Raw genomic sequence first — 49,686 nt, 5'->3', positions numbered from 1 at the left:
GTATTAATTCTTCTGAATATAATGTACTGGGTACACTAAACTTAGGTTTAGATTTTGATAAATCCTTACTTGCAGAGTTAATTTTTCCTGAAATAGATAAATCACAATCTATATTGTGCTTTACATTTATTTTTAACTCTTTGGTTTTGTTTTTTAATTCTCTTTCCAGTCGCCAGATAAATTGTTGTTCAAAATCTTCGAAAGCAATTTCTCCAAGATTTAAAACTATTTTTTCCAATGAATTATCATTATCCTGTGATGACCATTGCCCCACTTCCTCATTAATTAAGTAACGAAGTTTTAACTTAAATAGATCAGAACACTTTTTAAGTATTTTATTGCTATGGTGTTTTTCTATTTCAAGTGAAACTGATAATTTATCAATCACATTGTTGAATTTTATTTTGTGATGCTTTTCCACAATAGTCGCCACTTTACATTTCATGAATATTTTAATGGGCGAAAAATATTAACGCCCATTGTTAAATGTTTATAGCTTCATAATAAATGCTAAAATATAGTAAGGTGATACTGTATTGACTTGATGCGTATGGCTCGGAAGAGTCGTCGATGCCGTATGGTCATGGCCTTCTGAGCTGCCTGCTGAACTGGTGTAAGGCCACCAATGATCATAGTTAACCGTTCTTATCCACGGTTCTTCTGTAGAGTTATATATTATTCGATAGCCGCTAAGATCCTTGTTATTAATTTCATCATTCAGATCATTATTTAATACTGCACTATATCTTAACCCTGTATTTTGTGTGAACCCTCCACCTTGTATGTGTTTATGCTTTGGTATTTGTTTTATATTTAATTTAGTTTCATTTACCCTTACATCCATTATTTCCGTTGCATTTTCTTTGCTATTGACGATAAAAAATTTGGAATTTTTTTGCCCTGCTGCACTCTTTGAACTTTTTCCACCGATGTCTTCAACGGTTCCTCCGAGTATAAATCGATCAATTAGATCCGGAGTTCCCTTAGTTCCATCACATAATGCCCAGCCTTGTGGTATGGCTGAGCCTGAAAACATGGTAATCATACCTTTTGGCAATACAGTATTAGGATCAATAGTAATATGATCATCATCTATCTTAATACCATTACCCGTTTTAACGCGGATACCTGACGAACTATTACCGATACCACCATCTGTATGAAGATGTACTTCCAGGCCATCACCAACTTTAATTCCCCTCCCGGCCTTAACTTTTATACCGGAGCTATCAACTGTGATGCTGGAATCTGCTGATGCCGCTTCTAATTCACCATCTGAGTTAAATTTTATTCCGCTGCCCGGTTTGATGGCGATGCCATTACCATCAACAACCAATCCTTTATTCCCAGCTACTTTTACCGCAATACTATTTGTATGAACTGTAATTCCATGTCCCTGACCAATAGATATTCCATCGCTTCTATTATTAGTGAGACCACTACCCAGTCTGACAGATAAAATATCTTCTTCTAATGCTAATGGCGCTGAATTTCTGTGATCAAAAGTCCCCATTTTTAAATTCAGCGTACCGTCATCACCCAGCTTTAATCCTGCTCCCGGTCCATTTTGGTGTGGTGCCTGACCACAGGCTTTACGCCCAATATCCGCAATATCAATTAATTGGCTGAAATCAATTTGTAAAGGAATGCTGCCTTCTTTAAATTTATATTTCAATTTATCAGTCTCAGGGCCAACACTTTTTTCATTAGATGATATTTGTTGATCTTGTGCTTTTGCGGAATAAATAATTTCTTTCATGGTTAACTCCATAAAATATATTGAATATGATTTTTTACTGGTAGGTATTTTTACTTGTTCTCTTTGGGAACATAGAATAATTCGTTCTGGATTATTTTATCGGCATTCCACTGATCATTATTTTTACCGACAACTTCTTCTCTCTGATATGGCGTGGCAATACGCATTGTTCCGATTCCTTTTAAAGAAGCAGGCAATTTACCTAACGTTAATTTTTCCAGAATAGAATATGCAGCATCGCCTAATGGAGCACCATTATTTTGCCAACGCTGATAAGTATTACCGAAATTTAAAAAGGCTTCCTGATCCATCCAGTGAATAATCATGGAGGTATGGGCTGGGAATTCAGTAAGCATCGTTTCTTTAATCCACGCCTCCAATTTATAGGGATCAACGCCGGAAATTTTAATTAATTCACTGTTTACCACGACACTAATAACAAATGAGAAACGGTCTGTCGTCTCATATTTAGCGCCTGAAAAATGCCAACTGTATTCCCATGCTTCTTCTGGAGCAGGAAACTTCAATGTCGAATTATCCTGACGTTCAATAACTAAGGTGCCTTTGATGCGGTCAAAACTGACAATCTTTGCATACAATTTTTCTGATATATCCGCATATCCCTGTGTGACACTGTCTGCCCCTAATTTTTTGGTCAGGATAATTTCATTATCTACCGTAATCAGGGATGGGAAAGGAGTCTGTGCTGTGCGGGACAGGCGCCGCTGGTTTTCAGGTAACGGGTTTCCATTTTGGGATTGGTCGCTGGCGTAAGCCAGACGATAACTCATATCTTCCATCCAGACCCTGCTATTTTGCCAGAACAATTTTTTTGTTTTGGCAGCAGTCATTACCCGTTCCAGATTGTATTCCAATTGAGTGCTATTACCCACATCCAGCCAAAACTGATCTCCTCCGACTTTAGCTATCATTTGACTATATATCGTAAATTGGTTTTGATTCTGCTCGCCCTCATAGATGACTAAATTGATCACTTGCCCTTGAGTCAGTTTGCCTTTAATACCCGCTTGCTGAATGATTAAATAATGTTGGTTAGCTTGATTCTCTTCTGTCACTGAATCTGGTTTCTGCTCTTTATCAAACTGATTGTTGGGTTTGATGGGCAGCAATGCCCGATGCTCCACCAAGTAAAAAGGCAGTTTGCTCAGGTCAGGTTCTGGTTTAAACAGCTCACCACCTAACCCGATACGGGCAGCAATGCGCTTTTGTAGCGATGAAACCTGATCAATCCGAATATTGGCACGGTGATAAGTTAATATCGGCTGTTGAGCCAGATAACCTTGTTGCATAGCGCGAAAATCATTGATATCGGTGAGAAAGGTACGTGGTGCCCGCTGGGTACCAAAGTATCCGAGCAGGTAATTAACAATATCCAATTCATGATCGCTATCATGGGCAATTTGTTTTAATAGTTCCTTTAATGCCGGAGCATAATTTTGATGAGCATCATTACTGGCAGAATCCGGCTTAAATGGCCATTGATCGCCCCAGACTTCATATCCTTCACGCTTAAAGGCCAGTAATTTTGGCAGCATGGCAATTTGCTGACAGCCACAAGCCAAAAGCTGTTCAAATGGCAGCATAAATTGATGAAGTGATATCAGGCGCTGACGTTGAATATTCTCACTTTCAGATAAGGGCTGCTGTAATTCATAGCAAGCGGGCAACGTATCACTGACGGGATAATAGCTGCCTACATCGCGGTGTCGCCCGTAAGGCAGTACTACAGGCCTATTTTGGATCAGGAGGGGATTGGGTAAATTAGCCCGAATTTGATTTTCATCGGCTGTAACACTAATTCCGCCTCTGGTGATCACCCGCAAAGGGCCATCATGTTGTGCCAATTGATGGAGCGGATTTTGCCCCCACAGACGAGGGTAATAACCTTTTTTAATTGACCATGACCAGCTATCTTTGTTAATCGGCTCAATCAAAGTTTTGTCAAAGCTGTCATCCAGACGAAGACGATTCACATTCTGAATACCCTTAATCTCAAGCAACTTATTAACCAGTCGGCTAAGATTGAGGTTGAGTTTTTTAGTGTAATCACGGGCTATCGGCAATTCAGGGCACCAACCATGTTTTAATTGCGGCCCTTCAAAGATTTCGTCATTGCGCATTCCCGCGTCTTTTAGCGCTAGCGTACTGAAACGCTGCACTTCAGGCATCAGATACTGTTCTGCTGCGCTATAGACGGCAGCAAAAATACCCGCGACATTTTGCACATCGTCATCCAGTTCAATCTCCAGTAATAGCGGAAAATCAGCCGGTTTTGTCCAGATAATCTGACTGACAGATTCACCAATATTGCGGTTCTTGGTCAAAAAATCGGTTAATTGTTGGATGGCACTATTCAAATTTTCCTGAGTACGGCGTGTCGGTTCCAGATAAAGCCAGTAATTTCCCCGCAACATAAATTTTTTCGCATCCTGACTACTGACAAAGCTATATTCCCTCTTGGTGGCATCATACCAATAGGTATAACGTTGCGCTTCCGGTTCACGGACTAATTGCACATTACGGAACAGAAAATCCCCTTTATCCCGTTCTGATTCTGGCTTTTCTTTTACCCAGTCACTGCTATGTAAATCCAGCAATGCTTTTCGATAATCATCGCTGGTGATTGGTCCACAGGTCAGTGTATTGTGGGGGCCAAATTCAGCGGGAAAAATTCCGCCTTGCTGTTGCTGCTTATTAGGGGCTGGGGTCAGTAAGTCTGTTAAGGGAAGTGTATGACGGTAAGACAGATCTGACACACCATAGCTGAATCCTTCCAAAAAAGTTATTCCGGGATCGTGTTCTGCCGTGTCGCTCCACAGTTTTCCTGCCTGTTGCTCAATGACCTGATGAGCCTGTTCCAGCAAGGTATCAAAGTGAATATCATCTTTCACTTTGTGAAACAGTACATCTTGATTACTCATAGTTATTTCCTCAGTATTAGAGCTTGCCACCTGCTTCCCAGACTAAAATCAACACTTCATTGTCTTTAGCTTCCACTGATGTGTTGGTATCACTGTCTTTAGTCACATCCGACCGACTCAGCGTTAGGCTCGTGATTCGCTCAACCAGCGGTTGCTGTTGAATGGTCGCCAGCAACTGGTAATAATTAATGCTGTTATGCAACATCACGGGGCGTTGCTCATCGACGCTCCAGGGCATATATGTTTCACTGAGTTTCTGTCGTAGCTGGCGATAGCCAAAATCTTCGTTAACTTCTGGCCTGAAAATCACGTTGTAATCGATTTTTACATCAACGTATTTCGGATTACTGATCTCAATCTCAGCCCAGAGAGAGCCTTTTTGCTGTAACCACTTTGCCATTCCTTGCAGACGTGCCAGGTTTAGCACCGGACGCAAAGGATCATCGCTGTCGTTGTATCGGTTAGCCGGAATGATCGTTAGCTGTTGCTTCTCTAGCGCGGGTACTCGGGTGAGTTCATCATTGCCGGGGTATTTAACATCAAAAATGCTGACATAACGCTCTTTTAGCAGGGTTGCCATATTGCCCCAGGTTAAAGCTCGGTTACGGTGGGACAAGTGTTGTGCTCCCCGTTCAAAAAAGGCGTTATAGGATTCCGGTACGCGTCCATTCCATGATGCCCAAGGCTGGTTGACTGAAGCGACTGTAATGATGGGGGCAACCGGGCGTTGAATCGTGCCTGCCGGTAATGGTGCTAAGAAATGGTTACTACTGATGCTATTGGTGTTCACTAATGTTGCTGTCATCGCGTTATAGATCAGACCGTATAACCACGGGTTTTTCCCCCATGAGCCTTTAGGCGTGGGTATTGCCACGACAGCTTTTAACCAACAGCGCTCCGCTGGCATTTGGGTGGCCTGCTTGGAAGCATCTGCAGGCAGGGCAACTTGCCAGATGCCATCTTGATACAGATGTTGGGTTTCATCATTAACCCAGGCATCCAATGCAATCCATTGATTCTTTTGATTCAGGTAATACCAGGAAACTTCTTCGGGTTGCTGTGGGGCTTTTAATTTCCAATATAACGATACGTTTTGCCCTGGCTCGATGCCAGTGATACCAAGGTATAATGTGGGATGTTCTTCCAGTGGTTCAACCTCAGGGCCATAGCCAAACGGGGTGAGGTAATATGTCTGGAATGGGGCTTCAGCTATACCTTGTATCTTGAGGGCTGTTATCGTCGGCAATGGTGGGCTGTTTTTTCCCTGTAGCCTGAGCACCGGTTCCTTAAAAACAAGATTATCCAAATCTTCTGGCGCACTGGTTGCTGGCTCTTTATCTGAAAGAGTCAGTATGATCTCTGTTCCTTTTCCCTTGGCAGTCAAGTCCAACCATTGGTTTCCACTGCTGATTTGTGCCACTAGATATTGACTATTGATATTTTTCTCAAAGGTAACCGTTATCTCTCTTGTTCCTTCTTCCATCGCCAGAAGTTTCGAAGTGATAAACACACCACCCTGTACAGCTTTATCCGAATCAGTTTCGCTGAATAATCGTATTCCATCAGAGGGCAATGATGATTGTGTCTGTGAATCCCATGGCGTAGAGGTTACCCACTGATTTTTATCTTTTTTACGTAACCAGTACAATTCACTGATATAGCCACGATTCGCCAGCAAACTGGTATCCAGCGCATATTGCAGGGGATTGCCCTGTTCATCTTGTCCTGCTTCAAATAAGGTGCCTTGAGTGAGCAATTGTTCTGTGACTGTACTATTCAGTTCCACAGATAAGGCGACTTGGTCAGGTTGTGCCGGACGAGGAGATAATCCCAACAATGCCCGATAATAGAGATTACGGTGAGTTGCAGGTAAAGCATTAAATAAAGATATCGGTGTTTCTAATAGTCGTAATATTGCCAATAGAAAAGTTTGATGAGGTAATAATTTTCCATTGGCTTCAATTTTCCCTTGATATAACTCGGCAAGTTTTTCTGGCGTATTATCTGCCATAAAGAAAAAATCATTCCAATGTTTATTTTCTTCATTAGAAGATTTAACAGCGATTTCATTAAAAGGAATTATTTTAGTGTATTCTTCAATATATTGGAGTAATTGCAAACTGGTTCGATTATCTAATTTAAAATCGCTCATCGGCACCAAATCTGACAGTTTTTTATTTAACTCAGTTAATTCCATGATATCACCTGTATGACACAGCGATTCTTTTGTGAATATATTAATTATTCACACCATTTAATTTCTATACACTTCGTCTTTTAAGTTGCCTCTTTGTTGGCTGCGACGCATCTTGAAATCCATTGTGTATATACCATTTGTATTTTAGATATATTGAGTTCAGCCAATATCTTAATTTACGGTGGCAAAATTTTGTTGAGTGATAAAACTTCCTGTACCTAACGAAGGTGTCATAATATCTGGTTGTGGTGGGATCACTGTATTATTTACGGCCGGAAATTTAGGCGTAAATATCGCCATGAATTTTTTCCCTTTGATAATTAAGGCCGCACCACTGGTACATTGAAGAGCCAGCTGTCTGGCATCCAACATACTGATGGTCAGAGTGCCAATTCCCGGTGTCATATGCGTTATTGTGGTATAAGTTGCAGAAACAGTAACCCGTTTCTCATCCCCCAAAATACAAACTTTTTTACCGTTGACCCGCGCATGACCAGTGCCCCTAATCTTGCCGGGGATGGTAACTTTTACCTGTCTATGCCCAAATTGAGGCTCAAACTGTAGAATATCTCCGTCTGTTACAATAGATTCACTCATGATACCTCCATCCCTCGGCCTTCACTCAGCGCCAGTGTTCCCTGAATCTGCTGATGGATATCGCTTCCACGCAGGCGATACATCACCTTTACTTGTAAGGTACTTTTATTATTGGGCGACTGACGAACCTGAATCTCGGTAATATCCGCCCGTGCTTCATAACGCAATACGCTGTCATGAATATGGGACTCAATTTCAGCAAACAATTCGTTGCGGATATTTTCAAACATAAAATCATTTAATCCGCAGCCATAATTTTCGCGCATTAAGCGTTCCCCCGGTTCAGTTTTGAACAGGATGTGCAAACTCTGGCGCACATCTTCTGCTCCTTCTGCCATTTTCACCCCTTCGTCAAGGGAAAAAGCGGGAGGAAAAGCCCAACCACGACCATAGAGGTGTGTCAGTATTTGGTTTTCCATTGTTCACCTTTCACTGGGTAAGATTAATTTTGTTGCCTTTGATCTCAACACTGTTCTTGCCTGACATATTGAGTGATTTGTTCATTTCAGCATTCATGGTCTGCCCTTTCAGCGTGAGTTCTTTTTTCACCACCAGCGCTTTTTCCTGATTATCTTGGCTGGGTTCTAAAGGCGCTTTATTTTTCGGGTTGTGCATTGCCCCCAGAATGACCGGATAACGCGGATCATGTTCGAAAAAACCGACAATGACTTCGTCACCGGGTTCTGGATAAAAACAGAAACCGCTTTCGTGGCTGGCGTAAGGTTTCCCCAATCGGGCCCATAAAAATTCATTCGGACGATTCAGTACCGGCAGAATAATAGGAATGCGGTTCAGGGCAGCTTTGTCCTGCTGATACTTTGTGACAGTCGCAATATGGAGTTCAGTCGCATCGGGAAGCATCGGCAGATACTCCCTTTGCAAGCCAATGCTTAACGTCGTTTCCCAATCAATTTGTCGGTTAAAATGATGGCGAACCGCAGTAATACTTGCAGTACCATCCAATTGAGAACCGAACCCCGTTAATTGAATATTGTCACCTAGCTGATAACGTCCATTACCTTTAAGCAGGAACTCGCCTGTAACACCAGAAATTCGCTGATTCAGCAATAAACCCTGTGCCAGATGACCACTCTCCTGGGTGGTTAACGGGCGGCTGTAGCGAATGTCCCAGCTTGTTTTATTTAAAAACGCTGACCTATCAGGAGAGAGTGCCGCTTCGCCCACAGCAATACTGCTGTAGCGCCCGCCTGACAATTCTTGTTGCTTATTGATATCCCAACCACTGACTTCCAACGAAGCGGGGTTAAGATAGTTATCAAATTGCCAGCTGGCATCTTTGACGAGGATATCTTTTTCCTCATCTCCACGACTTTTCAGGATATGAGTTGGGTTGGATTTCAGGGTATTAGGCTGAACAAGCTGAGCGCCTTCTGTCGTGGGTAACAGCCATACACCCGTTGCCAGTAGCCGACACAACAAAAAATGCCAGTCAGAACAACGAAATTGCACCATCTGTTCATGTTTTTGATCCAATGCGGCTATCTGATCAAAACGTGCCCTGATCCCCGCCTGACTCAACAAGGTATTCAGAATAGTTTTTTCGTTACTGGCTTTAAACAACTGTGAGTGCTGAGTATCTGCCATCAGTTGTAGTCGATGCCGGACAACCAGAGTAAGTAATAATTGCTTATTTTTGATCTTTAGTGAGTTACGGGTAATCTGGCCGTTAAACAGCACTGATTTTTGTCCCCCTTCAATCAATTCCAAAAGCAGCGTTTTCCCTGTCTGACAATGGGCCAACTCAGCCTGTACATCTGTCTGACTGAAAAAAGAAAGTGGCCTGTCTGGTAAACTGAGTTTCAATGTTGCGGAAGGGATGCTGTTAACGCAGAAGTTGGTATCGACATCAACGACAGCCAACAAGGACAATTCCTGACCATCGGCAATGATTTTCAGTTGATGGTTCATCAGGGATTTCCTCTGGTGGCCTGCAATATCTCACCCGGTGCAAACCCGTTGAGATTATCCAGATTATTTTGCGAAGCCAGTGTCAGGTAATCAACACCTCCAGACAGCGTCGATGCCGTGCTGGCCGCCATCATAGCCAGTGAAACGCCATCCTGTACCCGTAAAGCGATTTGCGCCGGTGATTTAAGATTTTGTTCTGTCTCCTGTAAGACCAGACTTTCATCCGCCACCAGTGTCAGGATAACCCGTGCCCGCAAAGGTGTGGCATCACGATCAAACAAGGTATAATTCACAGACAAACTTTTCGCCCTGCCGGCAAAATAGCCACGGTTTTCCCAGCGCATTTTTCCCCATTTGATTTGCAGGAATTGTGTTTCATAACTGGTGGCATCCACGCTGCACAACTGCTTGAGTTGCATTAACTGAGCTTCAACAGGGATTTTATTGTCCGGCATTGTGCCGTCAAAAATCAGCTCAAGGGATAACCCGGCGGGCTTAGCCTGTACATAAATACTGCTCTGTTTTTCACTATTAATTGCCAGAGATTGTTGGTAATCCGTTTGGTAATCCAGTTGCAGGGAATCAGGGTTATACATGGCCTGAATGGTGCCAGCCTGTATTTTGCCCTCTCTGTCTTTATAAGCGTTAATGGTCAGCTTTGCTAAACCACGTTCAATTAAACTCATGAGCGCCACCTTTCCTCATCGCGTAATGCAGCCAGCACTTCACGTTTAATTTTTTCAACTAAAGCCGCCTCATCCAGACTTTCCTGAACCAACGAATAGCTTTGTTGCTCTGAGCCGGTTGGCGGCATTGATGAAACCACTTTTGCCTGAATAATTAATTCTCTGATTTCGACTGTCATACTTTGACTCCCAGCCAGCAAATATCCTGATAGCGCAGTTCAAGGGTATTCACCAAAATGGCATTACTGTTCGCATCAAAATCGCTGGTCTGCCAGCGTACCGGTAAGGCATTGCTCAATATCCAGCTGGACAAGGGCAATGAATTTTCGTTTAACAGCATGATCACCACATCCGCATAGGCGATATTTTCTCCACGCAACACACGGTCAAACATCAGGGTCAAAGGAGAAACTGTCATCACACCACGCTCCAGCGTTAATAGGCCGTGTTGGATCTTTTCAGCCAGATAGTTATTACGGGCATTTTCACCACCCTGACTGTGCTGGGTGATCTGGAGTTCCCGGCTTAAACCGGAAATACGCTGAAAGCGGATATCCAGCGGGTCAGGAATACCGTTGAAAATAAAACTCGCCATAAAGCGGTGGGATACCACAGGAGTGAAAAAATCGGTCATTGTGCTCTTTCCTTTTTAAGATAAAAGCGCGCCCGTTTGGGTATCAAATACCAAACTGATTTCGATAAATTCGGCGGGAGACAATACAGCTAAGGCGACTTTCATGATCATTTTTCCTGCCCGGATATCCTCTTCGGTCATCGTTTCATTTACGCCTAACAACACAGTAAATGCTTCATCTTCCCGTGAGCCGTACAAGCCTCCCTGTAACCATAGTTGTCGCAGCCAGTTATAACTTTGCCCTTTGCATTTCATCCATGTCAGTTCGTTATTAGGCTCAAAGATGTACATACGGGCCAATTTCGCCAAATGCGCGATGACATAAGAAACTAAGCGTCGTGTTTGCAGATAACGCCACGGCGTGTTATCTGTGTTTTCCAGAGTGCGACATCCCCATACGCGTATACCTTTACCGGGAAAAGTGCGGATCACATTGAGAGAAGTCCCATTACTGTTAAATAGTTCACTCCCCTGAAGATACGACTTAACCGGCCGGATAACCTGAGACAGAGCAATATTGGCTGGCGCTTTCCATACACCGACGTCACTATCCGTATGTTGAATAAGTGCTGCGATAGCGGCGGTAGGTGAGAGCACAATATTTTTGGAGCCGGATATAACCTGATATGTCGTTTCCAGACGAGGCCAATAGGCAGCACCCCATTGACGATATCCTGATGAGAGATCTTTCAGACATTGCTTTGCCTGCTCTATCTCATCCGGTGCATCCAGCAGCACAAAGAGATTAGAACGGGTCTGACTCAATTGCAGCAATACCATCCAGACTTCAGACCACAAATTGGATAAAATTTGTTGATCATCAATGACATTGTCATTCAGGCGGGCGATATCCGGTGCCAAAATCAGGGTAATCTGTGTTTCTGCGCTAATGGCTTCTTGCACCGCTTTGCTGCTTAGTGCTGCCATCAGGGTTTCCGCTTCCGTTTGGGTGATATTTTCCGAGGGCATATTCCCTTGCAGCGGTAAAACAAAAGCCTGTTGCCCGCCATTATCGAAATAGTGCCTGACGGCAAATGCCATTAAATGATGGTCGCCAAATAGCCGGATATATTCCACCAGATTGTCGATACGAACTGTGGTTTTTGAGTGTTGTTGATTACGGCTGGTATAACCAATAAATACAGGCACTGCACTGGGTATTTCCTGTTGCCCTGTGGTAATGATACTTTCTGTTAATGTTACGCCCGGTTGAATTCTTTCCATCATCATCTCCTTTAATTGGGTGAGATAGGCACTGTCAATACAGTGCCTTGTGTTTAATTACGGAGATTACTGAACAATATCCTGCGTAAATTGCAGAACGATAAATTCAGCCGGTCGCACTGGGGCCAGACCCACTTTCATGATCATTTTGCCTTGTTTGATATCCGCGTCAGACATGGTGATATCCTGACCGATATGGACAAAATAAGCTTCTTCAGGGGTGTTTCCCATTAGGGCATTCTTTTGCCAGAGAGCATAAAGATAGTGGTCAACGGCAGCTTTGGCGCGCATCCAGGTCGGTTGATTATTGGTTTCAAATAACACAGCCCGCAGTGCCTGACGAATATCGCGTTCAACGGCATTGAACAGACGACGGACAGGAATGTAGCGCCAACTGATGTTGTTAACCTCCGTACAAGTACGGGCTCCCCAAACCATAAAACCACGACCCATAAATGATCGGATGACATTAATGCCTTTGTCATTCATGGTTCCTTGCCGAGCATCGTCAACTTTATCAGTCAGTCCTTTGATACCAGTAAGTGCAACATTCGCAGGTGCTTTCCAGACACCACGCTGGTTATCCGTTTGGCAATAAACTCCGGCAATGGCGGAGCTGGGAGGAAGAATAAGCTGACGTTGTTGTTCCTGTTTTAATCTGGCATCAATACTCCGCGCCAGCGTTTCATTTTTTTTCCTGAGTTCATCCAGATTTTTCAGTTTATCTTTGCCTGATTCATCCTCGTATCCACTGATAATCACATTCTTATCAACGGGCAAGGCAGAGAATGTCAGGTTAGTTTCCAAATGAGGATAATACGCGGCAATCCTGGAGCGAGTTCCCGAACTTGGTATCGATTCACCATCAGGGCTGTCTGCAATCAGAAAATAGCCTACTTTGTTATCATTTAGTAATGAACTGGCTGCATCATAAACTCTGTTTTTGTAATCCCATTCGGTTTCCGGACAAACCAGTAGAGTAATATCCCCTTGTTGCTCAATTAATTCGGGAATGGCTGCCAAAGCCAATTCGTTATTAATATTGTTTAATGGGTAGATATAACAGCTCCCTCCTCCATTTTGAAAATAGATCCTCAGGGCTTCTACAGCCAGAGATTGATTAATTCTCTCAATACTGTGGATCCATTTTTGGGTTTCTCCTTCAGCAACAGAAGCAGCGAGAATCTGAACATCAGGTGTTTCTCGGGCTTCTTTTTTTGTTCCACTATCAGAAGGGAGGCTTGATTTGATAACAACATCTGTCACTGGTGCCAAAGAAAAAGCAGAAGTAAATTCAAGCCAGTTATTGATACGGATACAGGCTTGGTTTGGCTCTACCGTGTTTGGGGTAAACTTACCGATAAAAACAGGCACAGCTGTGGGACTGTTGCTGACAGACAATGCAAGGGAAGCATTTTCTTCAATATAAACGCCGGGCGTTTTTAGATCAGCTACCATGATAATTCCTTATCAATCAATATGATTAACGCTGTTCTACATCTTGCGTAAACTGGAGGATGATAAATTCCGCAGGTCGAACAGCAGCCAGACCGACTTTGACTACCATTTGTCCCTGATTAATTTGATCTTCTGTCATCGTAATTCCCTTGCCAATCTGCACGAAATAGGCTTCCTCTTCTTTGTTGCCCGCCAATCCGCCTTGTTGCCACAGGCTATAAAGGTAATTATTGATTGCTGCTCTAACACGTTCCCACGTTGGTTGGCTGTTAGGTTCAAACATGGCAAAGCTCATGGTGCGCTTAACATCCCGTTCAATAGTATTGAATAAACGACGCACAGGGACATAGCGCCAGTTGTCACTGTCTTCCAACGTCCTTGCTCCCCAAACGGTGGTGCCGGTATTACTGAAAGTGCGGATCATATTAATGGCACGCTTAGCGTTATACGCTCCCTGAACTTCATCCGTGACCAAAAATGCCGGTTCCAGTCCGCCTTTTAATGTAATATTGGCAGGGGCTTTCCATACCCCGCGGGAGAGATCGACGGAGGCATAAACACCAGCCATAACCGCACTCGGTGGAATAGTAATTTTTGCCCAATCCGCTTTCAGCCATGGGTAATAAACTGCCGCGAACGCGGTAGCGTCATATTTACTCTTGATGGTTTCTACATTCGTGATAGTCAGGGCTTCTTCAGGGCCATCAAAAATGGCAAATAATCCTTTTCCCGGCTGACATAAAATTGCTGCGGCTGTTTTAATATCTTCACCCGCAGCAACCAGCAAAGTGACATCATCTAAGGTTGGAACCACTTTTTCTAAATTACTGCTCTTGATGAGATAGCAATAACCTCCGCCATTAGTAAAATAGGCCCGCAGAGAAACTGACAATTTATCTTCTGCATCAAAATTATTTGATACCTTATTAAGATATTCCATCCAGGAGTTAATTCGGAATGCGGTATTTTCGGCAATAATATTATTTTTTTCATTCACTGCAAAAACAGGAACGGCTGTAGCACTACTGGATATAGATAGCGCCAGATTATTTAATTCTTCAATATAAACGCCGGGGTAACTGGTAACGGTTGTCATAAAAAATCCCTTATATGGAATGATTAACTATCAATGCCTCAAATAGCCTGCATAGTGACGCGATCAGCCGCCAGCGTAATTTCCTGAACGGCAATATCATTGCTGGTGGCATCAAAGGAAGGAGACGTTAATGAAGTAGGGAAAGCATTAGCGACATTCCAGGTCATTAATAATTCAGAACCAGCATCATTGGTTAAGCTAATGGTAATATCTTTTTTCTCAACTTGATTAAGCTGGATAGAATTAATCCAGTCAAATAACTCAGTTTTACCCGGAAAAACACCTTTACGCAGGGTAATATTAATAGGTTGATGTTGACCAGGCATTTTGAACCAATTACCTACACCGTCACGATATTCGATGGTTTCATAATTAATATCCAGACCTGAAACGCTATTGAATGGAATCTGTTCACCGCCAACAGAAACAACAAAACGATAAGAAGGAATAGGATATTCAATAGCAATTTGAGACGTACTTGTAGACATAATAGCCTCTCTTTAAATAAAAGTGATTATGGTTGATTAAATTACTTAGGGTGCAGAAAAGTATTTGTTTAGATAAAGCTACCGCCACAAAATGAAAGTAAACTCTCTTCTGAAAAAAAATTTTGTAGCGTTGTTAGTTTTATATCGGCATTGATCGTGCCGAAAATTTTATATTGAGTACATTGCCAATAATGCAAATTGCTTTTTATGCAAATTCACCTTCCCGAATTAACAAATTAATTTCTGTAGTACTTAATAACGTTTAATAACCATTAAAAATAATTCAATGAATGAATTGAAAGCACTAATCAAAAATTAACCCGAGATAAAATTAATCATAAATGGAAATTGAAGTGTGATAATTTAGATATGACGCGAATGAATGGAGGAATTAAACCGGGAAGAGATTGAAGCATTAATACATTAAATTATTTTTCTTTTATGAAAGAAAAATACCGATCCTGAAGATCGGCATATTTATTTAACAAAACCCAATTACAATGGCATACGATATTCAATCATGCCTGACTTTTCAGCCACCCAGTTATAAAGGCGCTGACCACGCAGATTCGTTTCATGTGTATGCCAGTATAACCGCCCACAATGTTGTTTTTGTGCTTCATGCTGGACAAATTCAATCAGCTTTTTACCGATATGACGCCCTCTGAACTCCGGTGAAACAAAGAGATCTTCAAGGTAACAAAAATCAGTTTCAGACCATGTAGCACGGTGATAGAGATAATGAACAAAGCCAAGAATTTTACCGCTCTCTAATGCGACCGCACAGTGCATAGGTTCTTTTACATCAAAAAATCTGGCCCACGTCCTTTCAGTAATATTTTTCGCTAAATCAACTTTATAAAAATCCTGATATGCCTGCCAATAAACCAGCCATTGTGAATAATGTTCAGGAGAAACAAATTCAACAGTAACCGGTAATAAATTATTGTTCATGATAACTCCTCTCAAATAAAAGCCATCCTATTTGATTTTTATCGTAAAAATCATAATGAAGAAATGACGGAACAATATTACAATTGCATTTGGTACTTAATAAGACACACTTTTATTATTATTTAAGGATCCACTTTATCATGGTGCGCAAATCACAATCCCCGTTTCCGCATTTACTCTTAAATAATGGCTACATTAAAGATCAGGTTTACCACACGATCAGAAATGCTATTCTTGATGGTCGGCTCACCGAAAGAACCAAAATCCCATCCACAAGAGCACTGGCTGAAATGATGGCAATTTCACGCAACTCCGTGATTGCCGGTTTTGAACGTCTGATCGATGAAGGATATTTGATAGCACGTAAAGGTTCAGGAACCTATGTATCAACCACGATCCCAGATGAATTGATCACAACAAATCCTTCTCCTGATTACCTGAAAAGAAAAGTGATTTCAGCACCAGACCTCAGCGCTACTGCAAATAGGCTGATGCCTTTCTGGGAAAAAATAAAACTAACGAGCGACCAATACCCTATATTTAACATCGGTGTCGGTTGTGTGGATCAATTTCTTCATGAATTATGGGGACAGTTAAGCGGTAGAGTCTGGCGTCACTCTAAAAAAACAATCGGGCAATTTAACCGACCTGATGGCTATCCACTACTAAAAAAAGTGCTGGCTGATTACGTTCATTCAACCCGTGGTGTAAATTGCCGCGAAGATCAAATTATTATTGTTAACGGTACTCAGCAGGCAATAAATTTAGCTGCCCGGGTATTATTACAACCTGATGATAAAGTCTGGTTAGATGACCCCGGTTATGACAGTGCCAGAGCAATATTCACCTCGATGGGCGCACAAATCGCTCCTATTCCTTCCGATGAACAAGGAATGGATATTGCTTATGGTGCAGCCAATCACTCCGATGCTAGGTTAGTTTATACCTCTCCTTCCCACCAGTTTCCGTTAGGAACTACATTGGCACTATCACGGCGTTTAGCGCTTCTTGACTGGGCTAATCAACATAATGCATGGATTTTTGAGGACGACTATAACAGTGAGTTCCGCTATTTATCTAAACCCATTCAGGCACTGCAAGGATTGGATACGACTCAACGGGTCATTTACGCCGGCACCTTTTCAAAAATGCTGTACCCCGGTTTACGCATTGGTTTTTTAGTCGTTCCAGAGGCATTAATTGATGCGTTCACGATGATGAAATACTACAGCGATACGCTCTCTGGTTATCTGGAACAGGTAGTATTAGCTCATTTCATACAAGAAGGCCATTATGCGCGCCATGTACGTCGCGTCAGAAAATTATGTTATGAAAGGCAAACCGCATTGTTTAATGCCATAAATCGATACCTTCCTCATGTTTTCGATGTGAATATCACTGATTCGGGCATCCATATGGTGTGCCGGTTAAAAGACGGTTTTACCGAAAAAGAGATTATTACAAAATGCAGGCAACTAGGTTTAGGTGCTCAGCCGTTATCACGCTACTGTATCCACTCCTTTTCTGATAAAGCGATTCTTTTCGGCTACGCGGCCCATACACCAGCCGAAATTAATGAAAATATAAAGCGACTGAGTAAATTACTGGTTTAGGTGCAATCATTGGCGGGTTAGTGATCTCTGAGTGGGGATTAATCAATATCAGCTATGTGGCAGCCGGTATTGCTGTGATAGCTATTTTCATGGTTCCGTGGGTAGCCCGACAAAGACATTAGATATACACAATGGATTTCAAGATGTGTCACGGCGGCAAGGGAGTGCCCCCCGGGAGCATAGATAACTATGTGACTGGGGTGAACGAGCGTAGCCAACAAAGAGGCAACTTGAGAGACGAAGTGTATATTTATGGTCAAGGTCAATCAGACTTGATTGACCTTGTCACTCTATCGTTGCTTCTTTATCTTTAAATTCCACTTCTTTTAATTTAAGAAAATGACATAAACTGGATTTAACATTTCCATTTACTTATGGATAAAAAAGTATAAAAATATAGCCGCTTAATCATGGAGAAGATTAATATGAAGCAATATCTATTAATAACTACAAGTCTATTATTATCTTTATTTTTAGTCTTTGGTGTCGCTCCAACACTATTTTCAGCTAAAAGTGATTTATCTGTAGTTATAGCAATTATCATTATTTTATTTGTGGTGCCTGCAATCCTTTATTTCACCATCAAAAAACTAATAAAATGGAGTAAAAATAAATGAGTATTAGAAAAGGAATTATTAAAACAATATTAGTTTCACTTATTGCAGTAGGATTGGTTGGCTGTGAGCGAGCAAAAGTACCTGCCGGAAATGTAGGGATCAAAGTCGATTTATATGGTTCAGATAAGGGAGTACAAAACGAAAAGTTAGGTACAGGAAAATATTGGCTAAGTTGGAACGAGGAAGTTTATTTGTTCCCTCTGTTTAAGCAATTACACCAATATCAAGATCCATTTTTGTTTCAAACCTCTGATTCTATGTCTGTCAGCGCATCTGTTGGCATAGAATATCGCGTAATAGAAGACAAAGTCGTTGAAGTATTTAAGACTTATCGAGCTGGCGTTAAAGAAATTACAGATAGCAATATTCGCCAATTAATTGCTGACTCTTTAATCAATCATGGCTCAAAAATGGATATTGATAAATTATCTTCCGGTGGAAAAACTCAATTACTGGAGTCAGTAACAACTGACTTGCGTAAACAATTGGAGCCTGTAGGTATTGAGATCCAGAAAGTCAGCTGGCTTGGTAAAATGGATTATCCAAATGAAGTGATTGATGCAATCAATAAGAAAAACAGAGCAGTCCAGGAAGCGCAAATGCGTAAAAATGAGGTTGAGCGCTCTAAGGCAGAAGCCGATAAAATGATTGAAGAAGCTCGCGGCCAGGCGGAGTCCATCAGGTTAAAAGCTCTGGCTGAAGCTGATGCCATCGCATTGCGCGGTGAAGCTCTCCGTAAAAATCCAGAAGTTTTGCAACTGGAAGCCGTAAATAAATGGGATGGCGTAATGCCTCAATATTTAGGCAGCGGTGCTCCTATGCCATTCCTTCAGGTAGAGAAAAAGAAATAATCAATAAAAAGGAAGGCGCTTTAAGCGCCTTTTGAACTTTATGTATTTATTAATTTTTTTACTACATTAAGATACGATCTTACTTCTTTTCGATAGTTTTACTGTTTTGCTTTTTCTTGCTCTAAACAGAGGGAAAAAGCCTATTAGAGAAAATAAAAACCCAAAGAGTGAAAAAATAAGAGTAATACCATAAAGACTAGAAAAATTATTTAATTGAGCATTAGCAGGGTTATCTTTCAAATAGATAATCTCTAATTTTTCACCAATGTTATAACTAGCTGGATTACTTCCGGAAGAGGAGGTAAATTGAACTTCTTTACCGTCTTCGGTTGTAAAGTTAATAACCGGATGATAATATTTGCTCTCTTTTTTTCTTTTAGACTTATTTGAATTTGAGATATGTAACTCTAATTTTGTTACAACTCCGGTTGTTTTCACCCCATCCAACGTAAGCACCACTGTCGATTTAGCAGAATGAAATGCACCAAAAAGAAATAAAACTCCAACAAATGCCACTAATCCTAAAAGAATTTTATATTTAGTTTCCATAGATATATTCTATTCCTTATGATCCCACCTTTTGTGGGGAAATTTATCTTTATTTCCCAATATAAACTCTTTCTTCCGGTAATAAGTTTTTGGCTAAATTCAACTGATTATTTTTTACCAACTCATGGATGTGATGTACTGTGTCGGTGATATCCGTGATATTACTAATCCAATGACTAACATAGTTTTCAACAGCCTGATTTCGCAACCCGATTTGGATTGTTCTCTGCTCTAATTTGTTCAATGATATATCCCGTTCCGGATCCCACTGAATAACAACATCACTGTGTTGTACTTTCTTTTTCCAGACATCCCTTGAATCAGAGAATTCAGAATGATAGTGGCTAATAACACCTTGCTGGATAATTTCCCGGAATCCTTCATGGGTAATATCAATGGCTAAAATGCGTTTTTGACCATCGTCTTTCATCCCCCAGCCGGATCGGTACATCATCCATAAGAATGAGGGTTTGATCCATGTCATGCGTGTCATACTAAAAGGAGGAGAAACGAAAGTATTATTTTGTATAGCGCTGTCGGCAATTGAATCTGAAAATGCCTGATATACCCGAATATATTGTTCGGTGTAAAATGCTCGAATCGGATTATCTTTATATGAAAACATATGATCTCTATTTTTACTTTTAAATAAATCAATGGTAACTAGTAATTTATAAAAATATCTATTAAATTTGTGTAACTGTACAACAGGCCTCTTTTTAAGGAAAGGTAATTTTATGTTTAGGATCACATCATGAATCGTATTGATATATATTGACATGTTGAGATTTGCACTTCCCCATATCAGAAATGTGCAAACACACGGTTTTATTCGCAAAGGGCGAGATAAATCCTGCTATCAAGAGGCGGAATTATTGCATGATATTGTTTCTTCTCTAAAAGAGACAGAAATTTGTGAGCACGATATTTATTTTTTAAATAGTCAAGCCAGATATTATTTAGAAAATGCAGATAGGGTGTGCTCTAACTATAATTATCATAAAAAAAGAATCAAAATGTTATTTGAGTTAGTGCCGGATGAAATGAGAAATAAGTTAGAATGGAAAGGGCCTGAAGATTAATGATTTTATAATAAGGTGATCATTGGGGTGATCACCTTATTATTCCAACTACTAATACTACCTAGCACCACCAATTGTCGCCGTCATTCTTATCTGGCGATTATCGGTAATTTCAAGATTAGAAAGTACAACCAATCGAGGCAGTATACGACGCAGGAAACGTGACAGTAATGGGCGCAGCGCATGGTTGACCAACAGTACCGGTGGTGCTCCCAGCATTTCCTGACGCTCCAGTGCTTCTGCCGCCTGACGCTCCAGACTTTCAGCCAGTCCCGGCTCCAGTCCGCCACCGCCCTGTAATGCCTGAAGCAGAATACGCTCAAGGTTTGCATCCAGACCAATCACTTTAATTTCATCCACGCCCGGGAACCATTGCTGAGCAATTGCTCTACCCAGTGCAATTCGGATGGCAGCTGTCAGTTCGTAAGGGTCAGTCTGTACCGGTGCATGTTCCGCCAGCGTTTCAATAACGGTTCGCATATCACGGATTGGTACTTGTTCCGCCAACAGGTTTTGCAGAACCTTATGTAAGGTCGTCAGGCTGACAACATCAGGGATAAAGTTTTCTGTCAGTTTCGGCATTTCCTGACTCACTCGTTCGAACAGTTGCTGTGCTTCATGTCTGCCGAACAGCTCACTGGAGTGCTGAGACAATAAATGGTTAAGATGTGTCGCCACAACCGTACTTGCCGCTACCACGGTATAACCCTGTACCTGAGCCTGTTCCCTTAAACTGTCATCAATCCAGACAGCAGGTAGACCGAAAGCAGGATCTTTCGTCAGGTCACCCTGTAAATCACCGACTGCTCCGCCCGGATTAATTGCCAGCCAACGTCCCGGATGGGCTTCACCACGACCAATTTCTACCCCTTTCATCATGATGCGATAGCTTGCAGGAGCAAGTTCAAGATTGTCACGGATATGGACAACAGGCGGTAAATAACCCACTTCCTGTGCGAATTTTTTACGGATACCGCTGATACGACCAAGCAACTCGCCATTCTGACGAAAATCCACCATCGGGATCAAACGGTAACCGACTTCCATTCCCAGTGGGTCTTCCAACTGGACATCAGACCATGAAGCTTCAGCGGTTTGCTGTTGCTCTTCCACCGCTTTCATCTCTTCATGTTGTGCCGTAAGCGGATCTTTGTCCTTACGCAACAGGAAGTAACCGACTCCCGCTAATGCAGCAGTGAACAACAGGAAAACAAAGTTAGGCATTCCCGGAACTAAACCAAGTAAACCTAATACACCAGCACTCAACATTAAAACTTTAGGATTGTTGAAAAGCTGAGTCACCATCTGCTGACCAACATCTTCGTCAGTCGCTACGCGAGTAACGATAACACCCGCAGCGGTAGAGATGATCAACGCCGGTAACTGGGCAACCAGACCGTCACCAATGGTCAGCAACGTATAGGCTTCCGCAGCATCACCCAGGCTCATATTGTGCTGGGCAACACCAACAATTAAGCCACCGATGATATTGATCACCAGAATCATTAATCCGGCAATGGCATCTCCGCGCACGAATTTACTCGCACCATCCATTGAACCGTAGAAATCAGCTTCTTGTGTCACTTCTGCGCGGCGTTTTTTCGCTTCATCTTCACCAATCAATCCGGCATTCAAATCAGCATCAATCGCCATCTGTTTGCCGGGCATTCCATCAAGTACAAAGCGCGCACCGACTTCGGCGATACGCCCCGCACCTTTGGTGATTACCATAAAGTTAATCAGGATAAGAATGACGAACACAACAATACCAATGGCAAAGTTACCACCGACAAGAAAATGGCCGAAAGCTTCTACCACCTGCCCTGCCGCCGCTGATCCGGTATGTCCTTCCATCAGAATGATACGTGTAGAAGCGACGTTCAGTGACAGACGCAATAAAGTCGAAAACAGCAGGATTGTCGGAAAAGCAGCAAAATCCAGTGTCCGACGCGTAAACATCGCTACCAGCAAAACCATGATGGAAAGTGCAATGTTGAATGTGAACAGGAGATCGAGCAGGAATGGTGGTAACGGTAGTACCATCATCGACAGGATCATGAGGATCAGTACAGGCCCCGCAAGCATTTGCCACTCGGAACCTTTCATATTCCCCGGTAAACGATTCCCTGATAAACGTAATAATGAGGCCAGATTAGCCATGACGATTATTTTCTCCAGCAAAATCCAGTGCTGGCGGCACTGGCAGATTTTCAGGTGTTTTTGGTTTCAGGCCACCTTCCCGTTTCCAACGTTTCAATTGGTAAACCCAGGCAAGCACTTCAGCAACGGCAGCATAAAGTGCTGCCGGAATAAAGCCCCCCACTTCAGCATGACGGAATAACGCCCTTGCTAATGGAGGCGCTTCCAATAACGGAATTCGATTCTCCGCACCAATCTCTTTGATACGCAAAGCAATAAGCCCAGCCCCTTTCGCCAGTACTTTAGGTGCGCCCATTTTGTTACTGTCATACCGTAAAGCTACTGCGTAGTGAGTCGGGTTCGTGACAATGACATCCGCTTTCGGCACATCCGCCATCATGCGCTTACGTGCAGCCGCACGCTGCTGTTGGCGAATCCGCGCCTTTACATGTGGATCCCCTTCCTGCTCCTTAAATTCATCCTTGATCTCCTGACGGGTCATTCTCAGTTTTTTCAGGTGGCTGCGGATCTGATAAAGCACGTCAAACGCCACCATTGGTATCAGCATAAACAGGACAATGTAGCCTGCAAAAATCAGCATCATCATGGCATCACTCAACGCCACCAGCGGTGGCTGAGTTGTCAGGTTCAGCATGGCAGGCCAGTTTGCCCAGATAAATAGTGCGGCCCCTCCTCCTACCAATGACGCTTTCAGAATTGCCTTGAACAACTCTGCCAACGCATTCATGGAGAAGATCTTCTTCAGACCAGCAATCGGATTCAGTTTAGTCAGATCAAATTTGATGGATTTCGAACTGAATATCAGCCCGCCCATTAACGTTGGTGCGCTCAGGGCAATCAAAACCAATCCGGTAAACACAGGTAATACTGCCCAGACAGCCTGTTTCAACAAGCGACCAACCTGTTGCACCATCTGTTTATCATTACTGACCATGTTATGGTCAAAATTAAATCCTTCGAATACCATCAATGAAAGTTCGTGGGTGAGTGATTGTCCGCTCATCCAGAGCAAACTGACACCTCCCGCTAACATCAGGATAGAAGTGAGTTCCTTCGAACGCGCTATCTGCCCCTCTTTTCGAGCTTTTTCCCGTTTATGGGGCGTGGGTTCTTCGGTTTTTTCGAGATCGCTATCTTCAGCCACAGCTTTCCTTGGTAAGCATTCGTTATTGCATGCAGGAAATTTGCCCTTAACAAGCTTCAGCAAAGGGCAAATAAAATATTGCTAAGCATGACAAAAGCGACGAAATTCAATGGCGGGAACACTGCGGAATTTGCGGGGATATTTGGGGCATTATACGCCCCATGAATTAAAAGTATTCAGTGCAGCCAATAAGGTAAGAATTTCGAAGGTGGCAGATAGATGAAACTCACACCTTACTGACGGTAAAACGCCGTGCCCATATCAAAATAATAACTAGTACGGCCAGTGGCAAACCGTGGAATATGATAATGACACTGGAAGGTGGCAGCCAGACGTAGAACGGTGCGACCAATAGCATTCCTATCCCAAAACCTGTCATTTGCAGTAAGGTCAGAAGACTGAAAATGGGCAATCGCAGGCTTTCCGGCTCACTTTGTGCCCGGGAAATTAAACTCACTTCTGCAATACCATCCCCAATACCTGCCCAGACTGCAAATAACAGTAACCAAAGCTGGTCGGTTTGCTGGAAAGTCAGGATAAAGCCCGTTGACATCAATGCAACACCGAGAAAAAACAGTTTTTCCATTTTCAATAAGTTGCGACTACGTAGCAAATAACTGGCTAAACGCGCACCACTGAATTTTCCCACCGCCCATGTCGCCAATAACAGGCCCATTACCGTACTGGCATTATCCGGATTCAGGAGCTTGGAAATGATAGGAAAACCGACGTTATGGGCAGCACTGCCCAGTGTATCCGCCAGACTGAGAAATAACATTCCGGCCAGTATCGGTGCTCCACGTAACCCAAGACGTAATTCTCGCCATTCGTTCCCTAAGGCCCGTGTTCCCTGTGACTCAGGTTTGGTGAGAAAACGCAGTGGCATAATCAATATTGCCGCCACCAGATAGGTAATGATGTTGACAATAAAAACCATTTCGTAACCACTGCCGGCAACCAGTAAACCGGATATCAGGCTGCCAAGTACTGCGCCGGTGGCCGCAACGGAAGTCAGCCAGGAATTCGTTGATATACGTTGTGAAGCACATACCCAATGTGGAAGCTGACTGTTTAACCCGATGGCAAACATTGAGTTACCCAGCCCAATTCCAAAAGCAATCGCCGGTAAGATCAATAATTGCTGTGAAACCGGAATTATCAGTAACAAGCACAGCAATAAAACCCGCAAGAAATCGAAACAAACGAGCGGCCATCGCCCTGCATATCGCCGGAAAAAAGGGGTTCCAATTAAACTGGCAATAACCCCACCAGCAACACGACAAGCCAGAAAAATACTGACGTGCATGACACTGTTACTCAGCAGGTAAACGTAGGTGGATAACGCCACCATATTCAGAAATGCGCCAAAATCAGAGACAAACCTCGCACTCACGATAAATAACGCATTACGGCCAGATCCACGCACATTCAAACTATTTTCCTGACTTAACATTATTATTAGCTCTCTTATTATTCAGGAGACTGCCGGAAGGTGACCAACAATAAATCCCGAAATGCCTCAGAGGTAGGAGATATTTGCCGAACATTGCTTGCCCGATGATAAAGTTGTTTGTCATCTATTGCGAGCGTTTCCAGAAACTTAGTCATCGCTGTTTGCAGTAAAGGCGGGGCTTCATCGCTACTTACATGAACCTCAGAAATCACAGGAGCAATATTATTGCCCTGAATAAAATGCATAAAAATCCACTCCTGCCCGTCCTGATGAATACCCGAAGTCGTCGGGCTCTCTTTACCTGACAAGGCTTTGACCCGGAATTGGTGAATATCAATTGAATAGCGATAACCTTTTACTAATCGTTTGCCTAAGATAGCAATATTCGTTGAAAGAATATGTTGCATAATAGGATGGTTAATAAACCCTTCTTCCACATAACTAAGCTGGTTAGCTCCTTTTGTATATTCAACGTCATAGATTACTGATGAACGATATTCACTATCTCGGTTAAGTTGCAAAGAATTTTCCATACCGGGATAATAATGGTAGCGCAGAATTCGCCTTTCCCTATGCGTATAGCTTTTGAAATTCTGATCCAACGCTAAATTATTCCAATAATTTTTAAATGTTCTGGCATCTTCTTCATAATATGAAATCAGTTCATCAAAATGAGGAATATGGCAATAATGCTCATCCATTAATTGTGCCGAAATTTCTGCAATTCGCATGAGTGACAGCCCTTATAAAATTGGAGTAATAATGGGTTTTACATGCTGTATTATTTCATCGTGTAATGCATAGGCATGGAAAGCATCATCAACTTTTGCCCAGCACCTTATCAGGTAATGTTCTTCTGTTTCCGCATCAATATAACAACCAGCCGGCTGAGTCCGGCATTCGATGACACACGCTTTGTTTTTGATATACTCAATATTTTCTATTCCATGAAAATAACCACTATTTTCCGGATAAATAGCTAACATGGAGTAATGCTGTTTGCCTGTCATCGCCTGTTTTTGGCCTTGTTTAATCTGAGCATCAATATCTTTCTCATGCAAAAGAATAGAAAGATAAAGCTGGTAAGGATTTAATCCTGCAACATCACGAAATGCGGTACTTACAAATAAACCACCAAGCCGCGGATTAATTTCAATAACTATCGGGCCATCTGCCGTCATGCGGAATTCAAGATGAGCAATAGAATAGTTCAATCCGACAGCTTGTATGCAGGCAATGGCATAATCTCTGATTTGTTCCTGTTCTTTTTCGGTAAATGAAACAGGCGGAGAAATAAGCAGATTCTCTAATATCGTATTATTTTTTTCAGTCAAAATCAGTTTTTCATTTATTAATATCGGATAAGTTTCATCCTGAGTCATTACACACTCAACTGTACCTTCAATACCCTCAATATATTCTTCCAGCAGCATACTTTGTCCGGGCTGATTGAGGAGTGATATACCCTCAGCGGTAAAATAGGTCTCAGTCATTCCCAGAAACTGAATTGAAGCGGTAGATTTATACTGTATTTTAAATAATTGGTAATGAGATTGTAATTCAGACCAGTTATTGCATTTCTTAATAAAAACTGAACCTGCGCCAAAAGGTGGTTTTGCTATAACCGGATAACCAATGATTTCTGCCTGCTTATATAATTCCTCTTCACTATTACACAATGCATAATTTATTGATCTAATTCCGTGCTTTTGTAATGCCTGACGCATAAGGAATTTGTTGTTACAGGCAGCAATAGAACCAGAAGACGTGTGAGGTATCCCGATTTTTTGGCAAATTTCAGCAATAATACAGCCCAACTGCCCATAGGCAGAAGCCTGTCCCGCGTAACATAGAATTGCGCACAAGTTATAAGTTTGTTGCAAGCTAATAACAAACTCCAGCAAGGATTCAGCCGATAATGATGCCAGGAAAAAAACTTCATCACTGTCAACAAAAAGCCGTTCTGTATTCTGACGGCCTTTATGCGCTACCGTCAGGCAAGAGATTCCCATCTTTTTTGCTTCTGCAAAGTGAGGTTCCCGGTAGTAATAACGTGTTACATCCGCTTCATCAATATCAACAAATAGGATTGCATTTGGTTTCATTTGGTATCCTTAAAATGCATAGTCTATATACCCTTAGTATTTCAGATAGCTGGATGACTGACTTTCAGCCGTCAGCGCCCTGAAATCTATCGGGTATAAAGTTATTTTTAGATTTATTCAATCAATCGATAATAAAACAACAAATGGAATTAATTATCTAACCATTCACATTGCTCATCTTTCCAATTGATAAAGCGGTAATAAGATTTATCACCACTGATTTCAAAACGAGGCATTTCATCAGGATGAGTAAATAGCGGGACGGTAAATTTCCCTTTCATATGTGGCAGAACATATTCCGGCAAAGCAATATTAGAAACCCGCCGTTTGAGCCTTTTCATTATGGCGATGCCATCATTGATTGAAGCTTTATATTCAGACGATCCCGGCGAGAAAGGCATAAAGTGATAAAGGTAGTAAGGTTTCACACCGATACGATAAAGCGCTATAAATAACTTATGCAGTGTTTCTTCACTATCATTAATTCCACGTAAAAAAGGCATATTGGAAAAAACAATCGGCACAACTTGTTGGATGCGACGCACCGCAGACTGGAATTCCTCACTGATTTCCAGTGGATGACAAATATGCACACCAAAGGCATTAACCCGATATTTTTCCAGAGCTTCTAACAGATTATCGGTAATACGGTAAGGATTAAAAGTGAGAGCACGGGAATGAATACGAATTAACAGATCATCCCTGATTTCTCTGATAGCTGCGAGGGATTCAGCTAATTTGTTATCCGTCAGCATAAGGGGATCACCGCCGCTCAGGATAACTTCTTCGATTGAAGGCGTATTCTTGATGTATTCGATGGATTGCTGGAAGGAATTACGACCTGCATTGGATTTTTCTGAATCAACTTTCAATGTTCGCAGAGCTTCAAAACAGAACTGACAGTAGGAATTACAGGCATTCACCATGCGCAAAATGACTCGATTGTCATATTTATGCTGGCAAATAGGGGTTTTCATTTCATGATTCAGTTCCCAGTTTTCTGATTCCCCATCATAACCATTCAGCTTTTCTTCACTCCAGAACGGAACAACTTGCCGCCAGAGCGGGCTTGCGGTGATATCGTCAGATTGGCTGGTAGCTAAAATACGACGCAGATAATAAGGGGTAATCTGCATCTTTTGCCCATGTAGATTATGTTGAATACGCTGGGTTATTTCTTCGCTCCATCCGCCACAGGCTAAACGTAAAGCTTCTTCATCACGGATGGCATTTTTTTGCTGCCAGCGCCAGTCAATCCAGTTTTCAGTTGAAGTAGTCAAAATTTGCTGAGAATGAGGTACGACATGACTATAGTTCATTATTGCCTCTAATTTTCATTATTATATTAATTATGCACCTCTCATAAATAGCATACTCCCATATCTCAATCTGTGCGTTAGGCCTGATAACACTCAGCTGGAGATATAGGAGCCATTTCAATTTATAGCTTTTATTTAATAATTATTAATCTGTTTTCATTGCCGTTTTAATTTCAATGCTGTTTGCCTTAATTTCAAGGCTGTCCGCATTCACATCATGGATATGATCTTTGGTCAAACGGTATACCACCGGGCTTAACAGGGCAATCGCAATTAAGTTAGGGATAGCCATCATTGCATTGAGTGTATCTGCTAATAGCCAAACTAAGCTTAGTGACTGAGTCGCGCCAATTGGCAGGGCAATGATCCAGACAATACGAAAAGGTGTAATGGCTTTCGTTCCAAATAAGTACTGGATACATTTTTCACCGTAGAAACTCCAGCCTAAGATGGTTGTGAAAGCAAAGATAGCCAGAGCAATCGCAACAAGATAGTGCCCTCCCGGAATCACTGCTGAGAAAGAACTTGCTGTTAGTGTTGCGCCGGTTTCTCCTGTCAGCCAGCCGCCGGTAATAACAATTGTCAGCCCGGTAATGGAGCAAACTACAATGGTATCGATAAAAGTACCCAACATGGCGATTAAGCCCTGTCGGATAGGGTTTTGAGTTTTTGCTGCTGCGTGAGCGATAGGCGCACTTCCCATACCGGCTTCGTTAGAGAATACACCACGGGCAATACCAAAGCGGATTGCAGCCCAGACTGCTGCACCGGCAAATCCACCCTGAGCCGCAACAGGAGTAAACGCAGACTTAATGATCAAGGCGATTGCTTCCGGAATAGCGGTCACGTTAAGCCCCAGAACGATAATCCCGATCGCCAAGTAACCGACGGTCATCACAGGCACCAGCTTACCTGCAACATCAGAGATACGCTTAATGCCACCAATCAGTACCGCACCAACCAGAAGAACCAGTGCAACGGCAGTAATGGCTTTATCAATACCAAAGCTACTGTGTAGTACTTCAGCAACCGAGTTGGCCTGTACTGTATTACCAATACCAAAACCGGCCATGCTGCCAAATAAGGCAAATAACGTTCCCAGCCAGACCCATTTTTTTCCTAATCCGTTTTTGATGTAGTACATGGGGCCGCCCACGTAGTTACCGTTTTTGTCTGTTTCACGGTAACGTACCGCCAGCACAGCTTCAGAATATTTAGTCGCCATTCCTACCAATGCCGTCATCCACATCCAGAACAGTGCTCCGGGCCCACCCATGACAATGGCGGTCGCTACCCCGGCAATGTTTCCTGTACCTATTGTTGCGGATAATGCGGTCATTAATGCATTAAAAGGTGAAATCTGTCCTTCACCACGTTGTTTGTTTTTTTGAAAAAGTAATTTGAAACCTGTTCCTAATTTACGGATAGGCAGGAAAGACAGGCGGATTTGCATGAAAATACCAATGCCCAGAAGACCAATCAACATTGGTACTCCCCATACAACCCCGTTTATTGCACCTAACCATTGTGTGATCAGCTCCATATACAACCCTCGGAATTATAAATAACAAGTTAGCAACAAAATTGTTTCAACTAAATAAAGAGCATTTTGAGAAAATAATCGAGAACTAATTGCTAACTCTTGTTAATAAAACTTAATACTGTGAGTATGATCACCGAGTCAGGCGGCATGTTAATGATTTTATTTAATACTGCCCTGCGCTATAACAAAATCAAGGACAAAGCACTATTTTGTGAATTTTTATCACGTAATTTGGTAAATTTTAGGTTTTTATAATGCAAAAATCGGTATTATTTCCTTATGAATAGTTCATTACATAATTAAGGGTGATCCGTGGCAAAAATTGGTTATATCAGGGTATCAACAAGTGACCAGAATAGTGATTTACAAAGAAATGCATTAGCCAATATCCACTGTGAAATGATTTTTGAAGATAAAATCAGTGGAAGAACCGCCAATCGTCCGGGATTAAAACGTGCATTGAAGCATCTGAAATCTGGCGATACGCTGGTTGTCTGGAAGCTGGATCGTCTGGGACGCAGTGTAAAAAATCTGGTGACATTAATTTCAGAACTGAATGAACAGGGAATTCATTTCCAAAGTCTGACGGATAGTATTGATACCAGTACCGCTATGGGGCGTTTTTTCTTCCATGTGATGAGTGCACTGGCAGAAATGGAACGTGAGTTAATCGTCGAAAGAACAAATGCAGGCTTGGCTGCGGCCCGGGAACAAGGAAGGATCGGCGGACGACCTGTCAGATTTACCGAAGAAGATCGGCAACAGGCCGCCAGATTACTGCATAAAGGCCATACCCGAAAGCAACTATCCATTATTTATGATGTATCACTGTCAACCATTTATAAATATTTACCCGTGAATTTAGCCTCTACGTCAACCCTTTCAGAGTAAAAACTACGGCTCTGGCTAGCGGCACTGTAAAAAATCGTTGATAACGCTCACCCATTCTGTTGGGTTTTCCAGCGGTACAGCATGACCACTCTTCACTTCCCTGTACTGGCTGTTTTTCACAGACTGATGAACTTCTCGTACCAGATAAGGCGGGATAAGCGTATCGTGACTTAAGCCGATAATTAATGTGTCTTTATTTATCCGGGTCAGGTGATCTTCGATATTTACTGATAACCCCAGAGCTATGCGTTTGCCCGTCTCTTTTTCTGAGGGCCTGGCACAGATTTGATTGAGAGTATCCTGCCCCAGCGATGAAATAAATTCCGGGCTAAGAACATGGGATAAGCCAAAGGCAGCTGCTAAAACCTGATCACTATTTTCAAGTTTTAACCAGGTTGTGAACATCAACCTAAAATAGGGATCGTCATTGGTTGCCCACGGAGCAGTCAATACCAGCCGATTCACTAATTGTGGATGAGTCGCGGCAACAACCGCAGCAACCACTGCCCCCAAAGAGAACCCCACTAAATCCACAGGTTCATCGCTACTATCATCGATAACTGAGACTACTTGCTCTGCAAGGTGTTCAATCGTCAGCTCACCGGATGGCAAACTGGAATTACCACAGCCCGCATAGTCAGGGATAATAACTGTCCGGTCACGATTAAATGGAGTTTTTATCTTTCCAAAACTACTATTTCCATCGCTATTTGTACCATGCAGAAGCATTACTGGATTCTGGGAATTTTCCTGATTTTCACTAAAGTCTTTACGATAAGAAACAAATGAATCTGCCAAATGGATCGTTTTTTCGATCGTATGCACTGTCCATTACCCCGCCTAGATTTAAATGGTGTTGTTTTATACACTAAATCAACCAGATAACACTGTGACCTATTCCAAAATCCAGCATATTGGGTATGCGCATACCATCAGATTTAATGAATTTGCTGATTCTTTAACTCTATCATTTTGTTTATTTCTTTTGCGTTCCAGCCAGGTCCTGTATAGACACTATGATGCTGGCTGTACCACCATTCAGGCATCGTATCTGGGAACATTGTGTAATTGCTATCAGCGCACGCAGATAGCAAAGCGCTAATAGCAAAAATTGCTGTCACTTTTAATGATGATAATTTTCTCATTTGATTAACATTATAGTTTGTTTTTGTTGGCACCCACTCTGGTTATTATCTCAAAGCGAGATTGGTTGAAATTCGCACCTTGAAATCCATAATTGGGCTGTTTTTCCCCACAGACAATACAGCGCCGAAGGCAACCCCGTCCTGTACTATAGGGGTAGTCTAAGGCTAGAGTCCGTTAATTTCCTGCACACCAAAGGTATTCAGGACGGTTTCTTTCAATTCAGCTTCCATTGCCATCATATTTGGGTTTTTACGCAGATAATCGAACCACGGCACCCCATGCTCAGGGTTAAGAAACCAGTCATTGAATAGTGACAAAAGTCGTGTCTTTACCGATTGCGCAATGGCCTCAGATTTTGTGGCGTAATCACTGCGCCCGTTACCAAATGTCCAGTCGTGATTATCATCCAGTCGTCGCATTCTCATTGATTAGGCCTCCCGGTATTACCACCGTGTGAATCAGGGTGCGTATGGTTTTCAAGATCTACACCGCCGCCAATCACCTTCGCCGCACGGATAATGCCGTTTGACTCGCTGTTTCCGCTGGTCTGATTCCAGTTTCCGGCCTGTTGATGGTTGCCTATCTGCTTACTGTGTCCGAGGTGCTCGATATCGCCCTGAATGGTGATTTTCCCCTGCACCATCCGAATGAACGTCGAACCATCATCGGTCTGCATGGAGGCACCATCATGAAAGAAAGCCGGGATTTTTTTAGGCTGACTGCAAATACCCGGAACGAAGGACGCATCAGAATAGTCATGAAGCCGGGCATCCAGTGGTACGGATTTATTGCCGGTCGCATACCAACCATCAATGCAGCGCTCAGAAAATATCGCCAGTCCTTCGTCACCGGCTTTCACCGGAACCGTGAAGCAGAATCCGCCCGCACGGGGGAACTGGACAGGGACATCTACCAGTGGTGGTAATTCAATCACTGAACCATTACTCAATAACTGGGTGATCATCAGTTCGACAGTGGCGGTATGACCATTAAAAGAGACAACTCTGGCAGGTAAAGCAGTGTGGATATCAAGGCGTTCGTTTTCGGCTTTTCTGTCCAGCACATCAAGCAGTGTTGGATTTTGCATTTTTCTTCTCCTCTTTTTTCTTCCCTTCTTTTTTCTTGCTGTCCTTCTTCTTCTCTACTTTCTGATACTGACCGCCGATACAGGTGATTTTTGTCGCCCAGTGATCGCCCATTAAGTCTCCGGAGTGCTCAAGCTCCGTGATTTTATAATCGCCGTTATATTCAGGGATTATCGACTGAACCCGAACCAGACCACCAATACGCATCACCGGATTAAGCAAACAATTAACCGATAACCCGTCATCCGTTTTCTCCGGGCTGTCAATCATGCCGGACTCCTGAGAGAGTACAAAACCTTCATTATCAGCCAGTACCTTACCTTTAGGGAGTACGGTCATATTGCCATCCTGCACAGACCAGTCCGCGCCATTGTTACGGGCGACTTTATGCATGATATCGCGGGCATTGCCGGTTAATACTTTGCCTCGCGGGAGCGCCCGGTCTTTAGAGAGATCAATTACACCATTACCCGTACGCATCGCTTTAGTCGCTTCCGCTAAAATACTGCTGTCTGTCGCCCCTGCTGCCAGTGTCTTATTCACCAGTGCCCCGGTGTACGCCTCGTAGCCATCCCCGCACGTTAACTGGATAATAAAATCCAGCCCATCCCGCAGCGTTATAGCCTCAATAATGTCACCCATATAGATCACACGTAACTCCTCGTAACCGACAGCCAGACTGACACGGTTATAGGTTTTACTGGTGATGAGATTGCGGTGTGACGGATTGAGGTTATAAACACGAATAGTGGCAGGATTGGGCTCACTGGTAATGGTTTTGGATATCTCGAACGTGATTCTCAGGTTAGTAATTTCAATGGATTCTTTGGTGTTACCAATAATCAATTTAACTTGTCGTCCGAATTGCCTCATGCCACGTTTCCTTATCGACAAAATAGAGCTTAAGCCGGTTCCCTAACTCCTCACGCTGAACAGAATTAATCCCCAATCCGGTACTATCACTCAGCAAGATAACGAACGGGAGATTTTTAGTCAGCAAGGCCGGGCTGTTGACCGTCAGTCCGTACAGTTGAGCAACGAACTCATCCGTGTTCGTGTCCAGCAAATCGAATTGCCAACCGCTGGAGATGGGATTGAAATATAAAGTGAGCCGCAGATTCATATCGAACAGGGTAAAAGATTGCTCCTGAATCTCTTCGGTTGAAACGGATATGTCGTATATCATTTGCCTACTCCTAATAGATTCTTGATAAATCTCTTCGCCTTCCCGGCAGGATCCCCCAAAAATTCATTACCACCGTATAAAACGGAAGAGTTATCTCCTGATGTTATTGCTTTTTCCGGCTGCGTTTTCCCCATATTCTTCTTTTTCGCCACGGCCTTACCTTTCAGTTTTGGCTGCAATCCTTTTGCCGTCTGCGTCTCCACAATAAAGATTTCACGCAATGTCAGATTAAATTCTGCCGAACCATCATACATCTGGGTAATGCTGATACTGGCAATCATCATATTTTTATACTGTTTCAGGCCGGTCATGACGGTAACTGGCTCGCCTTTCTTCTGGAGGTTAAGCAGGTCATTATAAGCCTTGCCTATCCTGTCCAGTGTCCGCGAGCGGTCATTAGCGCGCCCATGATAATTAGGCAGCCACGGCGCTACGGGACGGTTATAACCGACCTGATCCAGCATGGCTGACCCCATCGACATATACCGGTTCACCATCGCTTCCGTCTGTTTGGTCATAGCCCTGATTTCGACAGGGAGCGGGTATCTGTTCAGTGCAGCGGGAAAATTACCGCCCATTATCGCGTTGAAGTACTGTGGGGGCTGATAACCGACCATAATCCCGGCAACCGTGATTTCTTTGGGTTCCAGAATAATATGGTCAGCAATGGCCGCCCCTGATTCAATCGGGTTCTCCGTAATACGCAGGCTGGAGCGATGATTTTCTATGATCACATTGTCAAAGAGAAATTTACCAATAGAGCGCGTCACCACTGAGGCTGTTGTGGTGTTAAAACCGCTGAGAAAGTCCATATGACCCCCAATAAAAAAGGCCGCCTATGCGACCCGTCTATCATCAGTTAATTCAGAATCTGTCGTAACGTGATATATCCATATATAGCCAAATCAAAATAATTAGACATATCTTACATGCGTCATAAACAATTCATCAATTGAACACCTTTCTCGTCTTCTTACCGCTTTGACTTCAGCCCATTTCGGTTCGATGGGGTTCAAATCCGGACTGTAAGGAGGTAACCATTCCAACAGGCAACCGTGGTCTGCTATCGCTTTTATTGTGTCATGCCGTTTATGGAAGGGGGCATTATCCATCACAATCACGGCTCCGCTTGGGAGCTTAGGCAGCAAATCTTGTGTCATCCAGGCATGAAAGACATCCGCATTAATGTTTCCAGAAAATAAGCTTAAGGTCACGAAGGTCTTTTTGAGGATCGCGCCAATGACATTAATGCGATCTTTGGCCTGCCAATCGTGTGTGCCGAAGCAGCGTAACCCTTTCGCCGAATAACCGTGTGTGCGGGGCATAGACTGCGAAAAACCGCTTTCATCCAGATAAACAATCGGTTTCATCGCCTGTTCGTAGTGGCCGATGCGTTCGACAAACGCTTGACGAGCCTGAGCGTCAGCGTTGGGGTGTCTTAGCGTTTTTTTTGACCGTTATTTTCAGCCGTTTCAAGGCGTAATGGATAGCAGACTGCGCGACACCCAAGCGTTTTGCCCTTTCCCATTGATAGTCATCGGGGTAATTTTTGACATCAGTGAGAAGCGCTTCATCACTGATTTTCGTGGGCGGCTTATTACGTGTCACACAGGGTTCTATTTTGTGACTCCACCGAAATAAGGTCCGCATAGAAATCTCAAAATGGGTACACGTTTGTTCGAAGGTCAACGAATGCTTGTCTTTATATGCCAGTACTCGCTTTCGAAAATCCAGACTATAGCCCATCTCACTTTATCCTTTGTCATATGAATCCAGCTATTATGTCATATTAATATGATTCTGCTATATGTAGCATCTTTCAGGATGTCACGGGCTTCTCGCCAGTCGTCACCGCGAATAACTACCGCTTGCTGACCCTTTTTGGTTTGAAACTTGATATTAATTTCTTCTGCGTATTTATCCGTCGAAATTTCAACCTCACACCCTGCTGTATCACCGCCTCGCGGGGTATCATCAACCACAGTTGCAATAACAAGCTTCATTGTATTACCGTTAACTTCAATATCATTGATGTGCTTTTTAGTGAAATCACCTTCTTCAATATCACCGATTAAAACGTAGGGGCGATCCCGACCTTCAATATCAGTCCAGTGATGACTTTCTAACTGCAATGAATCTTCATACGCTTTAACCAGCTTTTGTGCTATTTTTCTCAGGAAATTATCACGCTTTTGAATTTCGTTCTGAATACTGAGCATCTTCTCGTGCATGTCTTTGTAGGTAACAGTCATAAATTTTCCTTTGTTATTTTTGAAAAAGCTCATTTTATCACCTATTACATTAATTGATTTGACCCGCTCCACGTTCGGGAGGCTGAAATCAGAACCACCCGCATAGCGGGTGGTGAGCTTCATGATAAAAACATCTGGCGCTCAGATGCCCTACGCTTAGTCAGACCACTCATCACCTTACCTGCAGCTTTATTCCATCTCAGGAACTCATCGGCTGCACCTTGGTAGTCGCCGGTATTGAGCTTCTTCAGCAAGGTAGAGCGAGCAAAGTTACCCGCACCGCAATTGAAGATGAACGAGCACAAGGCATCAAACTGTCCCTGAGTCAGTGATACCTTCACGGCGGATTCAAGGGTGATGTAAATAGGCTGAAGGTCATCATGCAGGAATGCTTCGGCCTGCTGTTCGGTGATAACTTGCCCCGGCTTGACATCTTTTGTGTGACCGTAGCCGATTGTCCACGGAATACCGCCTGTTGCGGGGTCAGGGTAGGCTTTTAGTTTCAGGCCTTCATATTGCTTGATGAAGCTCAATCCGTTTTCGCTGATTTTCATCTGTGTACCCCGAACTTGTTTTTGAAGAAAGTAAAGACCGCATCAAGAATGGAGCCAATCTTCTTGGTCCCCAAAAAGCCAATCAGGACACCGAAGAACTGAGCCAGACTCAGTGGGAGTTGTGCATATTCCAGCGCGTTAATAATCCCGACACTGATTGCTGCACAGATAAAGGCTTCGACTAGTGAGGCTTTCCAGCCTGAGCCATCCCTTTTCTCCCGGGCAAAGGCAGTCGATGCCGCCAGAAACATTCCACCCAAAAAAGGAGCATTGATAATTAACCAGTCCCAGACATGCGCCCAGAACTCCGTATCTTTTTCAGTCATACGCATATTTCCACCCCATCAGAACAATGGGCGTCCGTGGGGTGAGTCTATAGGTCGCCCCTGTGAGTTGTAGTGAATAGGTTGCCAGCCGCAATAGGAGATACTGAGGTTATAGGAGTGATTGCGGTGGCAAAAATAGAAAAGGCCAGTTAAGCGACTGGCAGCGCATATCCTTCTTTGCTATCGTTAAATCGCCAAAAATAACTGTACAAATAAGGGATATCTATGAGTAATTATTCCGACCTGTGGAATACTATTAACCGTCGTATCTTTTCTGTTAGAAACATTAAAGTTAATCCACTTATAACGTCATTTAGTCAATCTACCGAACAGTCCAAGGTGTTTTTACGCACCCTTCAAATATTCATTTTGGAAGATATACTTAGGCAACACAGAGAAAAATACGCGACTATTTTTGATCCACTTAATGGTGAAAAAGCGCTGAATCACAAAATTTTTATCAAAACAGGGAATAACATAGGTTTAATTAAATCAATGTCTATTGAGGATAAGATATTGACTTTACAAGACGAAATAAAGATTAAACATCTATCTCCCGAAGCCAAACGCTATACTGAAATACATATGATGCCGGATGTATCTATTACTTTTGATAACTTTCTTCCTGAAGAATGGGAACATGAGGAAAACAAAATTTTTCTTGCTCCACTAGAGGTTGATATTTCTTAATGATTTTTTCAATCTCCCGAAGCCGCGCTAACTCTGCGGCTTTTCGATTTTTAGCATCAATGTACGCTTTTAACATTTCCGCTTGATATCTCAGCCAATAATACAAATCCTCATCACTTAATCCATCCCGGACAATATGGGGTTGGTTGTTTTCCAGCTCTCTTGATCGAACTGAAATCCAATATGGCAATAACTCTTCATTGCCATCAAGTGCTATATCATTTTTTTTGATTATACCGGTCTCTTTCATGTGATTCCTCTAGACGAAAAAAAGGCCGCATTAAGCAGCCTTGAATTCAGTGTGTGGATTTATTTCCCATTGAAGCAGAAAGACAGTGTTTTACCTACGTTTTGTTTCAGTAAGTCACCGAGTTGTTTTGCGCCATCAGAAGCATAGCCGAAATCAACTGTAGAATCGCCAGCGATACCCAGATTATAAGTTGAACCATTCACAGTTACTTCAAGATCTTTACTCAGTAAATCTAACAGGTTTTTGATGACAACTTTCAATTGTATATACTGAAAAGTGCCGATGGGGAATTCCGTCAAATAGAATCCTATGACATTTTCAATATCCATATTACTTTGAAGATTAGTCAGAATACCAAAAGTAGACTCACCCGGCCCCAAATCCCCACCTTTGGTCAAATATCCCCAATCTTGACCCCCGCCCCCATTATATTGGCTAGTACCTACCTTAAGATCAAAAGACAATATAGCACCTTCTGGACACACTGGCTTATTAACGTCAGACATAAACACCTCACTTTATTATTTGTTAAAGGTCATTTAATCCTACTGCTAACTAGCCAGTTAATATTACTGAGGTCAGGTTGTTATCTCAATTGAATAGCCTGTGACAGAATCAATACGCCTTAAAATAGGGTGGCGCATGATAAAGTTTGTCTGTTAGTCGAGTGCGTGATTCAGTGAGGTGTATATTTGAAGTTTGGTGCTGATGCATGCCATCCCAGCCATTATTCAGATAGTAACTATTGTCTGAGAACGGGGAGCATGGACTTTCAACAATACCGTCATCCAGACGGTAGCCTGAGTGGACGCATCTTAAACAGGTCTTCAAGTCCCTAAAAGGGAGAACAAGGATATTCCTCTGAACATTCCGAACGCGCAGGATTTCGAACTACCTGAAAATCCTCGGTAGTTGGGCTGTAACTCAAAATTGACTATTGGTAGATATGAAAAAGCCCCACATGATTAGTGAGGCTTTAGTCTGCTTTCGGTTTTACTGCCCGAGCATAACATGAAATATACACCTAAATTTCTCAAAATCAAGTTATTTTAGAAAATAATTGTATTTAGTGATGCTTATCGCAGTTTTCTTTTCTAATTTCCCTCTTAATTGCATAGTACATTTCCTCTTCCAGTAACTCTTCTGACCACTCAGAGCGCTTTCTAGCCCAATCCACTCTACAACCGGTTAGTCTTGATAATTCACGGGCAATCTTTTGCGGGTATTTTTGTTCACAATATCGCTTAATAGCAATATCCCGGATAGGGTTATCCCGCTTAAATGTCTTATTCAAGACTTGCTCAATGAAAGCAGCATCATCTGATTCTTTGGCGAGAGCGATGATGTCACTTAATGATTGTTTAGGGTTTAATATTTCATGGGCTTTTTGGAATAGCTCTTCACCTTGATAGCCTGACTTGTTCAAGTCTTTTACTACCTTAATTATTCTTTCACCTTCGGTATCACTCCATTCAGTGCGGATCATTAATCTGCCAATGACACTACACGCCCCGCCGTAATATTCATTCCCTCCATATTTTCGCCCCCAAATCATCATTAAATATCTGACCCAAACACGTTGACTTGGAGTGATGGTTTTTCGACCTTTACCCCATACTCTGCGTAGGTCTTTCTTGTTAGCTACATAAGCCAACAATGGGAATGAGTCCTTACCCCTCATCTTACCTCCGGCAATACTGTATGCTCTTTATCGAGACGCGTTGTATACATCAAAATCCCCGCCATTGATTTTCTATGCACCCTAACAACCATCCTCCCGCCCTCCAGTTGGAGAATGCAGCGGTGATGACCCTTTTTTCTTTTCAGATATCTGGCCTCTTCGATTGCAGGCTCTAGTTCGGTAAACACTATGCTGCCTCCATTTGTTTCTGTTTCTGCCGCTTTTCGTAATACCGGGCACGACGGACGAAGAGCTTTTTCACCCGTTTCAGGTACTCGATATTGAATTTGCGTGGTTGGTTGTCGTGCTCCAATTGAGTGACTCGTTCTTCACCAATTTTCTCAATCAGATTTATGCGGTACGGGATTAAATTCCCTGATAGATCGCGGTTGCATTGGACACAACCAGCATGAATATTGAATAGATTAAACCTTAGATGTGAGGCCGATCCTCTTGACCTGTAATGGCTTGCATCAACTGCCCCTCCTCTCACGCCGTAATTCAGTGCCCTGCCACAGGCAATACATGGCTGACCATAATCACGCCAAAATATGTATTTATTAACTGCGGCTTGCGCTTCCTTAGTCCAGTCAGATTTAGACTTTAGCTTTTCCCGTCTGACTTTCAGTTCCTGACGCTCAATAGAACGCTGACGCCGGAGTGCTCTGTCCTCCTTGCGTTGGATGTTTCTATTTGATAATTCGATGGTGCATTCGAGAGAACAGACGGTGTGAGTGGTACTTCTAGGTGTGAATTCTGATTGGCAAATCTTACAAGTCTTGGGCTTCGGCGTTTTCGCCTTTACCACCTTATCCCCCTAAAGCCAGTCCCATAATCAGTGTGACTGTTATCCAAAAGAGTGTGAATGGGAGGTATTTCATTTGATTTAATCCTCATCGCATATGCACCTGCACCCCTCCAAATGGTATGGAAATGCACTATCTAAATCAGAAAACCAATTCCGGCAGATTTGGCAATACAATGTTTCCCACGGCACGCCATATTTATCCATCCATTCTCTAATCTGTGGTGATATAGGAAACCGCATGGAAGCAAGGGTGACAGCACCCAGAACGACCGAGGAAATTTTGGATTCAATCATTAAGCCAGTAGATGAAATTGATGTACTGGCACAATTGATGATTGAGTTGAAGGAAGAGATTAAGAACGACAACAGCAACGGATCTTGCTGCATGAGTGAAGTAGCACTTTATTCAACCAAAACCAAATCCCGCCGTCGATTGGAGTCGGGGAATGTTACAGCTAGATGTTAAACAATAAACAAAGGTGATTATGACTATGGTTAATATGGAAGAATTAGAAGTTGAAGTAGCAAAAGTGATGCAAAATCTGATTGATGCCTTAAATAAAAAAGTGCAGGAAGTAGAATTTCTCAAACCAGAAAGTTTGCTACTTGGGAAAATTGAGCGCCAGCAAATGCCAGAAAGAAAATACATCGTCTTTGGCAAAGAAGTAGATCAAGATGCGATGGATGTACTACATGATTTAATTAAACAGCCCTTGCAAAATGTTGCAGAATACTGCGCAAAAGAAGGGATGAATGAAGAATCTATAAAAGCGGCGACAACCGCCGCTGTTAAAGGGATTATTGCAGGATTCAAATCTGTCGTTGATATTACATCACATCAAAAACAGATTTAAGTTTAGGCCTTCTTTCTCGTAAACTTTTTTTGAAAAATGCCCTTAACTCAATATACCGATCTAAAAATTCACTTTCGTTCATTTGAGTTTTTTCTCTTCTTAAAAACTCAATAGCAAGTTTTGAAGCTAATTCATCAGAATCCATAATTCAAACCTTCTTAACGTTGTGGAGGTTGAATTATAACCACTTTCTTTGCGTTGTGGAATGCGAGGAACCACTGCCGCCTGAGGTGGTTAAATATGCAGGTGCAATAATAACTAATAGTGAGGGTTTTATATGACTAAATCTCAAATTGAATTTTCGATGTTATGCGCGAAAGATGATAAAGAAAAATACGATTATTATCGTAGTGAGTTAAATGATTGTCGAAATAACTCTGTTTTACGTAGACGTACTATTGAAATTTGCTTGATGTATCGCAGGCATTATCGTTCATGGCTTAATGATATACCTTTATATATACGTAACAGCTATGATTGCATTTAACTAACTCCAGCTCATTTCCGAGTGGGCTGTGGTGAGTGACTCTGATATATTCATGGATTCGACAATGGATTCATGAGGGAGTATGTGTGTTAGTAAAAGAAATGTATAGCTTTGAATGGTTCATGATTATGTTTTTTATATTTTGGTGGATAAATGCCCCTATCGGAGCGATATCTATATATATAGCATGCACATCCAAGAAACTAATAATTAAAATTATATGTACGCTAATGGCGTTAGTATTTCTGACCCCTACGGCAGCATTAATATTCCCTTCAATATATAGAGTATTTGATGTTTAAGTAATAGTCTTATCTAATGCCAGCCTCGCAAATGCGGGGATTTTTATTACCTGAATATAGGAAGATGTAATGAGCAGAATTACGCTAACAATTAAACAAATACAATATATCTGTGATATGGCAGGTATTTCTTATGAGAAAGTTGAAGAAAATAGATTGAATGAAGAATATACCATATGTAGTAATTTACAAATTGAAGATGAAGACGGTTACAAATACACAGGGAAAGCTGTTTATTGCACTGATTACTCAGATGAAGGTGCTATGTCTTTGGAGGATAGATAATGCCTAAACACATTCACGCTGATTTAATATCTGAGTACGCAAGGTTGTCTCATCTTACCGATAGGCCGTGGGAGTATTTTGAGGTTAAGTATGAAGTTAATGGCGAATGGGAGCCTTGTACAATCGTACTCTCATTTAGTCACTTATTTGAGTATCGTTTAAAACCCCGCACTATCAAAATCGGGGAATATGAAGTTTCTGAGCCTTTAAGATGCGAGCCTGAAATTGGTCAACCATATTTCTTGGTTAGAATAGATTTGATTCAAGGGGCTAGGGAATATAGATGGGATGGAGATGATCGGGACATGATGGTATTAAAATCAGGCTTAATACACCTCGACCGCGAATCCGCCGAACTTCACGCAAAAGCGATTATTTCCCTAACCTCTAAATAATCCACCCCAAAAATAACGTATCGTTTTCACTAACGAGGGCTTTTTATATGCGTAATCCCCTGTTTGATGGGTGTGCGGTCATACCCAAAAAACCACAAGCAGTCAGAAATCGGCGCGCATGGAAGCGCCATCTCGCCTTATTTCTTATTTCAATTGTTGTGCTTATTCCAGCTTAACGGAGGTCAATATGTTGCCGTCAATAAATTTTCAATATGTACTGAAAGATGAGCGGGTATACCACCAGAAAAATCAATTTCGTTCCATTCAGCTCTACTAATTAACTCACTTTTCCTGACTAAAGTTAGAAAGACCAAACACAAAGCTGCTTTTACAGTTGGTATTGCTCCTATTTCATCCAGCGCATTCAAGAAAATCCCAGTCTCTTTCTGGGATAATGTTCTAGTCCGTTCCTCAAAAATCGCAATAGATGAGGCTCGAATATTTGCAGCGGGGTTTTGAAATGTTTCTCCACGAGAGATAGCAAAATTATAAACCGACTGTATTATTTCCCTTGCTTGCAGTGCGGTTGCTCTGGCTCCTCTAGATTTAATCTTCTCACATAAGTCCCTGACCATGAAGGTATTTATTTCTGTCATCAAATACCGTCCCAATACCGTTATTATTTCTCTTTCTAATACCGATACTTTCATCTTTCTAGTGCTATCAGCAAGCTTAATATTCTTAAAATAGAGTTCAGCATACGCAGAAAATGTGTTTGATTTATTGGATAATTTTTTTTCGTTTTTCTTTATTGTGGATGGAGATAAGCCATCGGAAATCATTTTTTTGGCTTCAACTAACCTTTTCCGAGCTTCTGCTAACGTAATACCGTCAGCGCCATATCTTCCAAGCGTAACCGTTTCACGTCGTCTGTTAATTCGGTAATCGTAACGAAACGAGACTGCACCTGCTTTTGTAACGGCCACATAGAGTCCGTCACGGTCAGAAATTTTGTATAATTTATCGGTAGGTTTGAGGTTTTTTAACTTGGTGTCTGTCAACATAGCGGCATCCTTTTTATCGTTCTGATACCGTCAATTTCACAAAAAAACCTGACGGTATTTTGATTCATCAGAGATAAAGTATATTACGATACCGTCAAAAATACCGTCAATAATCGCATGCTGATACGGTGAGGCTTGGTGAGGTTTGGAGATGAAAAGACCCTGAAATAAGGGTCTTAATTCAAAAATCATGATGATTTGGTGAGGCTTGGGAAGGCTTTATATTACTCCCACTCAATTGTTGCTGGTGGTTTACCGCTGATGTCATAAACGACGCGCGATATCCCGCTGACTTCATTGATGATACGGTTTGATACACGGCCAAGGAAATCATATGGCAGGTGTGCCCAGTGCGCAGTCATAAAATCGATGGTTTCTACTGCACGCAGGGAGACAACCCAGTCATATTTACGTCCATCACCCATTACGCCAACAGAACGAACTGGCAGGAATACGGTAAATGCCTGACTAACTTTGTTATACAGATCAGCTTTATGCAGTTCTTCAATGAAGATGGCATCAGCACGACGCAGCAAGTCACAGTACTCTTTCTTCACTTCACCCAGTACACGTACACCAAGACCCGGGCCCGGGAATGGGTGGCGGTACAGCATGTCATATGGCAGACCCAGTTCCAGACCTATGCGGCGAACTTCGTCTTTGAACAGCTCTTTCAGAGGCTCAACTAGACCCAGAGCCATATCTTCAGGCAAACCACCCACGTTGTGGTGAGATTTGATTACATGCGCGTTACCTGTTGCTGATGCTGCTGATTCGATAACATCCGGGTAAATCGTGCCCTGTGCCAGCCATTTAACCTGAGTTTGTTTTGAAGCTTCTTCGTCAAACACATCAATAAATACGTGACCGATGGTTTTACGTTTAGCCTCAGGATCATTAATTCCCGCCAATGCGGAAAGGAAGCGATCTTCAGCTTTAACATGGATGATGTTCAGGTCGAATTTACCCTCGAACATCTCCATCACTTGATCCGCTTCATTCAGACGAAGCAGGCCGTTGTCTACAAATACGCAGGTCAGACGTTTGCCAATTGCGCGGTTCAGTAGCAGTGCTGTTACTGAGGAATCGACACCACCAGACAGAGCAAGGATAACTTTATCATCACCGATCTGCGCACGCAGACGCTCTACGATATCATCAATGATAGATGCAGGTGTCCACAGGGCTTCACACTGACAAATATCCAGCACAAAGCGTTTCAGGATGTTCAGACCCTGATGAGTGTGAGTCACTTCCGGGTGGAACTGTACACCATAAAAACGTTTTTCTTCATTCGCCATAATGGCAAATGGGCAACTGTCAGTGCTGGCTACGGTAGTGAAGCCTTCCGGAATGGCAGTAACTTTATCGCCATGACTCATCCACACATCCAGTACCGGTGTACCTGATTCATTCAGTGCATCCTGAATACCGCGGAACAGTTCGCTATCACTTTTCAGCTCAACCTGAGCATAGCCAAACTCACGCTCATTAGAAGTAGAAACTTCTCCACCCAATTGCATAGACATGGTTTGCATGCCATAGCAGACACCCAATACCGGCACACCCGCGTTGAACACATATTCTGGCGCACGTGGACTGTTGTTCTCAGTTGTGCTTTCCGGGCCACCAGAAAGAATGATACCGCTAGGGTTAAATGTGCGGATTTGTTCTTCAGTGACATTCCATGTCCAAAGTTCACAATAAACACCGATTTCTCGGATACGGCGGGCAATAAGTTGTGTATATTGCGAGCCAAAATCAAGGATCAGAATGCGATGCTGATGGATATTAGTTGTCATTAGAGGTGAATTCCCAAAACAAGTGGCAATTAAAAAGTAAAAAAATCAGTGACCCGCTATTGCGAGCCACTGTGTAAGTAAATTACAGACCTAAACGGTAATTTGGTGATTCTTTCGTGATAGTCACGTCATGAACGTGGCTTTCCTGAATACCAGCGCCACTGATGCGAACGAATTCTGCTTTAGTTCTCAGTTCATCAATCGTAGCGCAGCCTGTCAGCCCCATACAGGAGCGTAGCCCACCCATTTGTTGGTGAACGATATTTTTCAGCAATCCTTTATAAGCAACACGGCCTTCGATGCCTTCTGGTACTAATTTATCTGCCGCATTATCAGTCTGGAAGTAGCGGTCAGAAGAACCTTTGGACATTGCGCCCAGAGAACCCATTCCACGATAGGATTTGAATGAGCGGCCCTGATAGAGTTCGATTTCACCCGGAGATTCTTCTGTACCTGCCAGCATTGAACCCACCATCACACATGCAGCACCTGCGGCAATCGCTTTAGCGATGTCACCGGAGAAGCGGATACCACCGTCAGCAATAACCGGTATCCCTGTTCCTTCCAGTGCTTCTACTGCGTCAGCAATCGCGGTAATTTGTGGTACACCAACACCGGTCACGATACGGGTAGTACAGATAGAACCAGGGCCGATACCGACTTTAACAGCATTCACACCTGCTTCTACCAGCGCTTTAGCGCCTTCACCGGTTGCTACGTTACCACCAATGATTTGCAGATCGGAGTATTTAGCGCGGGTTTCGCGGATACGCTGCAAAACACCTTCAGAATGACCGTGGGATGAGTCAATCAGCAACACGTCCACACCAGCCGCTACCAGCGCATCAACACGCTCTTCATTACCAGCACCGGCACCAACAGCAGCACCTACACGCAGACGACCCTGCTCATCTTTACAAGCGTTTGGTTTACGTTCTGCTTTCTGAAAATCTTTCACGGTGATCATGCCAAGCAAATGGAAGTTATCATCTACAACCAGTGCTTTCTCAACGCGTTTTTCGTGCATTTTCTGCAATACGACATCGCGGGCTTCGCCTTCTTTTACCGTCACCAGACGCTCTTTTGGCGTCATGACTGCGGTAACTGGCAATTCCAAATCTGTAACAAAACGCACATCACGGCCAGTGATGATACCAACCAGCTCGTTAGATTCTGTTACGACAGGATAACCAGCGAAGCCATTACGCGCAGCTAATTCATTGACTTCACGCAGTGTCGTTTGTGGCGTTACAGTGACGGGATCGGTGACAACACCACTTTCATGTTTTTTCACGCGGCTGACTTCTTCAGCCTGACGTTCAATAGGCATGTTTTTGTGAATAAAACCAATTCCCCCTTCCTGTGCCAGCGCGATAGCCAGAGAAGATTCCGTCACGGTATCCATTGCTGCTGAGAGCATAGGCACGTTCAGGCGAATAGTAGATGTTAATTGTGTGGACAAATCTGCCGTGTTAGGCAGAACTGTAGAATGGGCAGGAACCAACAAAACGTCGTCAAAAGTTAATGCTTCTTTTTTAATTCGTAACATGAGCAATATCTCACCAAGCTATGGGGCATCAATAAGGGATAAAATATTGCCGCGGCATTATACAGGCCGTAATCGGTTGCCTCCAGCATTTTCTGAAAAAATTTCTTGATTAGTGGTGGCGAGCAGTTATTATCAGTCAATTAAGTCCTTGTTTTAAAATTTGATCTAGCTCACATGTCACTGCCAACCAACACTGGAATTTTTTCTGTTAGTCGTCTGAATCAGACGGTTCGTCAGCTATTAGAACTGGAAATGGGTAAAATTTGGCTCAGTGCTGAAATTTCTAACTTTTCCCAGCCTTCGTCCGGCCATTGGTATTTCACGCTGAAAGATGAGCGGGCACAAATCCGGGCTGCAATGTTTCGTAGTTACAATTTGCGGGCGACCTTCCGGCCACAAAACGGTCAGCAGGTGTTAGTAAGAGCACAGATCACTCTGTATGAGCCACGGGGTGATTATCAGTTGATTGTGGAAAGTATCCAGCCTGCCGGTGATGGGCAGCTGCAACAACAATTTGAAGTTTTAAAACAAAAACTCACCGCTGAAGGGTTATTTGAGCAGATTTATAAAAAATCGCTTCCCTCGCCTGCAAAACGGCTTGGTGTGATTACTTCAGCCAGTGGTGCTGCGTTACACGATATTCTGAATATTCTGAAACGTCGTGACCCTTCTCTACCCGTAATTGTTTACCCTACCGCGGTTCAGGGAACAGAAGCACCGCTACAAATTATTCGGGCGATTGAATTAGCTAATATCCGGCAGGAATGTGATGTTCTCATTCTCGGGCGCGGTGGTGGCTCACTGGAAGATTTATGGTGTTTTAATGATGAACAGGTAGCACGGGCAATATTCCACAGCCAAATTCCTGTCGTCAGTGCCGTTGGGCATGAAACTGATGTCACCATTGCAGATTTCGTCGCTGATTTACGTGCACCCACGCCTTCCGCTGCGGCTGAGTTGGTGAGTCGCAATCAACTTGAGCTGCTGAGACAAGTTCAATCCCTGCAACAGCGCCTCGAAATGGCAATGGATTACTTCTTTGCCCAGAAGCAACGTGTTTTTAATGGATTACACCACCGCCTCCAGCAACAAAGCCCTGATTTGCGGCTGGCCCGTCAACACAATCGTTTATCTGAATTACGTCAGAAATTAATTGACGCTTTACTACGTCATTTAAAACAGAATTCTGCTACCAGTGAAAAATTAATTCAGCGCCTGTTACAGCATACTCCTGAGCGGGAGATAAGACATTATAGCCAGCATATTCAACAAATTGATTTTCGTTTAAAACAGGCAATTGAGCGGCAATTATCCCGCTATAAAGAGAAATTCGCTGTTTCCTGTTCGCGTATGGAAGCTGTCAGCCCGCTGGCAACCTTGAGTCGCGGTTATAGCATCAGCGAAACGTCGGATGGAAAGTTGCTAAAGCAGGTTAGACAGGTAAAAGTGGGTCATCCACTGAAAACACGAGTACAGGATGGCTGGGTTGAGAGCCAGGTGACTCAAGTACAGAAAGTTAGTACGAGAAAAAAATAAATTCACATTATAAATTTTAAATTAATAAGGGGGTTATATTAAAAGTAATCCTCTTATTGTGTTTTTCCTAATTTTATTACTTGATGAATAGCATATATACCCTACAATTAATTACAGAATAAGATTATTTATATTATTACTATAAATTATAGTGATAATTATTTTATTTTTAAATACTTTATTATGTGTGCAAAGTTATATAA

General features: G+C 42.7%; 53 protein-coding genes and 1 pseudogene. 11 read left to right on the top strand and 43 right to left on the bottom strand.

All coding sequences use genetic code 11. The annotated features are described in order from the left end of the window. The 15 genes from AACX38_RS08610 to AACX38_RS08540 all read right to left on the bottom strand — a co-directional run. Positions 1 to 421, bottom strand: a 421-nt coding sequence (locus AACX38_RS08610) for a contractile injection system tape measure protein (protein WP_228864019.1), incomplete at its 3' end; no start/stop codon positions are given. A gap of 69 nt (positions 422 to 490) precedes the next feature. Beyond that, positions 491 to 1,759 (bottom strand): tail fiber protein, encoded by a 1,269-nt coding sequence (locus AACX38_RS08605; RefSeq protein WP_228864018.1) that lies wholly within the window; start codon positions 1,757 to 1,759, stop codon positions 491 to 493. 50 nt (positions 1,760 to 1,809) lie between these two features. Further along, entirely contained in the window at positions 1,810 to 4,701 is a 2,892-nt protein-coding gene (locus AACX38_RS08600; RefSeq protein ID WP_228864017.1) for a hypothetical protein, read from the bottom strand. A 16-nt stretch (positions 4,702 to 4,717) separates the two neighbouring features. Then, the gene (locus tag AACX38_RS08595; RefSeq protein WP_228864016.1) at positions 4,718 to 6,898 is read right to left on the bottom strand and encodes a hypothetical protein; all 2,181 of its coding nucleotides are present in this window, start codon (positions 6,896 to 6,898) and stop codon (positions 4,718 to 4,720) included. Between the two features lie 171 nt (positions 6,899 to 7,069). Next, positions 7,070 to 7,495, bottom strand: coding sequence for a hypothetical protein (locus AACX38_RS08590; protein ID WP_228864015.1), 426 nt, complete (start codon positions 7,493 to 7,495; stop codon positions 7,070 to 7,072). After that, positions 7,492 to 7,914: a GPW/gp25 family protein gene (locus AACX38_RS08585; RefSeq protein ID WP_228864014.1), complete on the bottom strand. Its 423-nt coding sequence runs from the start codon at positions 7,912 to 7,914 to the stop codon at positions 7,492 to 7,494. The genes AACX38_RS08590 and AACX38_RS08585 overlap by 4 nt, the downstream gene beginning before the upstream one ends. 10 nt (positions 7,915 to 7,924) lie before the next feature. Next, positions 7,925 to 9,424 carry a phage baseplate assembly protein V gene (locus AACX38_RS08580; protein ID WP_228864013.1) on the bottom strand — a complete coding sequence of 500 codons (1,500 nt, stop codon included), beginning with the start codon at positions 9,422 to 9,424 and terminating at the stop codon, positions 7,925 to 7,927. Then, complete coding sequence (locus AACX38_RS08575; protein ID WP_228858899.1) at positions 9,424 to 10,110, bottom strand: CIS tube protein; 687 nt, start codon at positions 10,108 to 10,110, stop codon at positions 9,424 to 9,426. The genes AACX38_RS08580 and AACX38_RS08575 overlap by 1 nt, the downstream gene beginning before the upstream one ends. Beyond that, positions 10,107 to 10,289 (bottom strand): DUF5908 family protein, encoded by a 183-nt coding sequence (locus AACX38_RS08570; protein ID WP_228858900.1) that lies wholly within the window; start codon positions 10,287 to 10,289, stop codon positions 10,107 to 10,109. Before AACX38_RS08570 ends, AACX38_RS08575 begins: the two co-directional genes overlap by 4 nt. Then, positions 10,286 to 10,744 carry a phage tail protein gene (locus AACX38_RS08565; RefSeq protein ID WP_228864012.1) on the bottom strand — a complete coding sequence of 153 codons (459 nt, stop codon included), beginning with the start codon at positions 10,742 to 10,744 and terminating at the stop codon, positions 10,286 to 10,288. The genes AACX38_RS08570 and AACX38_RS08565 overlap by 4 nt, the downstream gene beginning before the upstream one ends. A gap of 15 nt (positions 10,745 to 10,759) precedes the next feature. After that, positions 10,760 to 11,968: a phage tail sheath family protein gene (locus AACX38_RS08560; RefSeq protein WP_228864011.1), complete on the bottom strand. Its 1,209-nt coding sequence runs from the start codon at positions 11,966 to 11,968 to the stop codon at positions 10,760 to 10,762. Between the two features lie 66 nt (positions 11,969 to 12,034). Further along, complete coding sequence (locus AACX38_RS08555) at positions 12,035 to 13,426, bottom strand: phage tail sheath family protein (RefSeq protein ID WP_228864010.1); 1,392 nt, start codon at positions 13,424 to 13,426, stop codon at positions 12,035 to 12,037. Positions 13,427 to 13,451: 25 nt separating this feature from the next. Next, the gene (locus tag AACX38_RS08550; RefSeq protein ID WP_228864009.1) at positions 13,452 to 14,522 is read right to left on the bottom strand and encodes a phage tail sheath family protein; all 1,071 of its coding nucleotides are present in this window, start codon (positions 14,520 to 14,522) and stop codon (positions 13,452 to 13,454) included. 38 nt (positions 14,523 to 14,560) lie between these two features. After that, positions 14,561 to 15,010 carry a phage tail protein gene (locus tag AACX38_RS08545; protein ID WP_228864008.1) on the bottom strand — a complete coding sequence of 150 codons (450 nt, stop codon included), beginning with the start codon at positions 15,008 to 15,010 and terminating at the stop codon, positions 14,561 to 14,563. A gap of 495 nt (positions 15,011 to 15,505) precedes the next feature. Continuing rightward, entirely contained in the window at positions 15,506 to 15,964 is a 459-nt protein-coding gene (locus AACX38_RS08540) for a GNAT family N-acetyltransferase (protein ID WP_228864007.1), read from the bottom strand. Between the two features lie 140 nt (positions 15,965 to 16,104). On the opposite strand from AACX38_RS08540, the gene pdxR reads away from it, so the two are divergent. From pdxR to AACX38_RS08525, 3 genes are all read left to right on the top strand, one after another. Continuing rightward, positions 16,105 to 17,577 carry a MocR-like pyridoxine biosynthesis transcription factor PdxR gene (pdxR, locus tag AACX38_RS08535; protein ID WP_228864006.1) on the top strand — a complete coding sequence of 491 codons (1,473 nt, stop codon included), beginning with the start codon at positions 16,105 to 16,107 and terminating at the stop codon, positions 17,575 to 17,577. 425 nt (positions 17,578 to 18,002) lie between these two features. Next, positions 18,003 to 18,194, top strand: a complete 192-nt coding sequence (locus AACX38_RS08530) for a hypothetical protein (RefSeq protein ID WP_099124252.1) — start codon at positions 18,003 to 18,005, stop codon at positions 18,192 to 18,194. Continuing rightward, positions 18,191 to 19,045 carry an SPFH domain-containing protein gene (locus AACX38_RS08525; protein ID WP_228864005.1) on the top strand — a complete coding sequence of 285 codons (855 nt, stop codon included), beginning with the start codon at positions 18,191 to 18,193 and terminating at the stop codon, positions 19,043 to 19,045. Before AACX38_RS08530 ends, AACX38_RS08525 begins: the two co-directional genes overlap by 4 nt. 66 nt (positions 19,046 to 19,111) lie before the next feature. Here the strand turns inward: AACX38_RS08525 and AACX38_RS08520 are convergent, their stop codons facing one another. Together AACX38_RS08520 and AACX38_RS08515 are read right to left on the bottom strand one after the other, a co-directional pair. Further along, a complete protein-coding gene (locus AACX38_RS08520; RefSeq protein WP_228864004.1) occupies positions 19,112 to 19,594 on the bottom strand; it encodes a DUF3592 domain-containing protein in 483 nt (160 codons plus the stop codon). Between the two features lie 49 nt (positions 19,595 to 19,643). Then, a complete protein-coding gene (locus tag AACX38_RS08515) occupies positions 19,644 to 20,219 on the bottom strand; it encodes a DUF4291 domain-containing protein (RefSeq protein WP_228864003.1) in 576 nt (191 codons plus the stop codon). A 154-nt stretch (positions 20,220 to 20,373) separates the two neighbouring features. On the opposite strand from AACX38_RS08515, the gene AACX38_RS08510 reads away from it, so the two are divergent. After that, a complete protein-coding gene (locus AACX38_RS08510; protein WP_228864002.1) occupies positions 20,374 to 20,676 on the top strand; it encodes a hypothetical protein in 303 nt (100 codons plus the stop codon). Positions 20,677 to 20,733: 57 nt separating this feature from the next. Here the strand turns inward: AACX38_RS08510 and flhA are convergent, their stop codons facing one another. The 7 genes from flhA to AACX38_RS08475 all read right to left on the bottom strand — a co-directional run bounded on the left by flhA (position 20,734) and on the right by AACX38_RS08475 (position 30,400). Then, positions 20,734 to 22,719: a flagellar biosynthesis protein FlhA gene (gene flhA / locus AACX38_RS08505; RefSeq protein ID WP_370630627.1), complete on the bottom strand. Its 1,986-nt coding sequence runs from the start codon at positions 22,717 to 22,719 to the stop codon at positions 20,734 to 20,736. A 109-nt stretch (positions 22,720 to 22,828) separates the two neighbouring features. After that, positions 22,829 to 23,980, bottom strand: coding sequence for a flagellar biosynthesis protein FlhB (flhB, locus tag AACX38_RS08500; protein ID WP_228864001.1), 1,152 nt, complete (start codon positions 23,978 to 23,980; stop codon positions 22,829 to 22,831). A gap of 226 nt (positions 23,981 to 24,206) precedes the next feature. Further along, entirely contained in the window at positions 24,207 to 25,433 is a 1,227-nt protein-coding gene (locus AACX38_RS08495; RefSeq protein WP_228864000.1) for an MFS transporter, read from the bottom strand. 17 nt (positions 25,434 to 25,450) lie between these two features. Next, positions 25,451 to 26,164, bottom strand: coding sequence for a 2OG-Fe dioxygenase family protein (locus AACX38_RS08490; RefSeq protein WP_228863999.1), 714 nt, complete (start codon positions 26,162 to 26,164; stop codon positions 25,451 to 25,453). A 12-nt stretch (positions 26,165 to 26,176) separates the two neighbouring features. Next, positions 26,177 to 27,538 carry an ATP-grasp domain-containing protein gene (locus tag AACX38_RS08485; protein ID WP_228863998.1) on the bottom strand — a complete coding sequence of 454 codons (1,362 nt, stop codon included), beginning with the start codon at positions 27,536 to 27,538 and terminating at the stop codon, positions 26,177 to 26,179. 149 nt (positions 27,539 to 27,687) lie between these two features. Further along, the gene (locus AACX38_RS08480; RefSeq protein WP_228863997.1) at positions 27,688 to 28,857 is read right to left on the bottom strand and encodes a KamA family radical SAM protein; all 1,170 of its coding nucleotides are present in this window, start codon (positions 28,855 to 28,857) and stop codon (positions 27,688 to 27,690) included. Between the two features lie 145 nt (positions 28,858 to 29,002). Further along, complete coding sequence (locus tag AACX38_RS08475) at positions 29,003 to 30,400, bottom strand: alanine/glycine:cation symporter family protein (RefSeq protein ID WP_228863996.1); 1,398 nt, start codon at positions 30,398 to 30,400, stop codon at positions 29,003 to 29,005. 312 nt (positions 30,401 to 30,712) lie between these two features. Here AACX38_RS08475 and AACX38_RS08470 point away from each other — a divergent pair, with 312 nt between their 5' ends. Continuing rightward, complete coding sequence (locus AACX38_RS08470; RefSeq protein WP_099124242.1) at positions 30,713 to 31,291, top strand: recombinase family protein; 579 nt, start codon at positions 30,713 to 30,715, stop codon at positions 31,289 to 31,291. 15 nt (positions 31,292 to 31,306) lie between these two features. Here AACX38_RS08470 and AACX38_RS08465 read toward each other — a convergent pair whose 3' ends face one another. From AACX38_RS08465 to AACX38_RS08415, 11 genes are all read right to left on the bottom strand, one after another. Next, complete coding sequence (locus AACX38_RS08465; RefSeq protein WP_228863995.1) at positions 31,307 to 32,116, bottom strand: alpha/beta fold hydrolase; 810 nt, start codon at positions 32,114 to 32,116, stop codon at positions 31,307 to 31,309. A gap of 485 nt (positions 32,117 to 32,601) precedes the next feature. Further along, on the bottom strand, positions 32,602 to 32,862 hold the full coding sequence (locus AACX38_RS08460) for a hypothetical protein (RefSeq protein ID WP_228863994.1): 261 nt from the start codon (positions 32,860 to 32,862) through the stop codon (positions 32,602 to 32,604). Beyond that, entirely contained in the window at positions 32,859 to 33,524 is a 666-nt protein-coding gene (locus AACX38_RS08455) for a Gp138 family membrane-puncturing spike protein (RefSeq protein WP_228863993.1), read from the bottom strand. The genes AACX38_RS08460 and AACX38_RS08455 overlap by 4 nt, the downstream gene beginning before the upstream one ends. Further along, a complete protein-coding gene (locus AACX38_RS08450; protein ID WP_228863992.1) occupies positions 33,502 to 34,395 on the bottom strand; it encodes a phage protein in 894 nt (297 codons plus the stop codon). The genes AACX38_RS08455 and AACX38_RS08450 overlap by 23 nt, the downstream gene beginning before the upstream one ends. Continuing rightward, positions 34,370 to 34,708 carry a phage baseplate plug family protein gene (locus AACX38_RS08445; RefSeq protein WP_228863991.1) on the bottom strand — a complete coding sequence of 113 codons (339 nt, stop codon included), beginning with the start codon at positions 34,706 to 34,708 and terminating at the stop codon, positions 34,370 to 34,372. The genes AACX38_RS08450 and AACX38_RS08445 overlap by 26 nt, the downstream gene beginning before the upstream one ends. Further along, positions 34,705 to 35,520 (bottom strand): phage baseplate protein, encoded by an 816-nt coding sequence (locus AACX38_RS08440; RefSeq protein WP_228863990.1) that lies wholly within the window; start codon positions 35,518 to 35,520, stop codon positions 34,705 to 34,707. The genes AACX38_RS08445 and AACX38_RS08440 overlap by 4 nt, the downstream gene beginning before the upstream one ends. Before the next feature lie 102 nt (positions 35,521 to 35,622). Continuing rightward, a complete protein-coding gene (locus AACX38_RS08435; protein WP_228864020.1) occupies positions 35,623 to 36,099 on the bottom strand; it encodes an IS630 family transposase in 477 nt (158 codons plus the stop codon). A 31-nt stretch (positions 36,100 to 36,130) separates the two neighbouring features. Further along, positions 36,131 to 36,454 (bottom strand): IS630 transposase-related protein, encoded by a 324-nt coding sequence (locus AACX38_RS08430; protein ID WP_228860387.1) that lies wholly within the window; start codon positions 36,452 to 36,454, stop codon positions 36,131 to 36,133. Positions 36,455 to 36,492: 38 nt separating this feature from the next. After that, complete coding sequence (locus AACX38_RS08425) at positions 36,493 to 37,083, bottom strand: hypothetical protein (RefSeq protein WP_228863989.1); 591 nt, start codon at positions 37,081 to 37,083, stop codon at positions 36,493 to 36,495. Then, entirely contained in the window at positions 37,080 to 37,514 is a 435-nt protein-coding gene (locus AACX38_RS08420) for a lysozyme (RefSeq protein WP_228863988.1), read from the bottom strand. The genes AACX38_RS08425 and AACX38_RS08420 overlap by 4 nt, the downstream gene beginning before the upstream one ends. Beyond that, the gene (locus AACX38_RS08415) at positions 37,511 to 37,840 is read right to left on the bottom strand and encodes a phage holin, lambda family (protein WP_169926698.1); all 330 of its coding nucleotides are present in this window, start codon (positions 37,838 to 37,840) and stop codon (positions 37,511 to 37,513) included. Before AACX38_RS08415 ends, AACX38_RS08420 begins: the two co-directional genes overlap by 4 nt. Positions 37,841 to 38,065: 225 nt before the next feature. Here AACX38_RS08415 and AACX38_RS20750 point away from each other — a divergent pair, with 225 nt between their 5' ends. Continuing rightward, a complete protein-coding gene (locus tag AACX38_RS20750; protein ID WP_370630626.1) occupies positions 38,066 to 38,530 on the top strand; it encodes an ECs1072 family phage-associated protein in 465 nt (154 codons plus the stop codon). Here the strand turns inward: AACX38_RS20750 and AACX38_RS08410 are convergent. The 4 genes and pseudogenes from AACX38_RS08410 to AACX38_RS08395 form a co-directional block, all read right to left on the bottom strand. After that, complete coding sequence (locus tag AACX38_RS08410; RefSeq protein WP_228863987.1) at positions 38,445 to 38,780, bottom strand: hypothetical protein; 336 nt, start codon at positions 38,778 to 38,780, stop codon at positions 38,445 to 38,447. The two genes, AACX38_RS20750 and AACX38_RS08410, sit on opposite strands and share 86 nt — an antisense overlap. 59 nt (positions 38,781 to 38,839) lie before the next feature. Continuing rightward, a pseudogene (locus AACX38_RS08405) lies at positions 38,840 to 39,265 on the bottom strand (DUF7823 domain-containing protein); the annotation flags it as partial. Between the two features lie 581 nt (positions 39,266 to 39,846). After that, complete coding sequence (locus AACX38_RS08400; RefSeq protein ID WP_228863985.1) at positions 39,847 to 40,461, bottom strand: hypothetical protein; 615 nt, start codon at positions 40,459 to 40,461, stop codon at positions 39,847 to 39,849. Positions 40,462 to 40,648: 187 nt separating this feature from the next. Continuing rightward, on the bottom strand, positions 40,649 to 41,269 hold the full coding sequence (locus AACX38_RS08395) for a recombination protein NinG (RefSeq protein WP_228863984.1): 621 nt from the start codon (positions 41,267 to 41,269) through the stop codon (positions 40,649 to 40,651). 238 nt (positions 41,270 to 41,507) lie between these two features. On the opposite strand from AACX38_RS08395, the gene AACX38_RS08390 reads away from it, so the two are divergent. Both AACX38_RS08390 and AACX38_RS08385 read left to right on the top strand, forming a co-directional pair. Next, positions 41,508 to 41,735 (top strand): hypothetical protein, encoded by a 228-nt coding sequence (locus tag AACX38_RS08390; RefSeq protein WP_228863983.1) that lies wholly within the window; start codon positions 41,508 to 41,510, stop codon positions 41,733 to 41,735. A 25-nt stretch (positions 41,736 to 41,760) separates the two neighbouring features. After that, positions 41,761 to 42,123 carry a hypothetical protein gene (locus tag AACX38_RS08385; RefSeq protein ID WP_228863982.1) on the top strand — a complete coding sequence of 121 codons (363 nt, stop codon included), beginning with the start codon at positions 41,761 to 41,763 and terminating at the stop codon, positions 42,121 to 42,123. Here AACX38_RS08385 and AACX38_RS08380 read toward each other — a convergent pair. After that, positions 42,098 to 42,268 (bottom strand): YdiH family protein, encoded by a 171-nt coding sequence (locus AACX38_RS08380; RefSeq protein WP_228863981.1) that lies wholly within the window; start codon positions 42,266 to 42,268, stop codon positions 42,098 to 42,100. The genes AACX38_RS08385 and AACX38_RS08380 overlap by 26 nt on opposite strands. 713 nt (positions 42,269 to 42,981) lie before the next feature. On the opposite strand from AACX38_RS08380, the gene AACX38_RS08375 reads away from it, so the two are divergent. Both AACX38_RS08375 and AACX38_RS08370 read left to right on the top strand, forming a co-directional pair. After that, a complete protein-coding gene (locus tag AACX38_RS08375) occupies positions 42,982 to 43,197 on the top strand; it encodes a hypothetical protein (protein ID WP_228863980.1) in 216 nt (71 codons plus the stop codon). Further along, positions 43,197 to 43,592, top strand: a complete 396-nt coding sequence (locus AACX38_RS08370) for a hypothetical protein (protein WP_228863979.1) — start codon at positions 43,197 to 43,199, stop codon at positions 43,590 to 43,592. The genes AACX38_RS08375 and AACX38_RS08370 overlap by 1 nt, the downstream gene beginning before the upstream one ends. A gap of 182 nt (positions 43,593 to 43,774) precedes the next feature. Here the strand turns inward: AACX38_RS08370 and AACX38_RS08365 are convergent, their stop codons facing one another. From AACX38_RS08365 to guaB, 3 genes are all read right to left on the bottom strand, one after another. Beyond that, positions 43,775 to 44,596: a tyrosine-type recombinase/integrase gene (locus AACX38_RS08365; RefSeq protein ID WP_228863978.1), complete on the bottom strand. Its 822-nt coding sequence runs from the start codon at positions 44,594 to 44,596 to the stop codon at positions 43,775 to 43,777. A 224-nt stretch (positions 44,597 to 44,820) separates the two neighbouring features. Beyond that, entirely contained in the window at positions 44,821 to 46,398 is a 1,578-nt protein-coding gene (guaA, locus tag AACX38_RS08360; RefSeq protein WP_228863977.1) for a glutamine-hydrolyzing GMP synthase, read from the bottom strand. An 82-nt stretch (positions 46,399 to 46,480) separates the two neighbouring features. Beyond that, complete coding sequence (gene guaB / locus AACX38_RS08355; protein WP_228863976.1) at positions 46,481 to 47,947, bottom strand: IMP dehydrogenase; 1,467 nt, start codon at positions 47,945 to 47,947, stop codon at positions 46,481 to 46,483. Positions 47,948 to 48,121: 174 nt separating this feature from the next. Between guaB and xseA the strand changes: the two genes are divergently transcribed. Next, positions 48,122 to 49,483, top strand: coding sequence for an exodeoxyribonuclease VII large subunit (gene xseA, locus AACX38_RS08350; protein WP_228863975.1), 1,362 nt, complete (start codon positions 48,122 to 48,124; stop codon positions 49,481 to 49,483). The last annotated feature ends 203 nt before the right edge of the window (positions 49,484 to 49,686 follow it).

This window comes from Xenorhabdus sp. PB30.3 (genome assembly GCF_963895965.1).
Lineage (GTDB): Bacteria > Pseudomonadota > Gammaproteobacteria > Enterobacterales > Enterobacteriaceae > Xenorhabdus > Xenorhabdus stockiae.
The sequence above is the reverse complement of the archived record's forward strand: the minus strand, read 5'-3'. Positions and strand labels throughout refer to the sequence as shown.

Coding starts and splice junctions, on each gene's coding strand:
- AACX38_RS08580 (WP_228864013.1), bottom strand. CDS start 9,424: ATGAACCATCAACTGAAAATCATTGCCGATGGTCAGGAATTGTCCTTG.
- AACX38_RS08510 (WP_228864002.1), top strand. CDS start 20,374: ATGTTGAGATTTGCACTTCCCCATATCAGAAATGTGCAAACACACGGT.
- AACX38_RS08445 (WP_228863991.1), bottom strand. CDS start 34,708: ATGATATACGACATATCCGTTTCAACCGAAGAGATTCAGGAGCAATCT.
- AACX38_RS08375 (WP_228863980.1), top strand. CDS start 42,982: ATGAGCAGAATTACGCTAACAATTAAACAAATACAATATATCTGTGAT.
- AACX38_RS08475 (WP_228863996.1), bottom strand. CDS start 30,400: ATGGAGCTGATCACACAATGGTTAGGTGCAATAAACGGGGTTGTATGG.
- AACX38_RS08400 (WP_228863985.1), bottom strand. CDS start 40,461: ATGAGGGGTAAGGACTCATTCCCATTGTTGGCTTATGTAGCTAACAAG.
- AACX38_RS08485 (WP_228863998.1), bottom strand. CDS start 27,538: ATGAAACCAAATGCAATCCTATTTGTTGATATTGATGAAGCGGATGTA.
- AACX38_RS08590 (WP_228864015.1), bottom strand. CDS start 7,495: ATGAGTGAATCTATTGTAACAGACGGAGATATTCTACAGTTTGAGCCT.
- AACX38_RS08550 (WP_228864009.1), bottom strand. CDS start 14,522: ATGACAACCGTTACCAGTTACCCCGGCGTTTATATTGAAGAATTAAAT.
- AACX38_RS08450 (WP_228863992.1), bottom strand. CDS start 34,395: ATGAGGCAATTCGGACGACAAGTTAAATTGATTATTGGTAACACCAAA.
- AACX38_RS08440 (WP_228863990.1), bottom strand. CDS start 35,520: ATGGACTTTCTCAGCGGTTTTAACACCACAACAGCCTCAGTGGTGACG.
- AACX38_RS08420 (WP_228863988.1), bottom strand. CDS start 37,514: ATGAAAATCAGCGAAAACGGATTGAGCTTCATCAAGCAATATGAAGGC.
- AACX38_RS08415 (WP_169926698.1), bottom strand. CDS start 37,840: ATGACTGAAAAAGATACGGAGTTCTGGGCGCATGTCTGGGACTGGTTA.
- AACX38_RS08605 (WP_228864018.1), bottom strand. CDS start 1,759: ATGAAAGAAATTATTTATTCCGCAAAAGCACAAGATCAACAAATATCA.
- AACX38_RS08540 (WP_228864007.1), bottom strand. CDS start 15,964: ATGAACAATAATTTATTACCGGTTACTGTTGAATTTGTTTCTCCTGAA.
- AACX38_RS08455 (WP_228863993.1), bottom strand. CDS start 33,524: ATGCAAAATCCAACACTGCTTGATGTGCTGGACAGAAAAGCCGAAAAC.
- AACX38_RS08430 (WP_228860387.1), bottom strand. CDS start 36,454: ATGGGCTATAGTCTGGATTTTCGAAAGCGAGTACTGGCATATAAAGAC.
- AACX38_RS08555 (WP_228864010.1), bottom strand. CDS start 13,426: ATGGTAGCTGATCTAAAAACGCCCGGCGTTTATATTGAAGAAAATGCT.
- AACX38_RS08370 (WP_228863979.1), top strand. CDS start 43,197: ATGCCTAAACACATTCACGCTGATTTAATATCTGAGTACGCAAGGTTG.
- AACX38_RS08410 (WP_228863987.1), bottom strand. CDS start 38,780: ATGAAAGAGACCGGTATAATCAAAAAAAATGATATAGCACTTGATGGC.
- AACX38_RS08575 (WP_228858899.1), bottom strand. CDS start 10,110: ATGAGTTTAATTGAACGTGGTTTAGCAAAGCTGACCATTAACGCTTAT.
- AACX38_RS08365 (WP_228863978.1), bottom strand. CDS start 44,596: ATGTTGACAGACACCAAGTTAAAAAACCTCAAACCTACCGATAAATTA.
- AACX38_RS08520 (WP_228864004.1), bottom strand. CDS start 19,594: ATGGAAACTAAATATAAAATTCTTTTAGGATTAGTGGCATTTGTTGGA.
- AACX38_RS08545 (WP_228864008.1), bottom strand. CDS start 15,010: ATGTCTACAAGTACGTCTCAAATTGCTATTGAATATCCTATTCCTTCT.
- AACX38_RS08490 (WP_228863999.1), bottom strand. CDS start 26,164: ATGCGAATTGCAGAAATTTCGGCACAATTAATGGATGAGCATTATTGC.
- guaB (WP_228863976.1), bottom strand. CDS start 47,947: ATGTTACGAATTAAAAAAGAAGCATTAACTTTTGACGACGTTTTGTTG.
- AACX38_RS08385 (WP_228863982.1), top strand. CDS start 41,761: ATGGTTAATATGGAAGAATTAGAAGTTGAAGTAGCAAAAGTGATGCAA.
- flhA (WP_370630627.1), bottom strand. CDS start 22,719: ATGGTACTACCGTTACCACCATTCCTGCTCGATCTCCTGTTCACATTC.
- AACX38_RS08525 (WP_228864005.1), top strand. CDS start 18,191: ATGAGTATTAGAAAAGGAATTATTAAAACAATATTAGTTTCACTTATT.
- AACX38_RS20750 (WP_370630626.1), top strand. CDS start 38,066: ATGAGTAATTATTCCGACCTGTGGAATACTATTAACCGTCGTATCTTT.
- xseA (WP_228863975.1), top strand. CDS start 48,122: ATGTCACTGCCAACCAACACTGGAATTTTTTCTGTTAGTCGTCTGAAT.
- AACX38_RS08560 (WP_228864011.1), bottom strand. CDS start 11,968: ATGGAAAGAATTCAACCGGGCGTAACATTAACAGAAAGTATCATTACC.
- AACX38_RS08600 (WP_228864017.1), bottom strand. CDS start 4,701: ATGAGTAATCAAGATGTACTGTTTCACAAAGTGAAAGATGATATTCAC.
- AACX38_RS08565 (WP_228864012.1), bottom strand. CDS start 10,744: ATGACCGATTTTTTCACTCCTGTGGTATCCCACCGCTTTATGGCGAGT.
- AACX38_RS08595 (WP_228864016.1), bottom strand. CDS start 6,898: ATGGAATTAACTGAGTTAAATAAAAAACTGTCAGATTTGGTGCCGATG.
- AACX38_RS08495 (WP_228864000.1), bottom strand. CDS start 25,433: ATGTTAAGTCAGGAAAATAGTTTGAATGTGCGTGGATCTGGCCGTAAT.
- AACX38_RS08425 (WP_228863989.1), bottom strand. CDS start 37,083: ATGAAGCTCACCACCCGCTATGCGGGTGGTTCTGATTTCAGCCTCCCG.
- AACX38_RS08530 (WP_099124252.1), top strand. CDS start 18,003: ATGAAGCAATATCTATTAATAACTACAAGTCTATTATTATCTTTATTT.
- pdxR (WP_228864006.1), top strand. CDS start 16,105: ATGGTGCGCAAATCACAATCCCCGTTTCCGCATTTACTCTTAAATAAT.
- AACX38_RS08585 (WP_228864014.1), bottom strand. CDS start 7,914: ATGGAAAACCAAATACTGACACACCTCTATGGTCGTGGTTGGGCTTTT.
- guaA (WP_228863977.1), bottom strand. CDS start 46,398: ATGACAACTAATATCCATCAGCATCGCATTCTGATCCTTGATTTTGGC.
- AACX38_RS08460 (WP_228863994.1), bottom strand. CDS start 32,862: ATGAGAATGCGACGACTGGATGATAATCACGACTGGACATTTGGTAAC.
- AACX38_RS08380 (WP_228863981.1), bottom strand. CDS start 42,268: ATGGATTCTGATGAATTAGCTTCAAAACTTGCTATTGAGTTTTTAAGA.
- AACX38_RS08480 (WP_228863997.1), bottom strand. CDS start 28,857: ATGAACTATAGTCATGTCGTACCTCATTCTCAGCAAATTTTGACTACT.
- AACX38_RS08390 (WP_228863983.1), top strand. CDS start 41,508: ATGGAAGCAAGGGTGACAGCACCCAGAACGACCGAGGAAATTTTGGAT.
- AACX38_RS08570 (WP_228858900.1), bottom strand. CDS start 10,289: ATGACAGTCGAAATCAGAGAATTAATTATTCAGGCAAAAGTGGTTTCA.
- AACX38_RS08515 (WP_228864003.1), bottom strand. CDS start 20,219: ATGTTTTCATATAAAGATAATCCGATTCGAGCATTTTACACCGAACAA.